Source organism: Bacteroidota bacterium (genome assembly GCA_016722375.1).
GTDB lineage: Bacteria > Bacteroidota > Bacteroidia > Chitinophagales > LD1 > Bog-950.
Genome location: JADKJG010000002.1, coordinates 230,687 through 288,357, shown reverse-complemented (window position 1 = coordinate 288,357; position 57,671 = coordinate 230,687). Strand labels below are relative to the sequence as shown.

The following is a 57,671-nucleotide window of genomic DNA, read 5'->3' as shown; positions in this document are numbered from 1 at the left end:
GTGAAAGGAATTGAACTGGCTTCGGAAAAACTGAAAGCCGCCGGAGTGAAAAGAGTGATTACACTGCCAGTTGGCGGAGCTTTCCATTCGCCCTTGATGGAACCTGCCCGACAGGAACTGGCCGAGGCCATCCATCAATCCAATTTCAACCAACCCTCCTGCCCTATCTACCAGAACGCAACGGCCAAAGCAGAAACCGATGCGACTCAAATCAAATTGAACTTGATTGCTCAACTCACCGCGCCTGTTCGTTGGACACAGTCAGTGCGCCAAATGCTGGCAGACGGTGCAACTGAATTTGTCGAGATTGGACCGGGCAATGTACTGACCGGTTTGATTAAGAAAATACAGGGATAGAATCAAGAGAAGTTTACCTTTCAAAAATCATCCTGTTTCCTTGGTTCTATTTTAGTTTCTTTTCTACATTTGCCGAAACCAAAAACAAACAATATGAAAAAGACAATTAGCATTTTCCTTGCGGTGATATTATCGTCCGCATTTGTGTTCGCACAAGACGTTCAGATTCCTGACTTCAAAATGAGCCCCATGCTGATTAAGAAGGATGGTTCCCTCAGCAAACTAGAAAAGCCTACGATGGAAATAAAATCCAAAACCAAAGGCTTTAGTTATGGTGCCAGTGTCGTTACTTTCCTCAACTTGTTAGGCGGACACTCTCCTGTCAAGATTGATCCGAGTGATGCACAGTTCATCATCAAACTAAATGATGCTGAAACAGATCCAGAAGGTATTCTTTATTTGACCAAAGTAATGGTAGCTAAGGATACCCGCGAAGTAGAATTAGCACAATCTGCTGCTGCTATGGCGGGCGCTTTTGGCGGTAAAGGCAAATCTGTTCAAAGAGACGATATTGCTGTGGAGTACACTAAGGTTTCTCCAGGTGTTTACAAATTTGTTCCAAGCACTCCACTTACCGAAGGAACTGAATGGGCTTTAGTCGTTCGCGGCTCAAATGTTTCGTTCTGTTTTGCTACGACTGGTGATGCTAAAAAAGGAAAGAAGAAATAAACCTTATTCCAATATTCAAAACAGAAAAGCCGCTTCTCTGAAGCGGCTTTTCTGTTTTATATCCATATCGAAGTATTTATACCTACTTCTTCTTCCGCAGACTATAATAAAACATGGAGATAGCCGGCAATCCACTGGTACTCAATCCTCCTACCACTTCCCAACCTTCGCTTTGAAGCTTGTTCACTCGTTTAATCAGTGGATTCAAATTAATACCCCAACGCGCATTCTGCAATTCCTCTCTTTCCACATCTGCCTGCTCAAACTTTTCGCCATTCATAGAAATGACTATTTGCGGCTTCGGCGTATCATAAAAATAACCTACGACCGCCAGATCATATTGTGCCTGTTGTGCGTGAAGCATAGAAAAACAGGCCAACGACATCAGGCCAGACAGTATTATGGTTTTTAGTTTCATTTTGATTTGTTTTGGTTATAAGTTATCGCCTTCGTGATGGCGGTTCGCAGAAATGCGATTTTGATTTATTGCGACGATCTTCGACCCATCTTTAGAATTTGCCGGCTGATTTCTTTACTATATATTTCTCAGGCGTATAGCAATTCTTTCTAAAGCCCTTTACAAACATCGCGCCTCTTGATTTTTGATTTTGAGCTGCGGTAGTAAAAGACCAACAATCAGCCAGTTTCAGGCGGCTTCCGTCCACGGCGGTCACATCAACCATCTCCACTCTCAATTCACCCCTCTTTGAAATAGTAACCGTTCCGGTAACAGGTGCATTTTTTGCAATAGCCACTTCGTCGTTCACTTTCACATCTTCAGCCACAACAAACTTGGCGGGGTACCCACTTTATTCTTTCCTTCTTTCAATTCTTCAGAAAGGATAATGCTTACCATCGTATTATACGGCACGGTGATGTCGCCAGACTGTGCTTTGGTAAGGGCATAAATGCATAGAAACAGGACGGTAAGTAAATTTTTCATGTTCTTTAAACTTGTTTTTGGTTAAATATTGATGCACACAAAAATAGTAAGCCTTTCTGTTCCTCAAAACCTGAAGCTGTGAATAATGTGTATTTGAGTGAAAGATATGAATACCTCGATTGAAAACGGAATTAATCAAAGCAATGATATTGTCATTGAACATTCAACATTCCAAACTCATCGCTGCTGAATAGACTACAAAAGTTTCTAAAACTTTTGTAGTTTATCATTCCCATTAAAGATTATAGACTCAACCCTTTACCTACTAATCACCACTCGTTTCAACACCGTCCTTTCGTTTTGATGGAACAAGAGAAAATAAATCCCGTCTTCCACCAAAGATAAATCCAGTTCCTGAACAGACTGCGTAATCTGAAAGATATTCATCTTTCTTCCCAACAAATCATACAGTTCCGCCCGAACAGGCAGCGGAATATCTTGAAGGTGAATGCTGACTCGTCCTGCGTTGGGATTGGGAGAAATCTGAATGAGTCTATCTGCTGGGTCTTCTTCGATACCCACAGTGCATCCATTAGGATAAGTACAATATGGGCTGGTTTCGGGTAACACCGTAATGACTTTAGTTATAGAAAACCTACAGCCTGCGCTATCCATCGTAAGTCTGACAGAATAGCCTCCAGGATTTATGGCGGTAAAGGGATTTGCTGGACAATACCAAGGTTCCACCGCGCAACCGGGTAGCTCCCATTCTGTTTTCCACACCCCTCCTTGTTTTTCTGAAGTGTTAGTGAAAGTAACAGTACAATTCTGGCAGACCGGATAAGGGATGTCAAAATCAACGTGGTTACTTACTCCATCTCGATATTTGATTTCCACTGTGTCTGATGCGAGACAACCAGAACTATTCTCCACTTTCACATAATATATTCCTGCTTGGCTGATAGTGATAAAAGAAGCGCTATCGCTATCGCCATATCCGTACCAGTGATAAAATTTACCCTGCTGTCCCCAGGTGGAGCCAGAAGTATAGGCAATAAGCAGAGCGTTACTATTGCAATCAAGGGAATCCGCTTGAGAAATGAGATTCACTTTCAACCACGCACTCTTCAACATAATCTCATTCGTCGTGCTATCATTTCCATCCACCACTTTCACCTGAATAGTTACATCTCCCGAATCGGGCATAGTAAAGATGGTAGAATCATTATCGCTGTTTGACAAAGAACCATTGCCCGTATAACTCCATTCATAAACCAAAAGTGAATCTGGTTGCGAAGCTCGGTTACGGTTGCCGAAAGATTTACCGAACCACCGGGACAAGCCACCGTTTTATCCGCAGTGATAGTCACCGAAAGGCTTTGAGCAGATGTAAAAGCTAAAAGGGAGAAGAGCAGCAGGTAAATGTGTTTCATAGGATTTGGTTTTATATGAAATGAATTTTAAGGTTTGAAAGTATAACTTCTTTCAGCGATTCCATCCCTTTGAGGGATGGAATCGCGCCTACCCCCCAAAAAAATGACACTATTATGACAATTCCCCATTTTTGGGTAATGCTTCGGGGCTTAGGTTTGCTTATGTTTTTGAAAAGTGGTAAAAAGCCCAAAAAAGCCTCAAAATGAACCCAAATCAGCCTTCTTTATCCATTCCGGCCTCAAAAGCAAATTTGCACAGAGGCCATGCAAATTTGCAAAAGGCTCATGCAAGTTTGCATGGAGGGCAAGCAAGTTTGCAAAGAAGGCAAGCAAGTTTGCAAAAGACTCATGCAAGTTTGCAAAGAGGGCAAGCAAATATGAAAAAGGGTGATGCAAATTTGCAAAGCAGCCATGCACGTTTGCAAAAGGGTGATGCAAGTTTGCAAAGAGGTCATGCACATTTGCACAGCGCCTGTGCAAATACGCTTTGCGTCCGGGCCAGTGTTATCACTAACCATCCAAAGGTGCTTGGTAAAACGAACACCCACCGCAGTAGCGGCGGAAATTGTAGCCTTCAAAACCGATACCCATCGCAAGACGACGCTTTCAGGCTTCACGTCTCAATTCAAATACACTGTCAGTGTGTATGCCGTGAATGATTTCGGCGCCAGTCTTGTTTGCGACCCTATCACGGTAACGACGTCGTAAATTTTACCAAACTCCATCAGAAGCTTCCTTATAGCAAGGGGTCAGTGGACCCCTTGTTGTAACTTTGTGTCATGACCCCTTGTTAATACAAAGCCTTTCGTAGAAATGCAGGAAGGAGATTCAACATTCAGCACTCATAATTCAACATTCATCAAGCCATTGCTTCTATCAAATCAAACTCGGTAATGATGTGCAAGGCACCGGAGTTGGCAAGCACCAACACGGCGGTATTATCTTTTGATATGAGTTTAGAGATTTCTGGAGCTGTTAAACTGAGGTCAACCAGTGGAAAGGGCTTGCCCATCACTTTGCCTACTTCGTCTTCTTTATGGGCAGCGTCTTCTATCAAGAGGCGCAGAATCTGGTGTTCGGTGATGCTGCCTAAGTTTTTGTTGCCTTCCATCACCGGTAGTTGGGTGATGTGCATTTCTTTCATCTTCTGGAAAACAGCCGCTACGGTTTCTTTTGGTTCGGCACAAATAATGTCGCGAATTTGTTTGCGCTCTATGATGGTCTTGGCGGTCAGCACTTCGTTGGTGAGGAAGCCGCGCTCTTTCATCCAACTGTCGTTATATATCTTGGCCACATAGCGGCTGCCGTGGTCGTGAAGGATAACAACGACTACATCATCTTTCTTGAATTTATCTTTCATCTGCATCAGCCCCTGCATCACAGTTCCGGCGCTGTAGCCACAGAAGAGACCTTCTTCCTTGGCTAATTTCCGCGCCATGATGGCTCCGTCTTTGTCCGTCACCTGTTCGATGTGGTCAATAAATTTCATGTCGTAGTTAGCCGGGATGAAGTCTTCGCCAATGCCCTCGGCAAAGTAGGGATATACTTCATTCATATCCAGTTCGCCGGTGTCGTGAAATTTCTTGAGCAAAGAACCATAGGCATCAATGCCCCAAACTTTAATATTAGGGTTCTTCTCTTTTAAATACATGGCCACACCCATAACGGTTCCTCCGGTGCCGATGGTCGTGATGTAGTGAGTTACCTTTCCTTCGGTTTGTTCCCATATTTCAGGACCGGTGCTTTCATAATGCGCGGCGCGGTTGCTGAGGTTGTCGTATTGATTCATGTGATATGAATTGGGAATTTCTTTGGCCAATCTTTTGGCGATAGAATAGTAAGAGCGCGGATCGTCGGGTTCTACATTCGTAGGACAAACGATGACTTCGGCACCCAAGGCGCGAAGTATGTCGAGTTTCTGTTTGGATTGTTTTTCGGTGGTGGTGAAGATGCACTTATATCCTTTCACTACGGAGGTGAGCGCCAGCCCCATACCGGTGTTGCCGGAGGTACATTCAATGATGGTTCCGCCGGGCTTTAGTTTTCCGTCGCGCTCGGCATCGAGTATCATTTTCAAACCGATACGGTCTTTAATGGAGTTTCCGGGGTTGAAATATTCCACCTTGGCCAGAAACAGACCGGGAATATCTTTAGTGAGCTTATTCAATTTAACCAAAGGAGTGTTTCCGATGGTTTCGATAATGTTGTTATAGTATTTCATCTGCTGTGTTTATTGTTTGGAGGTTTATAAATCTGCTTCGATTTGTTCTTTCAGTTTTTCAACCAGCACGAGGGTAGCGGGACAGTAAACCATATTTTGGGTATAGGTTTTTTCGGCAGCCTGATAGCGGAAATCTCTGCGGTTGAAGTGTGGAAAATCTGCACAATCTAAAGGGCGGATATCGTATATGGTGCACAGGTTGTCCTTGCCCAGAAATTGGCAGGGAATGCTTTGGTTGATAATATCTTTGTTTTTGTCAATGATCAGCCATTTATCAAAAAACTGCTTATAAGTCATTTTGAAGTGTTTGGCAATGCGCAATATATCCTTGCGGTTATAGGTGGGAGTCATCTTCTTGCAACAGTTGGCACACTCCATGCAGTTGATTTCTTTCCAGGTTTCTTTTTCGGCAATGTTTACCTGCTTTAAGAGGCCTTTAAAAGGCTTTTTCCCTAAACGGACTAAAAAGCGACCCAATTCCTTCTTTTTGCGCGACGCGCGACGCGTGTATTTTTGAATGTTTATTTCAGCCATAATTTATTTAAAAGAGCGCCGAAAATAATCATTCAGCTATAGTCCGCAAGAGTTCGGTTGGGTGTAAAAGTTTATATGGTTAGCAATTTGTTGCCCAAATTCTTTGTTTAATGGCGAAGGATTCTAATATTCGCAACCGATTTTAAGGACTGGTTTACAAACACGTATTCAACGCAAAAAATAATTATGAAAATGCTTTCTAAAGCCCTTTTGTTTTCTCTATTGATCATAGGATTTGGCACCACCACCCAGGCAGCCATTAACCGTATATCCATTAATCCACCTGTGGTAGGTTGTGCTGATACGTTCACCACTACTACCCTAATCGGGTCCTTGTATGCATGGGATTTTGGACCGAACTCTTATCCAAGCACCATGAGCAGCGCATTGCCCGCCGGGGGAACGGTATTTTTAACTCCCGGTTCGCGTACCGTAAAGGTGACGATCACCACTGGCGGTGGCCCGGTAGTAGAAACTTTAATAGTCAATGTCCTTGCAGGAACTGGCAGCGTCACGCTGACCGCTTTCCCAAGTCCGGTTTGTCAAGGGGTAACGACTACCTTTAGCGCAGGCGGGACTCAATATGCAGGCTACGCCTTCTTTATAAATGATACGTTGAAGCAGCTTTCGGCCAGCGATGCGTTTCAGGCGGTCCTAGGTTCTAATGACAGTGTTCGGGTATTTGGTTCTAATGGAGGTTGCTTTAGCAATGGCAGCGCCGCTATCCGCGCCAACCCATTGCCCGGGGCAGCTACATTGACCAGTTCAATTGCTAATGATACAATTTGTAGTGGCGAGTTGGTTGTTTTTACCGCTAACCCTGCAGGAGGAAATAAATATTTGTTTTATAACGGCGGTGCTCAGCAACAAGCGAACGCAACGAACACTTGGTCAACCACCCAATTAGGACAGGGAAATCAGGTCATTGTAATTGTTCAAGATGCCAATGGTTGCCAAAGTGCTTGGAGCAATATCGTTCGTACATTTGTAAAGCCTACCCCGATTATGGGACTTTCATACAGGGCAGGTATTTGTTATGGTGAAATAAATGGACAGGCTTCTGTCAATCCAACACAAGGCATTCCTCCTTATACATATCAGTGGAGCAATGGAAGCAGCAATGATACGGTGTATAACTTTTCAGCAGGGGCTTTTTCTGTGACGGTATCGGGCGCGAATAGTTGTTCGGTTACGGCATCAGGAGCGTTCATCCCTTCTACACAGATTTGGTACACTTCTATCTTGGACTTGCATCTTTGTGCCGAGCCGGCTTATGGAAATCTTTCGATTGTTGATACCGGAGGAACCGGTGGAGCAGGTTCACGTACTTATTCTTTAGAAGGCTTTGCCACTAATATGACCGGTCAGTTTAGCAATATCCCTCCGGGTAATTATAATTTCACCATCACAGATTCTGTTGGTTGTATGGGTAATGGAATTATCTCTATTCCACAGGGAGTTTCAAACGCTGAGTTCAACGTAAGGGTAGAGCCGGCATCGTGCAATGGAAATGACGGAGGCATCATCATCACCCCGGCAGATCCGCAGAGTGGAGTATTCCAGTTTGCACTAAACGGAGGTGGTTTTCAGTTTGATACAGCTTTTAGAAATCTTTCGGGCGGAGACTATACCATTAACATAAAGAATTTGGTTTTTGGTTGTACTTATACTGAAAGCGCTACAGTTCCTCAGCCAGACCAAATATCGGTGAATGCCAGCCCTGACTCCATCATTGGTGGACCGGGCGAAACACATCAGGTGACATTAACGGTAAGCGGAACAGAGGCTCCTTCCTATAATTGGTCGCCTGTAGAAGGACTCAGTTGCACAGATTGCGCTAATCCTATTATTACCACTTCGGTCAATACTGTTTACTATGTTACGGTGAGCGAAGGGGAAAGCGGAAATTGTGACGGTTACGACAGTATAGTGGTTATCATTGCGGGTGAGTTTGATATGCCTAATGCTTTTGCTCCGGGTGGAAATATGGCCCAAAACAAAACCTTCGGCCCTGTGTCTAATGGAACTGTAAATATCAACACCTTCCGTATCTATAACCGTTGGGGACAGTTGGTTCACAATGCCAACACCTTCTGGGATGGTAAATTTGGTAGCAAAGATCAACCAGTGGGTACCTATGTTTATTATATAGAGTTAGAGGTGCCAGATGCTAATTCACCGGGAGGCTCTAAAATCGAAAAGCGAAACGGCAACGTTACTCTAGTGCGATAACCTCGAACTACCCAATTCGGTCAAAGAAATATCTTCTGTGCCTTCCAACTTGTTGCGCACTTTTTGCATCTTATCTTTTAAAATGCGGATAAAGCACGTCTTCCTATACCTCTAAAGCTATGACCAAAACATTTCGAGTACTTCTGATTGCCCTGTTTGTTTTGGGATTCTGCACCTTCGGATTTAGCAACATCACTCATTCCGGCAACCCTACGATTGTCGGTTGTACGGATACGTTTACGACCTCTATCGTGGGAAGTTTCTATCAGTGGAGTTTTGGTCCAAATAGTAACCCAAGAAATTTTAGCAGCCCCACCCCCAAGGCAATCGCATTTTTTCTAACCCCGGGAAGTCATACTGTTCGGGTGATGGTCACGACCGCTGGCGGCCCCGTTGGAGACTCACTGACTTTTAACGTCAACGCCTCGGCTACCAACATGACTCTTACCTCTTTCCCTACCCCTGTTTGTGCTGGAACGCCAACTACATTTTCGGCTGGCAGTGGGTTCGCTGCTTATGCTTTTTTCCTGAATGATTCGCTTATTCAGTTGTCCTCTTCTAGTGCCTATCAGGGCAATCTGGCAGCAGGCGATAGTGTACGAGTGTTTGGCAGTAACGGAGGCTGTTTCAGTAATGCGAGCAATACAATCAAAGCTAACCCGCTTCCAGCTGCGGCCACTATAAGTAGTTCAATTGCGAATGATACGATATGTAGTGGAGATTTGGTCGTGTTTTCTGCGACGCCACCAGGTCAAGGCACGTATCTTTTTTATAATGGAGGTTCGCAACAACAATCTTCGGTTTCTAATACTTGGACTACGACCCAATTAGGACAAGGTAATCAGGTAATTGTGTTGGTAAAAGATGCCAATGGATGCACCAGCGGATGGAGCAATGTTATTAAAACAACAGTCAAACCTACTCCTCAAATTAATAGTTCAGCTTCTACGACCGGCATTTGCCAAGGAGAATCTATTACGATTTCTGTAAGCACCGCTCAGCCTCCCAGCCCTACTTCCTATGATTTCAAAGTCAATTCAGTCTCTGTGCAAAATACGGCCAGTGTCACTTACACCTCCACTGGCTTTAATAATAATGATACGGTAGTAATTACTGGTTCCTTGGACGGATGCAATAGCGCGCCTACACCACCTATCATTATTAGTGTCAGTCCCATTCCTGCTATCACGATTACCAGTAGCGCAGATTCCATCTGTCAGGGAAGCCCCGTTACCTTTACGGCCTTGCCTGCCGGTTATACCACTTATATTTTCTCTAATGGGGGCACGGTTCTTCAAAGTAGTGCATCCAATACCTATACATCTTCCAGTTTGAATGATGGTGCGGCCATTACCTGCGTGGCGGATAATCAGGGTTGTTCGGGATTGCCAAGTAATGAAATAGTTATAGCGGTTTCTCCTGCTCCTATTGTAAATGCCGGAAATGATGATGGTATTTGCATTAATAATCCGGCAGATTCTTTAACTGGTTTTTCTCCTGCGGGCGGGGCTTGGAGTGGTACCGGCATCAGTGATCCAAGTGGCATTTTTGATCCAGCCGTTGCCGGTGTAGGTGCGCATATCCTTAGCTATTCCTTCACGGACCCAAATAATGGCTGTCCAGCCAGCGACAGCAAAACGTTCACCGTAAATGGGCTACCGCAAATAACCGCTCCCTCCCCAGTGAATATTTGTGGTGAACCTGCACAGTTAAATGCCAGTGGAGGTACAACTTATTCCTGGAGCCCAACGGGTAGTTTGAATAATCCAAATATCTCGAATCCGGAAGCAACACCAACACAAACGACGGATTACGTGGTTACCGTTACGGATAATAATGGCTGTAAAGATTCAGCAACCGTTACAGTCAATGTTAATCCAACACCTGTTGCGTCTTTCACGTATACACCCGTTTGTACCGGAATGCCCTCTTCATTTATAAATACTTCCACACCGGCAACCGGTAATAGTTATGTATGGGACTTTGGAGATGGAACTACGTCAAACGTAGATAATCCAACACATACCTATAACTCTGGAGGAAGTTATACAGTCATCTTGACGGCTCATTTAGGAACTTGTAGCCATATTGCGACTCAGACCGTAACGGTTTACTCAGGAGCAAAGGCCAGTTTTGATGCTACTCCTCTGACGAGCTATAGTGATGAATCTTCTCCAATCAACTTTAATAATCAATCTACCAACTCTGATAGCTGGGTATGGGATTTTGGAGATGGCAACTCATCTACCCAACGATCACCATCACATACCTATACGTCTCCCGGAGTTTATACCATAGTGCTCGTAGCTGCCAATCAATATGGTTGTGACGACACCTTCACCAGAATCAACTATATCACCATTTATCAGAATGCACGAGTATTTGTGCCAAATGTATTCTCTCCAAATGGGGACGGCGCTAATGATTTATTCCTAGTTTATGCCTTGGGTACGCGGTATGCCGAGGTTAGCGTTTTTGATAGAGTTGGCGAAAAGGTATATGAGTCTAATGATGTTAATGAAGGGTGGGACGGAACCTATAAAGGCAAGCCGGCACCTTTGGGCGTTTATGCCTATTCCGTTAAGGTAGTATTCGATGATAATACCACCCGTTATTTGAAAGGAAGCGTGACGCTGATTAAGTAATCTAATAATCAATCAAACTTCGGAGCTCGAAGATTTCGTCTGTCCTTATGACTTCTATTTCAAAGTCTTCATTCCTAATTGAGTGAGTAAGTTACATACTTATGGTCTAATTCCTTGAGCAGTTCATTGCTCAGTTCAATAGAGTTGTTAGATGAGTTCAGCCCGACAGACAACCCCTCTTCTAGGTCAATAAACTTCATGCGCATTTTGGTGTTTCCGGGATATTTAGAAATAATAGCTTGTAAATCTGCCATGAGTTTATCGTTGAGGTCGGAGGCAATCAATTCAATCGTAAAGCTTTTGGTGAACTTGTTTCTGATGTCAGAGAGCAGTTCAATGTGGATGATTTTAAACTCATACTCTTTGCCGTCCCATCGCGTTTGATACTTGCCGTTGATGTGCAACAAAGCACCGGGTGTTTCGATAAAGGTTTTGAAATTGAGATAGTCCTTCCCAAACAAAGCGAGGCTGTAAGTCCCATCAAAATCCTCGATAGTAAATCGGCAATACTGATTTCCGTTTTTAGAATATTTGGTTTCGGTAGAGGTAACGATACCAGCTATTTTTAATTCCTTGTCCTTCTTTTTATCAATATCATTCAGTTTACAATTGGTAAAGGTTTGAATCTCTAGGCGGTAATCATCCAGCGGATGGCCACTGATATAAACGCCGGTGACCTCTTTTTCTTTTTTTAGCTTTTCGAGTAAACTCCACTCCTCGCAGCCCACAGATATAGGTTCGGCAATATCAAAGCCGCCTCCGGCATCACCAAAAAGAGAATTTTGTTGTGCCCCTGTGTTGGTCTGAACACTACTCCCGTATTTCAAAGCCTTTTCAATCAGACTCATTTTGTCTTTAATATCAGGTTCGAAATATTGTGCCCGATGATATTCAGCAAAACAATCGAAGGCACCTGCATAAGCGAGTGCCTCAACCGATTTCTTATTCACCGATCGGAGGTTTACCCGCTTGGTGAACTCATAAATCGTTTTAAAAGCACCATTTTTCTCTCTTTCTGAAACAATAGCTTCTACCGCGGCATCGCCTACTCCTTTGATAGCGGATAGTGCATAGCGGATCTCTCCTTTTTTGTTAACCGAGAAACGAATGTCGCTTTCGTTGATATCCGGCCCCTTAACCGGAAGGCCCATCCGCTTGCACTCTTCCATAAAGAAGGTGATTTTATCTATGTTCCCTTGGTTGTTGGAAAGCACAGCGCTCATATACTCCGCCGGATAATTGGCTTTTAGATAAGCTGTTTGGAACGCCACGAAAGCATAGCAGGTGGAGTGTGATTTATTGAAGGCATATTGAGCGAAGGCTTCCCAGTCGGTCCAAATTTTTTCCAAAGATTTATCAGCCAGCCCGTTCGACAAAGACCCCTCCATGAATTTACTCTTCATTTTGTCGAGCGTCTTTCTATCCTTCTTCCCCATCGCTTTGCGCAACACATCGGCATCTCCCTTGCTGAATCCTGCCAACTTTTGTGACAGAAGCATCACCTGCTCTTGATATACGGTTATGCCATAGGTGTCTTTCAAATACTCCTCCATTTCTGGAAGGTCATAGCTGATCTGTTCTTTACCATGTTTCCGAAGTATAAAGTTTGGAATATAAGCGATAGGACCCGGACGATAGAGTGCATTCATCGCAATAAGGTCATCAAATTTATCAGGCTTTAATTCTTTGAGATACTTCTGCATTCCGGCACTTTCAAATTGGAATGTGCCGTTAGTTTCGCCGTGTTGGTATAATTCAAATGTTTTGGCATCATCCAAAGGAATAGTATCAATGTCTATCTCAACACCGTGGTTTTTCTTAATCAGTTTTAAAGCATCTCGAATAATAGTCAGAGTCTTTAAACCCAAAAAGTCCATCTTGATAACGCCTGCGTCTTCAATCACTTTTCCCTGATATTGGGTCAAATAAAGGTCGGTTTCTTTAGAAGTAGCAACCGGCAGTATATCGGTGATATCAGTCGGCGCAATGATGATTCCGGCAGCATGAACACCGGTACCGCGCACACCGCCTTCTAAAACTTCTGCCTCGTGCAATACTTTGCTTCCCAGATCATCTTTAGCATAAACTTCACGAAGCTTTTTGACATCCTCAATTTCTTCGGATGATAGGGATTCTTTCTTCTTCAACCCTCCATCTCCTTCAATGTCGGCATGGAGTAGCCGGTTTAATTCCATCCCGGGTTTGTCCGGAACTAATTTTGTCAGAGCAAGAGATTCATTCAAAGGAAGGTCAAGCACCCGTGCCACGTCCTTGATGCTGACCTTGGCCGCCATGGTGCTATAGGTAACAATCTGCGCCACCTGATTCCTGCCATATTTTTTCACCACATAGTCAATCACCTTATCGCGACCTTCATCATCAAAGTCAGTGTCTATATCGGGCATTGACTTTCGGTCTGGATTCAAGAAACGCTCGAAGAGTAAATTATAAGCAATGGGATCAATGTTGGTGATGCCTATACAATAAGCAACTACACTTCCTGCTGCTGAACCTCTGCCCGGCCCAATGACCACACCTAAATCCCTACCGGCTTGAATAAAGTCTGCAACTATCAGGAAGTACCCGGCAAAACCCATCGTCTTGATGGTGAATAACTCGAAGTTCAACCGGTCCTCCACTTCGGGACTAATTTCTTTATACCGCTTCTTGGCACCTTCAAAGGCCAGATGTTTCAAATATTCCCATTGATTAAGTACACTGTCCTGATGTATTTGATATTCTTTTGGGATAGGGAAATTAGGCAGCATGATGTCCTGCTTCAATTTGAGTGTTTCCACTTTACCTAAAATGTCATGCGTGTTATCAAGGGCTTCGGGCAAATCACTAAATAGTGCTGCCATTTCTGCCTGCGTTTTGAAATAGAATTGGTCATTGAAGAAGGCGAAGCGTTTGCCTTTTTGCTGGGTATCATCATCCGAGAACTCTTTGAAGGTTGGAGTGCTTTGCTTTTCGCCTGTGTTAATACAAAGAAGAATATCGTGGGCGTTGCTGTCTTTCTGGTCAACGTAGTGGGAATCGTTAGTCGCAATGACTTTCACCTTATATTCTTTTGCAAACTTCAACAGAACCTCATTCACCTTGTCCTGTTCGCCCATTCCATGACGCTGCAATTCGATATAATAGTCTTCACCAAACAAATCATACCACGATTCAAATACCTTTCTTCCTTCTGCTTCTCCCTTCTTTAAGATAGCTTGAGGAACTTCTGCCCCAATGCAACAAGTAGTGGCAATCAGGTTTTTGTGGTACTTTAAAATAAGTTCTTTATCCACGCGCGGGTATTTGCCATACATACCCTCCGTGTATCCCAGAGAACAAAGCTTCACCAGATTTTTATACCCGTCTGCATTCTTCGCAATCAATAACTGATGAAAACGTTTGTCCTTATCTTCTTTGGTGAAAGTCTTTTTCTGTCTATCAGCGACCAAATAGAATTCACATCCTACAATTGGCTTTATAGAACTTCCGTCCGCAAGTTTATGCTTGGTGGCTTCGGCGACAAAATCAAAGACGCCGAACATATTGCCGTGGTCGGTAATCGCTAAGCCTTTCATTCCATCTTTAGCTGCTTTGGCATACATACCTGAAATAGAAGCTGCGCCATCCAAAAGTGAATACTGGGTATGTGAGTGGAGATGTATAAATTCAGGCATGTCTAGAAATTAAAAGTTAGAAATTAGAAGCCGGAGAACCGACAACTAATCGCGAAACTAATGAAACAGGAGGAGGGAAAAGAGTGTTGTGGAAAAGTTGTGTAGTGCTTATTTTCTTTAGCAATCTTCTGTTGCAGATTTTCAAAGGTTTCCATCGGATTTTCAACACTTTGAGTATTCGTCATCCAATCGGGAAGGCTTCACCCGGATTGGATGAGTATTCGTTGATAACGGTAGCGCCTCCTTCTTTTTTAGGAATAAGTGACCAACGAGAAACAAGTTGCTCTATGCGAACCACGTCAGATTCCTCTCGAATATATTTGGGCTCGGATGTTTGAGTCAATGTAATGACTCCACTTGCAGGATTCTTTTCGATTTTTACCCGAATTACACAATCTCTATTTTTCACAGGCCACGGAGCATCAAAATATAGGTAAGCTATAAATTCGTTGTCATTCAAACGAGCTAGCAGGCGGGACTTTCCGCAACGAGGTACCCAAGATTTATAATTGTCAAAATCTGTAAGCGTAAGAAGCATTTGCTCCGGAGTCGCGGCTACCTGCATCACTGCCTTCGAATCCCGCAGTTTACCCCAAATGCTTTTCTTGGTAAACACCTTGATTCCTTGCTTTTCGCGCTGATAAATCCATGACTCATTTTGCTTCTGGAGGACAAAAGACCCAGTCAAAACGAAAACAAGAAACAGGACAAGAAAACGGTAAACCAGATTCATAATATAAACGTAATTAAAAAAACGCAATTCTTCATTCTTTATTGTACTCGACTACTTCTACCTATTAATGAATGCCGTGTGCGCTCAACCATCTTTCTGCTTCCAACGCGGCCATACAACCCGTCCCTGCGGCAGTCACCGCCTGACGAAATGTTTTGTCCTGTAAGTCGCCACATGCAAAGACGCCTTCTACATTGGTCTTGGTAGAATCTGGTGCCGTAAGAACATACCCTTCTTTATCCGTCTTAATGAAATCTTTGAATACCTCCGAGTTTGGCTGATGACCAATAGCGACAAAAAAACCCGAAATAGGAATAGTAATCTTCTCTCCTGTTTTGTTATTGTGGATTCTTACCGACTCTACTACATTTTCTCCCAGAATCTCATCGGTTTCGCTATTCCAATAGACCTGAATATTCTTTGTATTCTGCACCCGATCCTGCATAATTTTACTGGCCCTCATTTCATCGCGGCGAATAATCATGTGAACCTTGGTGCAAAGTTTGGCCAAGTATATTGCCTCTTCACAGGCGGTGTCTCCTGCTCCTACAATGGCCACTTCTGTTCCTTTATAAAAGAAGCCATCGCAAACCGCACAGGCACTCACTCCGGAACCATTCAATCGTTTTTCACCGGGCAGCCCTAACCATTTAGCTTCTGCACCGGTCGCTAATATCACTACATCTGCTTCAATTATCTTCTCATCGTCAATCCAAACCTTTTTAGGACTAACAGAAAAAGCAACCTTAGTTGCCATGCCAAAACGGATGTCTGTTCCGAAACGCTCAGCCTGCTTTTTAAAATCCTCCATCATCTCAGGCCCTAAAACGCCATCTGCATACCCCGGATAGTTTTCTACATCGGTTGTATTCATTAATTGCCCCCCCTGAAGTAATCCGGTGTACATCATAGGCTTGAGGTTAGCACGAGCAGCATAAATCGCAGCAGTGTAGCCGGCTGGCCCCGATCCGACAATTAAGCAATGTATTCTTTCAGGTTTATCCATATTATTTCACGTTAAAAAGAGGGGCGAAAATAATCAGACCGGGGATATTCCCTTTGTTATTAATCAACAAGTGTTGCTGAGTAGCCAAATATTTAATTATTTAACGTTAAGCCTTATTTTTTCCCTTACTTTTATCCTGTGCTTTTAATCAAAAATTATGTTTTGTTGCTCTTGCTCTTTATGGCAGGTTGTATGGAAGATTCTAAATTAAATAATCGGACAGATTTTAATGACGACAATTATTTGGAAGAAACTCCAATTATACTGGACGGAGCTATTACACCTTCTGCCGATGCCTCCGCTTTACCTGATTCGTTAGATGAGGATGGCAATATCATTACGAGGCACAAAGATTATTTCGATCCAGCTACCGGACTATTGAATAATAATTTTCAAGAGATTGATTTAGACGTTATTAAAGACAATCCTGCCGGAGATTTTAACCTTCCGGCGGTAGATGGATATCCTTCTAGTGAAGGTAGCGATAACCCGACCGATTGATTTTCCTCTATTTCCGGCATCTAACATTCGCTGAGTTTCAAAAATTTATTTTTGGATCGTTCTATCCTTCAACAGAATTATGAAAAAATACCTATTAGCTTTCACGGTACTTGGATTCTCTCTCTTCTATACTCTTTGGATGGCGCAATCATCCTTTTCGTTTAAAGAAAACAGACAGTCATTGAATGCCGCAGAAATGCCGGATGATCGCGAAGGTTTAGCCCAATATAATTATGAACGCTTGCGCGATCCTAAAACCGGAGAAATTCCAATAAACATTCGACGACAAGAACTTTTGTTTGTTACATCTTTGCCACAGCGTAATGCGGCATCAAGAAGTACGGAATGGCAAAATCGGGGACCCTATAATCTGGGGGGAAGAACTAGGGCGTTGTCCTTGGATATAACCGATGAAGACATCATTCTGGCCGGGCAGGTTTCTGGTGGTATGTGGCGAAGTACTGATGGAGGAGCCAGCTTTTCCAAAACTACGGCTCCCCTTCAATTGCACTCTACTACCTGCGTAGCACAAGACAAAAGAATTGGCAAAACAGATACCTGGTATTATGGTACCGGTGAAGAATATGCCATTGTCAGTGCTTCTAGTTTTTCTGCTCGGTTCTCAGGCGATGGAATTTTCAAATCAATCAACGGAGGGAAAAATTGGACCCAACTTCCTTCTACTATTTCAAATACCCCCACTACCTTAGAGAGTAAAAGAGATTTTGACTTTGTATGGGAAATAGCTACCAACCCTGCAAACAGCAATGAAGATGAAGTCCTTGCCGCAGTTATCAACGGCATTTGGCGAAGTACAGACGGTGGAATTAGTTGGACATCCGTCCTGGGACTTGATACCGCGGTCGCGGGAATATCTATGTACACAGACGTAGCAATAACCTCTACTGGGGTTATGTATGCTACGATATCAAAAGAAAACATCAGTGAATCATCCGGAGGAATCTACAGAAGTACCGATGGAGTAAATTGGACCAACATCACACCCATCGGATTTGCAGGCTCTTATAGTCGCATTGAAATTGGCATTGCACCCAGTGATGAATCGCAGGTATATTTTATTGCTCAAACACCCGGGGTGGGCGCAACTGGTCACAGTCTTTGGAAGTATCACTACCTTTCCGGAGATGGAAGTTCAACCGGTGGGCAATGGATTAATCGGACCAACAATATCCCAAATGACCATTGCTTTACTTGGGATAACTTTGATGTTCAGAAATTCAATTCGCAAAGTTCCTATAATCTGCTCGTGGTGGTTCATCCGCTCGACACAAACATTGTGATTATAGGCGGAACCAATCTTTACCGCTCTTATGATGGCTTCTCCTCTCCTATTTATGATTGGGTGGGCGGCTATCGTTGCGATACTGCTTTGAGCTTTTCTGGTTACAGTTATCCCAATCACCATTCGGATGAACACAAACTTCTATTTCTTCCATCCAACCCGTCGGTGGCCATTTCGGGAAGCGATGGCGGTGTGATTAAATCAGAAAATATTCTTGCACCCACCGTTGCCTGGAGTTCTCTCAACAACGGATATAACACCGGGCAGTTTTACACTTGTGCAATCGAACCGGGCAATACTACTAGCGAAGTCATTGTTGGAGGTTTGCAGGACAACGGAACTTATTTTACCAATACAGCGGATTACAAGCAACCTTGGGCAAAGGTGTTTTATGGTGATGGCTCATACTGTGCTATAGCGCATAACAAATATTATCCAAGTCCAAAAGGTACTGAAAAGAAAAGCGAATTGATTTACTACTTGAGCTGGCAGAATGGCAAACTTTACAAATTGACATTAGGAGATAATGGCGAACAACTCCGAAGAACCCGCATTGACCAGAAAGGCGGCGGCGGATACGGATTCATCAATCCCTTTATTCTCGACCCGCTGGATGATAACGTGATGTATGTATCAGGGAACGTCATCCGTCGAAACGATTCCTTGAACTACATTCCCATAACGGAGAACGAAAAACTGCCTATCACTCAAGGATGGAAAACACTTCAGGGCAGCAGCATGGGCAATAGCATTTTTGCTCCCAAAATTTCTTCCTTAGACATCAGCGAAGCCAATACCGATCTGCTCTACTTTGGGACTTCTGACGGGCAGGTATTTAAAATCTCTGGCTGTAAAACAAATGTGGCGGCAAGCAGACAAGGCATCACCGGTACCGACTTCCCAACTGGCGCCTACGTTAGCTGCGTGGAAGCGGACCGGTTAGATTCCAACAGAGTGCTGGTTACTTTTTCTAACTACGGAGTAAGAAGTGTCTTTTATACGATTGATGGCGGAGCCTCTTGGATGGACGTAAGCGGCAATCTGGAACAGAATCCGGATGGGACGGGTAACGGCCCCGCAGTATTCTGGGGGCATATTTATAACGACGGAACCACCCTCCGCTATTTTGTAGGAACCAGTACCGGATTATACTCCACCGACCTATTGAAAGGCACACAAACTATCTGGACGCAAGAGGGCGCCAACACTATCGGCAATGTAAACGTCAACATGATTACCTCCCGCACTTTCGACAACACCATCGTGGTGGCCACCCACGGAAACGGTATTTATTCCAACAAGATATTTACTCCATCTTCAATAAAGGAAGATCCAACAAATATTCTGTCTATCAATTATTATCCAAATCCTTTCCATCATGCTACTTCAATGAAAAGAAATGATGGAGATGGAGGGGAGGTTTATGCCGATGTATTTGATCTAAATGGAACGCTATTGAAAAGAATTCCAAAAACGAGCGGCAAGCAGTTGATTTGGGATGGCAAAAACTCATCAGGGAATGATGCCCCGATAGGCATATACCTTATCAAAACCTATGTGGGAAACAAAAGCGCCATCACACGGGTGATGAAACTATAACTATCTCGTGTGTTACGAGAAAATTAGTGCCATCCAAAACAATATCCAAACGAGTAGAGATATCCACTTCATAATTGCGTATTTATATATAGGATACGCAGAAGCAGTGGCAGAGTTGTCAATCTCAGCCTTGTAAATTATTTCCGATAGTCTGTGTAAAAACTTTGCAATTGAATCAGCAGTACGCCCGCAAATCCTTCTTTAATGATATGGCGGCTCATTTTTGAAACGCCCTCCACTCTTTCGGTAAAAATGATCGGAATTTCCTTCAACCGAAAGCCCAATTTCTTGGCAATGAACTTCATTTCAATCTGAAAAGCATAGCCCACGAACGTAATTTTATTGAGGTTTATAGTATCAATCACCTTCCTTGTATAACAAACAAAGCCCGCCGTAGTGTCGCGGATACCTATCCAAGTAATCAGGTTTACATACCAAGACGCAATGCGCGAAATCCAGATACGGTCTGCCGGCCAATTTACAAAGCCTCCTCCCTTCACATATCGTGAACCAATAGCCACATCAAAGCCCTCCTTCGCGCAGGTTTCATACAGCCGCACCAAGTCAGCCGGTGGATGGCTAAAGTCACAATCCATTTCAAAAATATATTGGTAGTCCCGCTCTAAAGCCCATTTGAAACCGGCAATGTATGCTGTGCCTAAGCCCAATTTCCCGGCTCGTTCCAGCAGAAACAATTGTTCGCCAAACTCCTGTTGCAGTTCTTTCACCTTTGCAGCTGTCCCATCGGGCGAGCCATCATCAATAATCAACAAATGAAAAGCTTTGGGCAAGGAAAACACCGTCCGAATCATTCGTTCGATGTTGCCTATTTCATTATAGGTAGGGATGATGACTAGGCTATCGCTCAAGGGGATGAATTGAAATGGTGGATTTTGAATGACAAAAGTAATTTTTGAAGCCGCTTTTCAGAACCCTTTAGGATGTTTTAATGTTTCAAAGAAACCCGCTTCCACATAGCCCACGGTTTAAACCTTTTAATAAACTACAAAAGTCTCAAAGACTTTTGTAGTTTGAACTCCTTGGCATAGTTTGCGCTTAAGCCGAAATAAGCGTCCTACCCTTTGGTTTTTTGAATGCAGCTATAAGCTCCAATCCTTGTAGGCCGTAGGCAAATAACCTACGACCAGTTAGGGATGATTGCGCGCTTCCACATAGCCCACGGTTTAAACCGTGGGCTATGTGGAAGGTTTTTGTTTGATTTTTAATGAAAAAATGGTGGTTTTTGATAAAAAATGGGGATTTGGCACTGTGAACCTGATTTTCGGAGGTCCTGGAAACGATATTGGTTGCTCGGGAAACGACTTTCCATGTTCGGGAAACGACATTCCATGTACGGGAAACGACATTGCTTGCCCGGGAAACGACTTCCCACGTGCGGGAAACGACATTGCTTGCCCGGGAAACGACTTTCCACGTGCGGGGAACGACATTGCTTGCCCGGGAAACGACTTCCCTTGTGCGGGGAACGACATTCCCAGTGCGGGAAGCCTCATCGCTTCAATATAACCCACGGTTTAAACCGTGGGCTATGTGGAAGGTTTCTGTTTGATTTTTAATGAAAAAATGGGGTTTTGATTGAAAGCGCACCTGTTTTGGCCTTATTCACAGCCATCTTTGCCTCATTGACAGTCGTCTTGGCGATATTGACGGTCAACTTTCCCTTATTGACGTACATCTTTGCCTCTTTGACGAACAACTTCCCCTTATTGACGTTCATCTTTGCCTCATTGACGGACAACTTTTCGACATCAACAATCATCCGCGCGTCTTTAACGACGCACTTTGCAGAATTAAATATTATAAAAAAAGCAGGGAGGGGTTACATCTTCTCCGGCACATCAATCCCCAACAATTTCATGGCTTGTTTAATCACCCGTCCGGTTTGCGCGGAAAGAGCGACGCGCAATTGCTTCTCTTCGGGAGTAGCGGCGGTTAGCACCGGCTGGTCGTGATAGAACTTGTTATAGGTTTTGGCAAGCGCATAGGCGTAATTGGCAATTTCAGATGGGTCGAATTTGTCGGAAGCGGCCTTTACGGTGTTCTCATATTCGCTGAGTTGGAGAATGAGTTCGCGCTCCACATCGGCAATCGGCACAGAATCAATGGATACGGCAGACCAATTTTCTTGCACAGCCGCTTTGCGCAAAATGGCGCATATCCGGGCGTGGGTATATTGAATGAAAGGCCCCGTGTGCCCATGAAAATCAATACTCTCTTCGGGATTGAAGATGATTTTTTTGTAAGGATTTACTCGGAGGATGAAATACTTCAAAGCGCCCAACCCAATGGTGCGATATAGTTCTTTCGCCTGTTCGTCGGTGAAGCCTTCAATCTTTCCCAGTTCTTTTGTTTTCTCTTCGGCAATGCGCAACACTTCTGCAATTAAATCATCGGCATCGGCGGTTTTGCCTTCGCGCGATTTAAAACGACCAGTCGGCGATTCGACCAAACCATACGACAAATGGTAGATGCCATCGGCCCATGTTTTGCCCAATTTCTGTAAGGCTAGTTTCAGGACTTTAAAATGATAGTCCTGCTCGTTGGCCACGACATAAATCATCTGCTCCATCTTGAATTCGTCGTAGCGCAATTGTGCCGTAGCCAAATCCTGAGTGATATAAAGCGAAGTGCCATCTGCCCGAAGCAGGATCTTCTCATCCAGTTTTTCTTCGGTTAAATCAACCGCGACGGAGCCATCCGGTTTTTTGAAGTAAACTTTCTTTTCAATTCCTTCTTCAACGATGTCTTTGCCCAGTTTATAGGTTTTGCTTTCGAAGTAATCCTTCTGAAAATCAACCCCCAAAATTTCAAAGGTTTTATGAAACCCTTCATACACCCAATCGTTCATCTGTTTCCAAAGAGAAATGGTGGCTTCGTCGCCAGCTTCCCATTTCAGCAACATTTCCTGTGCTTCTTTGAAAATGGGAGTCAGTTTCCGTGCTTCATCTTTGTCGGCAGGAAGGTTTGGAATAGCCTTCAATTCTTCCTGAACCACCTGATTGAACATGACATACCAATCGCCCACAAAGTGATCGCCTTTGATACCGGTGGATTGTGGCGTAGCGCCTTTGGCATATCTGTTATAAGCCACCATACTTTGACAAATGGCGATTCCTCGGTCGTTATAGATGTTTACTTTGGTTACGTCATTGCCCGATGCTTTCAAAATCTCACTCATGGAAAAACCCAAAAGCATATTGCGGACGTGGCCGATGTGTAGAGGCTTGTTGGTGTTGGGTCCACAATATTCTAAAACCACTTTCCTTTTATTCTCAGCAAAAGTTCCAAACGTTTTGTTTTGAGAAATTTCATTCAGGTGCCGAATCCAATAAGAAGCCGATAGGGAAAGATTTAGGAAGCCCTTGATGACATTGAACGAGGCGACGATACCGGTAGTTTCCTTCAATTGAGCACCTAATATCTCGGCGGTTTGTTCCGGATTTTTCTTCGAGAATTTAATCAATGGAAATACAACGATGGTATAATCCCCTTCGTGTTCTTTCTTGGTGATATTGATAGTAACCGCCTCCGCAGGAATCTCACAATCGAATTGTTGTTGGAAGATAGTACGAGTGCTGTTTTGCAATGTGGCTTCTAAGGTCATTTTCAGGTTGTATTATTTACGGCTCAATGTCGCGTCTAAATTATATTTTCGCCGCAATTTAACCGGTTCATGACTAAACGACAGAAATACCGCGATCTCATTACGCAAACCTTCGACTTCCCTCAAAGGGATTTCAAAGAAGAAAAAGGCACTCTTTTCTGGAATGATCTTCCGATGATGGATATTATCAAGCGATATGGCACCCCTCTGCGTGTGACATATTTACCGAAGATTTCGCAGCAGATTCAAAAGGCCCGGAGACTTTTTAATTCAGCTATTGCCAATAACAATTATGCCGGCGACTACCATTATTGCTATTGCACCAAAAGCTCCCACTTTTCTTTTGTGCTGGAGGAAGCCCTGAAAAACAAAGTCTTTATCGAAACATCCTCCGCCTTTGACTTTGAATTGATTAAAAAGCTGGAGGAGAAAAAGAAACTTAAGAAGGAGGGTTATATCATCTGCAACGGTTTCAAACCAGATGGCTATGTAGCGAAGATTGTAGAGGCCTTTAATAACGGTTATAAGAATATCATTCCCATAATGGATAACTTAGATGAAGCTGACAAGTATTCGGCTATCACCGGCCCCATGAATATCGGGATGCGTATTGCAGCAGAGGAGGAACCGAAATATGAATTTTATACTTCCCGACTTGGTATTCGGTATAATGACATTGTTCCCTACTATGAACAAAAAATAAAGAACCATCCTTTTCTCAAAATGAAGATGCTTCACTTCTTCATTGATACCGGAATCAAGGATGTAAACTATTACTGGACAGAATTTCACAAAGCCTTGGGGGTCTATTGCGACCTTAAAAAGGTTTGTCCTGAATTAACTGCGCTCAATCTCGGCGGTGGCATGCCCATTAAGCATTCACTGGCCGCTGATTTCGATTATGAGTATATGATTAACGAAATCATATCGCAGATAAAGACCACCTGCAACAATGAAGGAGTAGAAGAGCCGGATATTTTTACCGAATTTGGAAGCTATACTGTGGGAGAGAGTGGTTGCGTATTATTTAGCGTTCTGGGTGTGAAGAATCAAAATGACCGCGAAACATGGTACATGCTAGACGGATCATTGATGAACAGCCTGCCCGATATTTGGGGCCTATCTCAACGCTTTATCATGTTGCCCATCAATAAATGGGAAGATGAATACAAGCACGTGAATCTAGGAGGGATTACCTGCGATGTCGGTGATTATTATAATTCTGATGCCCATATCAATCAGGTTTATCTTCCTAAGATTAAACAGGGCGAAAAACTTCATATCGGCTTTTTCAATACCGGAGCGTACCAAGATACGTTGAGCGGCTATGGAGGGATTAAGCATTGTCTGCTTCCATCACCGCCACATATTCTGGTGGATGAAAAGAAAAAAGGAGACTTTACCTATAAAGTATTTGCCGAAGAGCAAAGCGCAGAAAGCATGATGAAGATTTTAGGCTATTAACCTCAATCGCTTATAAAGAAGTAGGATATTAAAGGCTAACGTGCGAGGAAACCGGTACACGGTGCAACCAACCAAATACGTCCTCTGCCTGACCTGATTTAATAGAAGTAAGCCGAGCTTTTAGCTTATTCGATATTTCACGTCCTTCCAACGGAGGCAATACATAATTTTCACCTTTATAATGAAACTCCCCTATCTGTGAAAGGACAGCAGCCGTTCCGCTTCCAAACATATCTTCAAGTTTGCCCTCATGATAAGCGTTGATAACTTCATCTACCGCAATCTCGCGCTCTTGTACTACATAGCCCTCGTCCTCTGCCAACTTTATAATACTATCGCGGGTGATGCCATCTAGAATAGTACCCTGCTCTAATGATGGGGTGATCAGCACTCCATCAATAATCACAAAAACATTCATGGTGCCAATTTCCTGTAGGTAGCGGTGGTGAATGCCGTCTAACCAAAGAATCTGGTCATAGCCCATCTTCTGAACTTCGCGCATCGGCATCATAGCTGCTCCATAATTTCCGGCACATTTAGCATATCCGGCCCCACCAGGAAAAGCTCTGATATATTTGTCATGTATAAATACCTTCACCGGGCGGTCATAATAAACCCCCACTGGGGAAGTAAAAATCATAAATCGAAAATGCTCCCCTGCCTTGATACCAATAAACTTTTCTGAGGCAAACATAAATGGCCGTATATATAAAGATGAACCGGTCGAAGTAGGAATCCAATCGCGGTCCACAGTCAGTAGTTTGTCTAAAGCACTCATAAAGAGTTCTTCTGGCACTTCCGGCATGGCCATACGATCAGCCGAAATATTAAATCGGTTTACGCTTTTCAAAGGCCGAAATATCACCGGAATCCCATCAGGGTCTTTTTCCGCCTTAATTCCTTCAAAAATAGACTGCCCATAGTGTAGCGAAGAGAGCGCTGGATGAATAGATATCTCTCCAAACGGAACTATTTTACAGTTTCCCCATTCTCCGTTTTCATAATCGGCCACAAACATGTGGTCAGAAAAGTGTTTGCCAAAAGGAAGGTTGTTGAAATCCACCTGATCAATCCCTGATTTCTTTATCCTTTCTACGCTTATTTTGTAACTCATAATCAATAACTTTAAGCCAATTGCTCGTTCCGAACAAAAATAGAATAAATTCCGGTTTTTTCCCTATAGTTCTGTTATTTTTAAACCTTCATTTCACAACTCAAAATGATTCAACTAATCGAAACAAGGGGGCTATTTTCTAAAGATAAAGTTTATCGCCTTACCTACGCAAATGATTGTAGCGTCTCTAAAACATCCAAACGATTGGTGTTGCTTTGCGAATCGCCAGAACAGGATTTGACTACCACCGCTAAAACTATGCTGGACAAATTAGTAAGAGCCTGTAAGTTTCAAGAGGATGAAGTGGTTTTTCTTTATTCTGGCAACGGACAAAAAAATTCTTCGGGTGAGATACAAAGAGTATATTCTCCAGAATTAATTTTGATATTAGGCAACATACCTATCGGTCGAAACGCATTGCCCCTTGATAAACATAAAGTTTATGATTTTTTTGGAATGAAGGTATTGGTTACGTCCCATCCTTCAAAATTGGAAAATAATGAAGCCGAGAAAGCGGTTTTGTGGGGATTACTAAAAAGCACTTTTTGACCTACTACTTAACCTAAGTTGATAGCTACTCAATGAACTGTATCTAAAAACAAGTTTGAAACCAACATTTTATCGAAAAGGCGGTTAATTTTTACCATAGCAAAAGACATCCTCAAGAATCTACTTTATAGTAATAGCAACTAATTTCTAGTTTTTATCCGAATGAACCGCTTCAGTCTTTTAATTTATGATATGGCTATTTATGTATATGGCGTAACCATACAACTTGCTTCTCCTTTTAGTGATAAGGCTAAACAATGGGTTGCAGGAAGAAAAATAGAGCTGCATAGCCTCCCCGAAAAAAAGGGTAAAAGGATCTGGTTTCATTGCGCCTCTTTAGGTGAGTTTGAACAGGCACGACCGGTTATAGAAAATTGGGGCGGTAATCACCCTGATGATCTACTAATTCTCTCTTTCTTTTCCCCATCCGGTTATGAGGTAAGAAAGAATTATAATTGTGTAGATGCCGTTGTTTATCTACCACTGGATACTAAAACGGGGGCAAAGATGTTTTTAGATTGGGCTAAGCCTGATGTTTCGCTATTTGTCAAATATGAGTTTTGGTTTCATTACTTGAATGAACTAAAGCGTCGAAATATTCCAACAATTCTTTTCTCTTCTATTTTTCGAAGAGAGCAGGTATTCTTTAAATGGTACGGAGCTATATTTCGGCAAATGTTGAATATGTTTTCGAAAATATTGGTTCAAAGTGAAGATTCAGTTGATCTTTTAAAGACAATTTCTGTTCCCTCAGAGGTTTGTCTTGACACCCGTTTTGACCGTGTGAAACAAATTGTAGATGAAAGGAGGTCTTACTCTCTGGTTGAAAGATTTAAGGGTGATAAAAAGGTAGTTATTGCAGGAAGTACCTGGAAAAGGGATGAGCAACTTATTTTGTCTGTTATAAATGGTAAACAATTAAAGGGATGCAAATTCATCATTGCTCCTCATGAAATTGATTCTGCTAGTATCTCCGAGTTGCAAAAGAAAATTCTGGCTTATTCTGTTTTGTTTTCCGACCTCAACGAACTAACCGCTGATTCAAGTGAAGTGTTGATCGTGGATAGTATCGGTGATTTGGCATCGCTTTATCAATATGGTGATTTCGTCTATGTCGGCGGAGGCTTTAATGTTGGGGTTCACAATGTATTGGAAGTTGCAGTTCAAGGTGTACCCATCTTTTGGGGCCCTCGCTATCAAAAATCGTTAGAAGCAATAGAACTAATCAATAGAGGCGGGGCCTTTTCGGTTTCATCTGATTCAGAACTGTTGAAAATAATTTCCAGATTAATAGGCGATCCCAAGGAAACTTTTCAATTCAGATCAAATAGAGACTATGTGTTAGAGAGAACCGGCGGCACCCAAAAGGTGCTGATGGAAATATCTATCGCTCTCAACAAGTGAGGCGATCTCACAACGAAAAGATTAAGGGGAAATGATACTAGAATCATTTAGAACCGGAGGAGGAATGTTCACGTTATCAACCGGCACCGCTTTAGTTTTAAGCAACTTTCTTCTCTTAAACAAATCAGCCGGGTTATCAAATTCTCTTCTATACGCAATCCCAATCCCTGTACGATTGCTATTTCGAGAATTGAAGTAATCATAATTAGTTCGATTGTATGCTTTAGCCTTCCATCTTCCATCAGGGGTAAGCGAATATTCAATCTGAAAATCGCCTGTAGGAATGACATTTCTTTCCACACCGCTTGGGTTATTGCCAAAATCAAGATTGCCTCCCGCATTAATACTTAAACGATTGTTCAATAATCTTTGAGATAAGGCCAACTGAAGTTCTCTACGTGTATCAATGCCACCAGTAGTTGAAGTACTACTTGTAGGATCATATTGACGATAATTTAAGTTGATGCTTAAGTTTGATAAATCTGAATTACCGGTATAACTCAATAAGTCTCCAAGGTAATTGGAGAGTTGAGAGGATAGAAATTCGCTTACAGTGTTTGCCGCCGTTCCACCCAAACCGCTTGGAGTGCCGATAAAACTTGAGGCCGATGAGGATCCCGGAAGAAACTTGTTCATTACCAAAAGTCCAAATACTTGCTTGTTCAATTCAGCAGGATTGTTTTTAAGTAACATTAGCTTCTGTTCAACATATCCACGGATTGCAAGGTCGGCATCCATCACTCTTATATCAAATCCAATATTCGGCTGTTCTAGAGGTCCAGTCAGGTTTAGCAATAGTTTCACCGGAATCCTTCCGCGGGCTACATTGGTTAATTGAACATCATTATTAATTAAGTCATCAATCAGGTCGGAAACAGAACTTCGAACATCATATACAGCATTTAAGTTCAACCCCGCCTTATAAACTTCTCCGTTGAATTTAATCGTACCACCGCTATTTAATTCGAACCTTTTATTGACTACACTTTGCAAGGTGAAGAGATAATTTCCTCTCGAAACTTCATAGTCACCATAAATAGCTGTGTTACCATTCCTTGGGATATGAATCTTAATTGTTCCGGTGCCATAAGTGGTCAGCATATCTCCCGCCACCGGATCTAGTATTATATCCAACCGCGCATCCGGAGTTGCAGTAAGGTTCAAAGTAAAATCCAAACCATTCAATTTTGGCTTTTTATCGGCAAGTGCAGGTTGGTTACTGTGCTTTGTATCCTCGAAACGGTAGAAGGTATAACGATTGGTTTCAAAGCTCGAATTAATCGGCAACCCGCAATAGGTGCCCAATCCAGTCTCTGCATTTGCGACAATTTCAGGATTATTAATTAGACCTGAGAATCGGATATTTCCGGTGCCGTAAGCTATGCCGTAAAAATTGGGGCTTTGTTTGGCTGTAGTGTTTAAAAATTGTGCTCTTTCTCTAACATCAACGTACAAGTCAAGAGCAAAGTCACGGAAACTTTCGTGGTTAATTCTCCCCTCAGCTACAATCGGCGCATTTTTCATATCATAAACCGTAATTCCATTGAGGTTAAAACCGTGCTCATCTAAAATGACCCTTTGATTTTTAACTCTGTAAGCCGTATTAAGGTAAGCAACTGTTACCGTATCGTCCACCAATAATACACTACCTGTTAATATAGGCTTGCTCACGGTCCCTTTTACCTGCAACTTAGCAGTAACATAGCCCCGGCAGCCTTTTACATATTTATCAAAGAATGGATAGTTAAGGAAGTTAAGCCCAATACGTGACGCATCCATCTTTAATTGAATATCGGGACGTTCTGGGTCAATTGAAACATATCCATCTATATCAATATTGTTGTTCACACTTTTTACAGATGAATTAACCCATATTTTCTTGGAGGAAGAATCAAGTTTCATCTCAATATTCACATCTCCTACAAGCTCATCTCCTAGAGTAAACTCATCTACTACTAAGTCTGCATATACCGTTGGCTTATAGAAAACATCTTCTATAGCCAGTTTACCATTCATAGCCCCCTTCAAATCTTTCATTTTCGAGGTAAATATTCCGGTAAAGTCGCCCAAATCAGTATTGTCCAAAATAATTTTTATTGAAGTAGAGGTATCATTTTTTAGATAGCTGTTTATAAAGACCTTTTGTTCCTCTGTTCTGAATACCAGGTTGTTCGTTGTAATCTTCTTACCTTGAATTTTAATCAGGTTTTCGCTATTAAAATACCAATGATAGTTCCCCAATTTTATGTCCGAAGGATCCAGCCTTAAGGTAACTCCATCCGAATAAGGAGTAATAAAGGCAAGCATATCAGCATAGTTGTAATTATTCTTATCACGTACTAATAAACCACATCGGATATTTTTTTCTTCTGTTTTAGCAAAAACATTTAGCGTATCAATTATCAGGCTGTCCTTATTATAAATTTTATCAACCGAGACATTGAAATCAAACACCCCGTTATCAGATTGGGTGTTCAAATTCATTCCCTTGATTCGATAGCCATTCCACTCTGCCTCCGTCAGGCGCCCGTTTGATTTAAAATGATTAGTAGAACTGTTGAAATCTAAGTTAACTTGTGTTTGTATAATTTTTTTAAAGCTTGGAGAAAATATTTGAGGCAATTCTTGAGGGTCATAAATCCGTATGTCAGCTTTGAAGTCCTGAACGGAAGTATTGTCTGGGATATTATCAAACACATTTGGGAATACACTATTGACAAAGCCCTTAAACACCCCTGGCAATTCTGAGAAATTGAAATGTCCCTCAATTTCTGCTTCTGCAAAGTCAGCGTCCAGAGTTAACTTCTTTTGTCTTCCGTTGCCGGACGTAGCCTCAATCAAGATTTTCTTGACCTCAGCCTGAAGGTCATCCCTGGTAAGTTTTACATCGCTAAGATTTATTTTGCCATTCAAATTGTCAAAGTTGTTTCCTTCAATATTTGCATCCATTTGACCCGCCACGCTGATATTTGCTTTGGATAGATTCAAAGGTTGAAGCATGGCTTTTCGTACCGTAGCTTTAAAATCATAGTTTGGCATTGAATCGGTCAGAACAGCTTTCCCATTAAAATCCATGTCAAGGTATTCATCTCTAATTTTCAGGGTGCCACTAAACGACTTTTGAACCACCAAACCTGAAATCAAAATATCCCGATAATCATGCCCTCTGAATTGAATACTTGAGATTTGACCATCAATACTATCTCTCAGGCTTTCTAAAGTGAGCCCAACTCCTGTCATTTTACCTTTAAGGGAAACCTTTCCCAAATTTACTTCATCACGAAAGTATTTCCCCAAATCAAATTCATTTAAAGCTAGATCGCCACGATAACTCGCCCGATTCTTTTTCGGGTTGTACTTAAAATTGACATCCGTGGTAGCATTACCGATAGAGGTAACCAGTTTTCCGGTAGAAACAAAGTCCGTGACAAACCCATCTAATGACCCTGAGTAATAAATCAAGCCAAGAGTTTGCAAATTATCCGGCGTCTTTAATTTAGGGAAAATACGTTTGAGGTCATCCGCGGTGGTTGCTAAGCGATCAACCCGAAGGTTCAATGAGGTTTCATAAATATCCGGTAATCCTCGTGTATAAAAATTTCCCTGAAAAAATGTGCTGTTGCCCATCCGTATCTCAATACCTCTGCCTTTCAGGTTGTTCACCCTGCCGTCAATCTCACCACTTATATACAGCCGATTGTGTTCCACCGCATCCAGAGTTCGGAGAAAATAATTCAAATCTTTCAAAGAGAACTTAGTTCCTTTAAGCTGAGTCTTGATGCGAACCTTGTTTAAAAAATCCCCAAAGTCATTGAACTCCTGAAAGCGGAAACTGAGATAGTTTTTGATTTCACTATTCGGGGTCTTAATATTCAACTTGTCAAACGTTAAGCCGTTTACAGATATTCGCGCTTCGGTACTCAGACTTTCCAGCGTGAAACCACTGCGTTCCTTGGCTGAAAGGCGACGAATACTTGTGGTGATTGTATCCGCATCTACCAATCCATCTTTTGCTAACAAGTAAATATCAGTCACATGAAGATGTTTGAAATCAATTCCTTTAGGTAAAATAGAATCATTGCGCAGGTCATCTATGCGGAAAGATGAATTGGTAATGAGCAATTCATCGTACTTAATTTTCAGACCATCTTTCAGAAAGTGAATTGCATTTACAGAATCCACTTTCTCCTTCTTGTACTTCATCTGTCCCATCGCCACTTGCACGCTATCGAAATGAAGAGAATGAATGTCAATCCATTTCTTTTTAAGATCAATCTGGTTAACCGCTATTTCTGCTTTTCCGATATGAACCACTACATCAGAACCCGCTTGGTCATCAAGGTATCTAAAGCTGACTCGGCTCAAATTCGCCTCATCTAAATCAACATCCCATTTAACTCCACCTGATGTCGTATCCTTTTTATTCTGTTTTGATTGAAACGAGCTAAACAACTCCTCTATGTTCAGTTTTCCGCTTAAGGAATCTTTATGCAAAAACAATTGCCCCCCATCAAGCAACAGGCTTTTAACCTTGATTTTCTTATTAAACAATTCAAAGGCCGAAAAACTCACTTCCAATCGCTTGGTATAAATCATCGCATCCATTTGATGATCTTCCATATAAAAGTTGACCAACTCAGCGCGGGTGAAGAACTTAATCTTCACCCGTTCTATCGAAACCTTCGTGTCTAAGGAATTAGAAAGCATATCGGTAGCGCGCTGTGCCAGAAAAGTTTGTACACTCTGTTGCTGAATGGCAAAGTAAAAGCCCGCCACCAGTACCACCAGCACTAAACCAACAATCAGTAAAATTCTAAGCACGCGACTTTTCAATTTCCCTCTTCTTCAAATACTTAAACGAACAACGCACATTTTCTTTAAAATTATAACCCAAACTCTTTTCATTCTATCTTCTCATCCACTCCAATATCCTCATTCCGGCTATTTTCGCCGCGTGAGTATTACTATTCTGGCTATTGAATCTTCTTGCGATGACACCTCTGCCGCCGTCGGCAAAGATGCCAAAATTCTTGCCAACCTTGTGGCCGGTCAGCAGGTGCATGAAGTATGGGGCGGTGTAGTGCCCGAACTGGCATCTCGTGCCCATCTCCAAAACATACTTCCAGTGGTGGATGCCACTCTGAAACAAGCTGGTGTGACCAAAAGCGAACTCAGCGCCATTGCCTTTACCCGTGGGCCGGGCTTGATTGGTTCTTTGCTAGTCGGTGTAAACTTTGCCAAATCTATGGCGCTGGCCCTTGACATTCCTTTGATTGAAATCAACCACATGCAGGCGCATGTATTGGCGGCGTTTATCGAGCATCAACCCTCCTTCCCCTTTCTCTGTTTGACGGTTTCGGGTGGCCATACTCAATTCGTGCTCGTTAAGAATTATTTGCAAATGGAAGTGCTGGGCGAAACGCTCGACGATGCCGCCGGTGAAGCATTCGATAAAACGGCTAAGCTTCTGGGTTTGCCTTATCCCGGTGGCCCGCTGATGGACAAAATGGCGCAGAACGGAAACCCAGATAAATTTTCTTTCGCAGAGCCACAAATATCCGGCCTCGATTTTTCTTTCAGCGGCTTAAAAACTTCCGTGCTTTATTTCATCCAAAAGGAAGTAAAGAAGAACCCGACGTTTATTGAAGAAAACCGAGCAGACCTCTGTGCCTCTATTCAAAAAACCATCGTAGATATTCTTCTGAAAAAATTAGAAAAGGCCATGAAACAAACCGGTGTGAAAGAAATGGCGCTGGCCGGTGGCGTATCGGCAAACAGCGAGTTGCGCCGCCGCTTTGAACAAATAGGAATTCGCAACGGCTGGAAAACATTTATCCCCAGTCTGGAATACTGCACCGACAACGCCGCCATGATTGCCACCGCAGCTCATTACAAATTCCTGGCTGGAGAATTTACCCCGCAGGACACCGAGCCTTTACCTAGGTATCATCTCTAAAATTTAATCAACGGTGATTTAGCTAATATTGTTCCGAAAAAAATCAGCAGATGTATCATAAAATAGTAACCGTCGTATTGGTGGTGCTCGTCGGCACTACCGGCTATTTGTGGATGCAAAACCGCCAGTTGCACCACACCATTGATGGATTGAAAACCGAAATGGGCGAAGTTCATAAAGCCGCCGAAGAAGCTGCAAAAGCAAAGGCCGCCGAACCCAGCCCCTTCGACCAGCCCAACAACGACCCCCTCTCCCACCTCTACGGTCCCGATGCAAAGGTCACGACCTCTATCAAATTCGACCGCTTGACGCATGACTTTGGAAGAATTGCAGATGGAAGCAAGGTGAAGACCAAATTCAAGTTCACCAATACGGGCAAAGTAGCGCTCATCATCAGCGGCGCGCAAGGCTCCTGCGGATGCACCGTTCCTCAATGGCCGCGCGACCCTATCAAACCGGGCGAAACCGGTGAGATTGATGTGGAGTTTGACAGTTCAGGCAAAAGCGGTGAAACCTCCAAGACCGTTACCGTAGGTGCCAATACCGACCCGGCCTCCACCGTGCTGACCATCAAGGCCACCGTCATTCCCAATGTGAAATAATGGGCAGAATCTTGGCCTTTGATTTTGGAACCAAGCGCGTTGGCATAGCCGTTACCGATCCATTGAAGTTGATTGCCAACAGTTTGGAAACCACGCCGACCAAAGATATTCATGCTTTTATCAAGAGCTACTGCGCCCGCGAAGAGGTAGAAGCCTTTGTGGTGGGCTATCCTTTTTCGCATGGCCACAGCGCCAACCCCGTAACCGAACATATTGACCGCTTTATCAAAACACTAGAAACTGCTTACCCCGATAAAAAAGTTCACCGCATGGACGAGAGTTTTACCTCCCGCATGGCCTCGCAGACTTTGCTGCTAAGCGGCAAGGGCAAAATGGACCGCAGAAACAAAGGCCATATTGATGCCATCTCGGCCAATATTATTCTGCAATCCTTTTTGGAGATGAGGAAATAAAAAAGGAAATACTTTTAACTTTACCATCTTTAATACAAACCAGATGAAAACAGAAAGGTTTACTGCAATTCTTGAAAAAGACGGCGATATGTATGTGGCATTATGCCCTGAACTGGACATTGCCAGTCAGGGCAAGGCCATAGAAGATGCAATGGCTAATTTGAAAGAAGCCGTAGAGTTGTTTTTGGAAAGCGCTGACCCCAGCGAAATTCAGCAGCGCCTGCATACAGATTTATTCGTCACACAATTTGAAATAGTGCGCGCTGCATGAGTAAATTGCGCATACTGTCCGGCATGGCTGTATGCCGTATTCTCGAAGAACATGGATTTATTCAGGTCAGGCAAAAAGGCAGCCATATCATTATGCAGCAAAAGAAGGAAGGCAGCACTGTCACAGTTCCTGTGCCGAACCATAACGAAATAAAGACCGGCACTTTATTGTCTATTATTCGGCAAAGCCGATTGCCCAGAGAATTATTTGAAGTGTAGATTTTGTTTGGGTTTAAACTGTGCAAATCACTATAACGAAAAAAGCCCCGCATTCTCTCGCGGCTCATGGCTCTAAGCTCATAGCTAATAGCTAATAGCTCGTAGCTTCCTTTCATCACGCCAACACCATCGTCACCGGAATATCAATATGCTGTCCACGCTTTACGGTGAAGCGCACCACCTTTCTTGCATAGCCTGGCTTGGTAAACTCCGCATCATACGTCCCGTGCTTAAACTTCTCTATCACCGCCTCTCCGTTTATGTTAGTTTCCGATTCCCTCTTTGGCTCATACTCCAAAATTTTCACCTTCACATGATTCAGCGGCACTCCTGCCGGGTCGTCCGGTGGGATAGGGCCTGTTACAATCACCTTAATGCCTGTATGATGCACCCCCGTTTCAATAATCTGCATCGCGAGTTGGAACTGCTGCACCAGAAAAGGGTTCGATTCACTGTATTCGCCAAACAGAAGGTCAAACATATCATCAATAGCTTCAAAGGCGATGTCGTATTGTCCGGGCAACTGATTGGTGGACTCCGTTTTTTTCGCTTCCCGCGCCACGATGGGCAGCACTTGAGCGGCGTCAAAAGTAGTTACGGAATTATCAATCAGGGTGATGTCGCCCGCGCTGACGTTCGTGAGGGTGGCGAGGTTGTCATTCATTGCTTTGCGCATCGCCAGCGTCCGGTCAATGGCCGTTTGCTTGTCCGCTTTATAAATGTAGCTATACGAATGGCTGAGCGATTCGGCCAACGCCAAGTCTCCATTAAGTTTTGCTTTGACACGTGCTTTTTTAGCCAACCGATTCACCGTTTTAGCCATCGCTTTTTTGGCAGTAATACTCAAAATTTCCAATCCCGAATCGTCCTGACTTTGGCGCTGCCCCAACAGGTTTATTTGAGCCCGCGCGCCATCAAAAATTCCCTGCGGCGTGCCATAATCGGCAATGGCCGCAATTTCAACTGAATGGTCGGTGTTAAACTGTGCTACCCGATCAATAGTATCCTGATGATCTTTTTGTTTATCGTCCATGTTTTCTGTGTTTTGAGTTAAAAAATTGGTTTTTTATGTGAAAAATGTGGAATTAGCATAGTGAACCTGATTTTTGGAAGGCCGGGGAGCCTCTTTGGAAGCTCGGGAAACGACATTGGAAGCCCGGAAAACGACATTGGAGGTGCGGGAAACGACATTGGAAGCCCAGAAAACGACATTGGAAGCGCGGGGAACGACATTGGAAGCTCGGAAAACGACATTGAAAGCCCGGGGAACGACATCGGAGACGCGGGAAACGACATTGAATGTGCGGGGGATGACATTGGATTCACGGAAACCCACATCGCTTTTTGTGCAAAAAACATCAGCGATTCAAGAAATTCAGTAAAATATTTTGTGGAAAAAATTTCTGGTCTGGTTATAAAAAATCCCAATCCTTCACCCTTCATCCGAACCGGTGTTTCAGAGAGAAAAAAACTGTTATTGTCCTTTACAAAAACCATCTGAGAAATAAGTTTAAGCGATGTATCTTACTACAAAATTAATGGCACAAACGAATTATCCAAATTCTTATTGATTTTTTTAAGGCTTTGGTTAAACAAAAAAGCCCCTAACGCGAAACCGGTCAGGGGCTTTGTATTACTGCTAACAGCGAACTGTCAACCGTGAACCCTTAGGGAAACTTCGGGAACTTAGACCAGTCGGGTTTGCGCTTTTCCAGGAAGGCGTTCTTTCCTTCTTTGGCTTCGTCGCTCAGATAATATAGAAGGGTAGCGTTGCCCGCCAGTTCCTGGATGCCGGCTTGACCGTCCAGTTCGGCATTGAAGGAGGATTTGAGCATGCGGATAGAAAGAGGCGATTTCTCTTGGACTTTGCGGCACCATTCTACGGTCACGTCTTCGAGGTCTTTAAGAGGAACGACTTTGTTGACCAATCCCATATTCAAGGCATCGTCGGCATTGTATTGGTCGCAGAGGAACCAGATTTCGCGGGCCTTCTTCTGGCCTACCACACGGGCGAGATAGCTGGCGCCGAATCCACCATCAAAGCTGCCTACCTTGGGACCGGTTTGGCCGAAGATCGCGTTATCGCTGGCAATAGAGAGGTCGCAAACCACGTGTAGCACGTGTCCGCCACCAATCGCAAAACCATTGACCATAGCAATCACACATTTAGGAATGGAGCGAATTTGTTTTTGCAGGTCGAGCACGTTGAGGCGGGGAACGGTGTCTGTTCCAACATATCCGCCATGCCCACGCACGTTTTGATCGCCGCCACTACAAAATGCCTGATCGCCTTCGCCCGTCAGGATGATGATTTGAATGTCTTCGCTGTCGCGGCAAATGTTCATGGCTTCTATCATTTCCTTGACGGTCAATGGCGTGAAGGCGTTTCGGTATCGCGGACGGTTGATGGTTATTTTGGCGATGCCTTCGAAGAATTCAAAACGGATTTCTTCGTATTCGCGGATGGCTTTCCAGTTTCTTTTTTTCATGAGGATTGTTTCAGGTATTTGAAATAGTTTTTGTACACCTCGGCGCTTACTTTGCCATTGGTTTTGATTTCGAGAATGGCCGGCTTTCCGTTGTGCGGTTCATAAAATGTTTGGAGAATTATCTCCAGATCATGTTGGTTGTCGCAATAGTAGTAGGGAATCTGATGATGCGCTGCCAGGTGTTTGGCGGTTAATTGATGCCTCGTTTCAAAGAACTCTTCAAAGCCTTTCAACTTGGTGGGCCCTTCGATGAGGCGAAATATGTTCCCTCCGGAATTGTTGATGACGATCACGCGAAAATCAGGCGTAAGGAAGTTGTTCCAAAGGGCGTTGCTGTCGTAGAAGAAGCTGATGTCGCCCACAATGCTCAAGGTCATTCTTTTGTTCGCGTATGCCGCACCGGCAGCAGTGCTGACGCATCCGTCAATACCACTGGTGCCTCGGTTGGAATGAACGGTCAAGCCGGGGGTTTGGTGGCGGAACAGGTTGGAATAGCGAACCGGAGTGGAGTTTCCGTATTGAATGTTGGCATCGTTGGGGAAGGAAGGGATGAGCAGTTCAAATACTTTCATATCACTGAAAGGAATTTGTTCGAGATATTTCTCGGTTTTCTGTTTGGCATAAGAAGAAAGACTCATCCATTGCTCGCGGAAATCTGATGTAACAGATTCGGGAGTTTCTAAAAGCGCATCGAGAAACTCAATCTCGTTTCCCTGCGAGATTTCATCATAGATATCTTCTCCCAGAAAACTCCAGTTTCGTTGAGCCGACCACTCTTCTTCTATATCCCAATGAAGTTGCGGTTGATGTTTCAGAAATTCTTTCACCTTCTTAGAAACAATCTGTCTGCCCATCGTAATCACCACTTCCGGTATCAGAAACTCGTTAGAAAACTCATTCATGACGGTGATGCAGGCATCCACGTTCATCACGCTATTCTTGATGGGAAGGTTGGAGGTGGTTTCTCTAACAATCAGAATATCCTTCCGGTGGCTGAGCTGCGAAATGCGGCGAACGAATTCTTTGTTTGGTTCGTGCAAGCCTACTATAATCATTTTCTTATGGAAGGTCGAGAACTTGGCTATAATTTTTTCTTTGTCGCTCTTCAGAAGTTTGCTTGATATATCCAGTCGCACCTCCTCTGCATCGAAATGGCGCAGGGGTTCTTCGGTCAGGTCATAAAGAGGCTCATCGAGATAAATATTTATGTGCGCCGGAGTAGGGGTATCGAAATTACTGGTTTTCAATGTCCAGTTTATATTGTTTAACTGCTCATTTAGTTCAGTAAGCTCCGTTTCTTCTGCATTAAAACTGATAGCCTCGGTGTCCTCGGTACTCAAAGCGTAAGACTGATCAATAGCCTGATTATCTCCTTTCATAAAGGCCTGTTCAGGCCGGTCTGCTGATATATATATCACGGCTTGCTGTTGGTAATAAGCCTCATAGTAGGAAGGTGCGAGGTTGACAACGGCCGTTCCAGAAGTACAAACTACTCCAATCAATTCTCTTGATTGCTGTGCCATGCCTAAAGCAAAGTATCCGGCTACGCGTTCATCAGGGATGATGATACATTCTATTTCGGGAATCTGCGAAAAAGCAATATAAATAGGTGCAGAGCGAGAACCCGGACTAAAAACCACTTTGCGCATACCATGTTGCTTACAAAGTTCAGCGATCATTCTTACCGCCATTTTTGTGGTGTTCATCACAGCAAATATGAAAGGTTTTTTAAAATAATTCAGCTTGGGGAAACATTTGCTGAATGACGCGCAACAGTGTTTTAGCTTTCATGTTTGTTTCCCTCCATTCATATTTCGGCTGAGAGTGCAATGTAATCCCGGCTCCGACAAAAAGCTGCAGTCTATGCGGAAGCACTTTCATGCATCGGAGGTTGACAAACAAGTGGACTTCCTCATCGAAATTGATTGGCCCCAGAAACCCGGCATAAAATTCGCGCTCGCTGTTTTCGTTTTTGAGAATAAAGGAAATAGCCTCTTCTTTCGGCAAACCAGCCACCGCAGGGGTAGGATGCAATTCATCTACCAGTTTCTGCCAGTCGCGCAGCGGAGCATCGCTTAACTCAAACTCTGTTTGCAAGTGAATTACATTCCCCGCCTGAACCGTACCATGCTTTGCCACCACCGGCTGCCTTTTGATCACTTTTTGAAAGGCTTCGCCGATATAGATACTCACTAGTTCTTGTTCTTCCACTTCCTTATCGCCCCAACCACTTTCCGGCGATTTAGGAGAATTAGATTGGGTCCCAGCCATAGAATAGGTGGTGAATTTCTCTTCTTTCACTCTCAGTAATAATTCGGGTGTAGCGCCTATCCACAAACCATACTCCGGGATAGAGACTAAACTGACAAACGCCGTCGGATATTCTTTACATAACTTTTCAAACATCGCAACCGGATGGAAGTCTGCTGGCTTTTTTACTTCGATACTTCTCGCCGCTACCACTTTGCTGAATTTCTTTTCTGCGATAAGAACCTTAATACGACTGATGTAATCTGAATATTCTTTTTCAGTAGTAGGTTCTCTTTCTAACCCCGCATGTTCTTCATGTTCGACGACGGGAATAGTTCCATTATAAAAATCCAGCGAAGGAAGTGCATTCAACAAAGTATGCACGTCGGGTTGAATCAGTACCTTGCTGAATTCACGATATTCATGAAAGGGAGCAAACATAAAACCACGAGCCTGAGAATAGCCTGCTTCGGATGACAACTTATGCACGACAGAGCTATTTTGAGCTACCACCATAGGCTCCAATTTAGCAGCCATATTCCCAGCAGAGCTCGGAAGCTGGTAAAAGGCGAAAGGCAGTTGGTGTACTACACAATAATCAAAAAATGCTTGGGCGGTAGTAGCAGATGAATCGGTCAAGACAAAGCAGTTTCGCGCAAAACTATATTTTTACCGCAAACGATAATTCGATTGATAGTACGTGAACTCTATATAGTCCGGCACGGACAAACCGACCACAATGCAAAGGGAATCATTCAGGGGAAAGGAGTGGATCTCCCATTGAATGAAACGGGCCAGAAACAAGCTAATGCCTTTTTTCAAGCATATCGTTCCGTGCCCTTTGATGCGCTCTATTCCTCCACCTTGCTTAGGGCGCAACAAACTATTGCCCCTTTCAAACAAAGCGATATACCGCATTTCATTAAGTCCGACTTAGATGAAATCAGTTGGGGAGACTTAGAGGGGAAAATCACTACCCTTGAATCGGACGAGAGATTCAAACAACTTATTGCGCGCTGGCGTGCCGGCGATTTGAACGCCAAACCTTCATCCACCGGAGAAAGCCCGTATGAATTGCAACAACGTCAACAAAGATTTCTTGAATATTTATTAACCACCTCACACAAAAAAATATTGATTGCCACCCATGGCCGTTTCATCCGCGCCTTCATGTGTACGCTTACTGGTCGTCCACTTTCAGAAATGGAGCAGTTTAATCACGCAAACCTATGTCTCTATAAGGTAAATCAACTTCAAAACGGTCGTTTTGAAATCGTAACACACTTTGAGACTGGGCATTTGGCCTCTTTATAATCTTGGAGATAGTTTAAAGGTCTAAATATTCTGCATCAATGGTAACCGGATATCGCATCAGGAAGTGAAGTGCCCGTTCCAATTCGAGACCTTCAAAAAGGATTTTGTTGAGGATTTGAAGCAATGGTGCGGATGCGCCTAAATGATCTACAATGAGTTTGCCGATTTTTAAAGTACGTACTCCTTCTGCCACCTCACCTAAATCGCGAAGAATATCTTCCAACTTCTCTCCCTTCGCTATTCGATAGCCTACTGAAAAGTTCCGGGATTTAGGAGAGGTGCAAGTTGCTATCAAATCGCCGATTCCTGCAATACCGAGAAATGCCTTTTTGTCAGCCCCTAAAGCCTTGCCGATATAAATCATTTCTGCCATGCCACGCGTAATCAACAAAGCGCGGGCATTTTCACCATAACCTAATCCGTGCAAAGCACCGGAAGCAATGGCCACATAATTCTTTAAAACTCCAGAAAGTTCTATTCCGAGTATGTCTCGATTTCCATAAACCTGAAACCGGTTACTCTTCAAGGCCAAAGTCCCTTCATAAATGACTTCGTTAAAACGACTGGCAATCACCGTCGCAGCCGGCTGCCCTTCCATGATTTCTCCAGCCAGATTAGGCCCAGCCATACATCCCACTCGCACAATCCCTGTCTCCTGTAAAATGAGGTCGCTCATGGATTGTATGTCTTTCAAGCGAATAGATTTTGCATTTGCTTTTTCAATATCAAACTCACAGTGTAACCCTTTCGTTGCATGTATCATGATATGGTCTGCGCGCAAATACGGAGAGAAATCAATAATCATATCTTTAAAGAATGCCGATGGTACAACCGGAAATAACAGAAAACAATTCTCTGCCACTTGCTGGAGCGAATCAGCGATGGCTACATTCTTATGCAGAGGAGTACCCTTGATTTTCCTTTCTGATTTAATCCGCTGGGCAGATTCAGGGTTGCGTTCATACAACAATACTCTTTGATTCTCTCCCAAAAGATTCGCAATGGCCGAACCAAAGCTACCAGCACCTACAACCCCAACTATTCTATCTAAATACATAACATCTCAAACCTGTCTAAATCAAACAAACTTCTCCAGCCCATAACCATCTAACCGATTGTGATAATAATAAAGTAGCTTCAGATCTTCTGAACTTATATTTCCGTCGGTTCTTTTTGTGATAGGTGAAACCGCATGGTAGAGATTGATATTTTTCATTCCATGCTCAATAATTTTATCTACGTTCCATCGCAACTCTGGTGAAATAAGTATTTTCCCCCGGTCATACATTTCTTTGAGGCGATCTTTCAACTGATTGATACAATTTGCCAACTGTTCATAAGGTAGCGAAATATCTTCTTCCGGAGTTCGTAATAGGCTAAACAAATCAGCATCTTTGAATTGCTTCTTTAATAACTCAAAAGTGGCAAAGCATACTAGATGCGAAGTCAGCACCACGTTGTAACGATAATAATTATCTACGATTCTTTCCCCCAGAATTTTAGTGTATTCCTCTTCGCGCTGCTGATCATCTTTCATCTCCCCGTTGGTCATGAAATAATTTCGAACGTTTATTTTATTACCTAGATGATTATAGCTGTTTCCTTCATCATCCACTTTATTTCCCACTACATCCATCACTTCACCAAAGGAAACCGACAGAGAAGAAGATGCATTTAGAAACTTAAAGATAAATCGAATCAACTTAAATGAAGTGGAATATTCATCATTCTCTCGATAGAAACGTTCCTTCCCAGTTTCTTTCAAATAATCACTAATCAAAGCCTGTGCTTCCAGCACGAAATGATAATTAATTATTACCGGCACCACAAAAATCTTCGGTGCCGTTTCATCGGGAAAATCCCGATAATGATTTTTTTGCGCTTCCACCGCTGTTCCGAGAAGTCCCAACTTTAACTTCTTTTCCAACGATCCAGAACGCGAGCGAGTTCCACCGGGGAAAAAAATACTGTGCGCTCCACGCCGGATAGCCACACTGGAATAATTTTTTAGGGTTTCCAGATAAACAGAATTTTTCTTCCTGCGATCCAATTTATAAGCGCCTAAGCGGTTCATAAAAAAGGAAAGTAGGCCGATACTAAACAAATTCAACCCGGCACCGTAAGTGAATGCAGGCAAACCCAATTCACTTAAAATCCAGCCCACCATAATAGAATCCATGTTACTAAAGTGCGTCGGAACAACGACCAACGTTCCTTTAGTAGCCAAATGACGAATTTTTTCTACATCGCCAGTAATCGGAATTTTCTCATGAATCGTTTTAGCATTCCTAGAAAAGGCCTTTAACCAAGGTCCTGGTGCAGCAGAAAAAATTCGACCCCAAAACTGAGGAAGAAACACCCGGGCAAAACCAAAAGCACGAGAGTCAAAATTTCCTACAATTTCATTCAAATACCGGTCTATAATTTCATTTAAAATAGTTTCCTCGGTAATTATTGATTCACTATTCAACTGATCTAATCGCACCAACTTGCTCTTGATGCTGTTCCAAAACATGCGTTCGTCAGGTGGGTCGGCTTTCCATGGTTTTTCAGTCAGACGGATACGTTCCTGATAAAGCACTCGTGCCAATTCTTCATGAAGTGCTCGGCTAGAAGGGAATTTTGCTTTTACCCTTTGTAAGACTATGGCCTTTACATCGGCCAAAAATGCTTCCCTATCATGAGTCAGCCGGTAGATTGGCCATTGCTTAATATCACTGACGACGTAAGGCAATGGATAATCCTGTGGCTTATATAATCGTCCGCTCATCTAAAATTTTTAATCGCATTAAAAGTAGAAATTCCGAGTACAGTCCGAGGCAAAGAAAAGATTTATGGAGATTGAAAACAGTATCCTTAACAAATTCATAACGTCAACAGATATTAATTCTCTAAAATCCATTGGTGTTAAGAAAACAATTTGCAAGTATCATTTGGTAAGACGTAATTCGTCCTTTAATTCATTATCTAATACCCACTAATTGACTTCCGAACCAGTATGATAAAAAGTATGACAGGCGAAACAGAAACTCCGTTAATGAAGCAATACAATAGCTTCAAGGCGAAGTATCCTGATGCCATATTGTTATTCCGGGTGGGAGACTTCTACGAAACCTTTGGAGAAGATGCCAAACGAGCGGCGAGTGTACTTGGAATTACGCTTACAAAACGAAGCAACGGGAAGGCCAGTGAGGTGGAGTTAGCAGGCTTCCCTCATCATGCTTTAGATACTTATCTCCCTAAATTGGTACGTGCCGGATTACGCGTGGCAGTCTGTGACCAAATAGAAGACCCGAAACTTGCAAAAGGTATTGTAAAACGCGGTGTGACAGAAATGGTTACTCCCGGAGTAGCGCTGACCGACAATATTCTACAGACACATTCTAATAATTTTCTGGCATCTGTATTTTTTGAAAGTGGACAGTCAGGTCGTGACCAATTTGGCGTTGCGTTTATAGATATATCTACAGGTGAATTTTTACTCGCCGAAGGAAATTTAGCTTATGTAGATAAGATGATTCAAAGCCTTTCTCCTTCAGAAATAGTCTATCCAAAATCAAGACAAAAAGAGTTCTTGCAGCACTTTGGCACCAAGTATTACGCCTATCGCCTTGATGATTGGATATATAGCTATGATAATTCACTCGACATTTTATTAAAACTGTTTGATACCAATTCTTTAAAAGGTTTTGGAATAGAAGATGAACGATTCTCGGTCGTTGCAGCAGGGGCTGCTATTCAGTACCTGAAGGATACTGAACATCACAATTTGTCCCACATCACCAAACTAACGAAGCTAACCGACAAGCACTCTGTTTGGTTGGATCGCTTCACGATTAGAAATCTTGAATTGATCTATTCGCCTCATCCCGGAGGCAAAACGCTATTGGATGTTTTGGACCAAACCTCCTCTCCTATGGGTGCCCGAATGATGAAACGTTGGCTGGTCATGCCCTTGTTGGATAAGCAACAGATAAATGAACGCCTAGATTCAGTGGAATGGCTCATTCGGAATAATTCTCAGGCGGAAGAACTTAGGAAATTGATCCGCAGCATTGGCGATTTAGAAAGATTGATATCTAAAGTGTCCTTAGAGAAGGTGAACCCTAGAGAGATGGTTCAAATGAGAAGAGCTCTTCAAGCCATTGTACCTATTCGGAAACTACTGACTGGTTCCGGTAACCAAAATCTGAATAGGATAGGTGAACAATTAAATCCGGTGGCTGATTTAGCATCCAAAATTGAAAAAGTGCTTACTGAGGAAGCCGGACCAGTTATTGCCAAAGGAAATTACATTAACTGTAGAGTGGATGAAGAATTGGACCGGTTACGCACAATTAAAAACTCAGGGAAGGATTATATCGCCGGAATACAGCAAAAGGAAGTGGTTCGGACCGGAATTAGTTCCTTGAAGATTGGGTTCAACAATGTATTCGGTTATTATCTGGAGGTGACAAATACACACAAAAATAAAGTACCGACAGATTGGATTCGAAAGCAGACTCTTTCGAATGCCGAAAGGTATATCACTGAGGAATTGAAAGAATATGAGGAGAAGGTTTTAGGTGCTGAAGATAAGATTCTAGTGATAGAAGAAAAACTCTTCCAGGAACTCATTCGCTTTGCCAAAGACTATGTTGTGGCCATTCAATTGAACGCAAATTTTTTAGCCAACGTTGATTGTTTGCTCTCCTTTGCTGAAACCGCTGCACGAAATAATTACACCCGGCCGGAAATCAATGATTCATTTGCGATAGAAATAAAAGAAGGAAGGCATCCGGTAGTTGAACAGGAACTAGCCACTGGCGATTTATACGTCCCAAATGACTTATTGCTGGATAGTGAATTACAGCAAATTTTGGTCATCACTGGCCCGAATATGAGCGGCAAATCTGCCTTGCTTCGTCAAACAGCACTCATTGTTCTAATGGCGCAGATGGGAAGTTATGTGTCTGCCGCATCTGCAAAAATAGGATGGGTTGATAAAATATTTACTCGTGTAGGTGCCAGCGATAATTTAAGCGCCGGGGAATCAACATTTATGGTGGAAATGAATGAGACTGCCAGCATTATGAACAATTTATCGCCCAGAAGCCTTATTCTACTTGACGAAATCGGGCGAGGAACTTCAACTTATGATGGAATTTCAATCGCTTGGAGTCTGGCAGAGTATTTACATCATCATTCCGGAGTAAACCCTCGCACACTTTTTGCCACACATTACCATGAGTTGAATGAATTAGCCGAAAGATACCCACGCATTAAAAACTTTCATGTATCCGTTAAAGAAACTACTAACACGGTTATCTTCTTACGCAAGCTGGTAGAGGGAGGCACAGAGCATAGCTTTGGCATTCATGTAGCGAAGATGGCCGGTATGCCAAAGGCAATACTCGACCGTGCCAATGAAATGCTTCACGAATTGGAAGGTCAGCGGCAAAAACAGGGTGATTTAAAACAGGCTGTGAAAAAAATCTCTCCACTGAATTATCAACTTAGTTTCTTTGATGTCAATGATTCAAAAATGAAACAACTAGCAGAAGAATTAGAACATATAGAAGTGACCACTTTGACACCAGTAGAAGCACTGATGAAACTTCATGAATTAAAGAAGTTGCTATATAACGGATAATCCTTGTGGAATTTCAGGAGCTTTATATATTTGCGCTCCGCTCATCGGAAACGTTCTTAAGAAAGTTAGAATATGCGGGAGTAGCTCAGTTGGTAGAGCGCCACCTTGCCAAGGTGGAGGTAGCGAGTTCGAGCCTCGTCTCCCGCTCTTCAAATTTAAGGGCGATTTATCGCCCTTATTTGTTTGTGATACCGTGGTGGTGGAACTGGTAGACACGCAGGACTTAAAATCCTGTTCGCCTAAAAGCGAGTGCGGGTTCGATTCCCGCCCGCGGTACATACTGGTAAAGTGGTTCAGGGATTTAGTCGAAGTCTTTTTTAATCAGGCAATTCTGTACAATTCCCTGACATAGTAATTATATATTTTTTGCAACTATTAAGTATTTAAGCAATTAGTCGGAAATTTCTACTTTTTGGCTATCCAATCTTTAGGGAGTAGGTCACTACACCTCAGAACGTACTGATATCAATCTCGTATCAGTTTATTTTAAGGCGTTTTGCTCCCATTTTTCAACAATTAAGTTGCGATGAGAGTGCTCTTTATCCAACTATGCGATCAATTTCTCAAAAAAATAATGATAAAGGGAAAAACGAACGCTCAATTCACCAAAGCTCACATTACTAACATTCTCCTAGTGACCCTTTGTTCGCCCTGACGAAGAGTATATAGGTATATGCCTTTTTGAAGATGACGGGTATCAAGCTCTACCTGATGGGTTCCAGAAGGATAGTTTCCATTGGTTACAGTTTGTATCTCGCGGCCAGTTTCGTCAAAGAGGGTAATCAATATATTTCCTCCATTGGTATGAAACTCTATGATGGTAGATGAATTGGCAGGATTGGGGTAGTTGCGCAAGGAAGAACTTTCCTCTGCCGGAGAACGAATGCCGGTTTCCGAACAGCTAACGGTTAGGAGATCGAGTGTATTAAATGTCTGAAGCATAGTATTATTCAATGCATCATCAGGCACACAGAACCAGTTTTTAAGTATTGATGTATAGACGGAACGAAAATCATGTTGCATTTCAAGATTATCATTCACGCCTGCATTATTAGGAATATCTGGATTGGAACCAAGCAACCCACCTTTTACCTTACTTCCAAACAGAAACATTGGTGCGGACGAACCGTGGTCAGTACCCGCGGCTCCATTTGATTTGATTCTTCTTCCAAATTCAGAGAAGGTCATGCCGATAACACGGTCTTGCTGCCCCATCAAAGTAATATCATCCTGAAATGCGGTAATCGCCTCCGACACTTTTGCTAACAGGTTGGCATGTGAACCAGTTTGATTACCGCCCGTTACATCCACCTGTGCACTATGGGTGTCGAAGCTGCCCAGATTAACCATATAGACTTTTGTCTGTAACCCACCACCGATAAGTTGTGCTACAATCTTCAGTTGGTCTGCAAGCGAATTACTTCGTGCGGCAGGATATAAAGTAGAGAGATTATTTTGATTGCCAGCCGCCGCCTTTATGGAAGTAGCGTATAGATTGGTTTGAACCGACGTTTCGCGAATGAAGGTTAATTCATGGCCTGCAGGGGTGTTGGGTGCGGGGTCATGAGTACCATTTACCAACTGATAGAAATTATTTGGGTCGGCGATGGCAATTCCCATATTCACCGAAGGCCCCTGGAAAGCTGTAGAAACCACCGAACCAATTTGCAAAGCTAAGGGGTCTGGATACTGCGTATTAGGATAACCAGTTGGGTAGCCGGGGTATTCTTCTCCTAAAAAGCGACCTGTCCACCCGGTCATTAAGTCCTGGGCCGAGTCAGAAGCGGTGAGCCAAATATCGGTAGCACGAAAGTGAGAGAAATTGGGATTGGGATAACTTACCCCCTGCACCACCGCCAGTTGTTGATTGTTGAACAAATTCCTCATACCGGTCATAGAAGGATGTAAACCAGTGACTGAACTTCCGTTTAATCCTAACACTAAATTGGAGGGAATCATAATATTGCTTCGTGCGGTAGAAAGTTCGGAATATTTATCTAAAGGAATTACAGTATTCAGTCCGTCGTTTCCTCCGGTGAGTTGAATAATAACGAGTACCCTGTCGTTGGCAGTGGCAGCACCTAACAATTGTTCAAAAATACTACCCTTTCCAAAAGCCTTAATTGAAAAGCCGTTGACGAGAAAAGGTACTGTGGCAATGGGCAGCGATCGTTTGAGGAAGGTTCTCCGTTTCATATCTTTCTTTTTTCGTTCAATGAATTAAATAAGTTGATACTCTGCCAGGTTCATCAAGTAGGTGTACATGGAGCGCAGGCGAGTTTCCACAATCGTCTTGTTCGTCTGATTACTCGTATCGGCTTTATAAAGATTCCAAGCATCCGTCCAATAATGATCGGCGGTTTGATTAGATAATAGAATACTCTTTAGAAAGTCGGATTGAGTAGTTCCTAAGTCGCTTGGGCTTAGCAATCCTGCACTATCTGCGATTAATGTATTCGGGTTACTGGGGTCAGACGTTTGATCTGCAAAGGCGATGAAATCAATTTTCAATATCACCTGACCCGATTTGAAACCAGTTAATGATCCTAACAAATCGCTCACCTGGTTTCTATACGGCAATGTGTTGCTATTAATCCACAATTCATGAAAAGCCGGCTCTTGATAATACGCAGGCCAGCCGGCAACATTGGGAGGATCGCCCAAATCCATTGTCAATATATTAAGAGAAGTGGCCAAAATACCCCACCCCTTGTATTGATTACCCAGATTACTCGAATCAGGAAAGGCAATATTATATTGACGTGCTATTCCGGCCAAGTGATCTACCGGATTCTTGATATGGCAACCAATATTAAGAGGATCGAAAAAATGCTCGCTTTCGAGCAAAGCCCTCAAAGCCGGAAGAATATCATAATTATTGGTGCGAATAATATCTGCCATCGGAGTAATGATGTCGCTTTCGACCTGCTGGTCAATAACATAATAAACAAAGAAACGGTACAACTTACGGCTGATGAACTTGGCCGTCTCTGTACTCAGAAACAACATATCAATCAATTGATCTGATTCATTGGCACCGTTGGTCCCTGCCTGGCCAACAATTACAGTATTATTATAAAACGAAGAAAATTGCTTGTCTGTGGTATCGTGTTTAGTAGAATCAAAATAAGATGTCACAGTGTTTCGGTCAATCTTCCAACCGGTTAGCGCTTTAGCTGCTGCCTTTACATCATCTTCGGTATAGTGCGAATCGGGACCTTTCCCTATGGTAAACAACTCTTGTAACTCCCGTCCATAATTCTCGTTTGGACTGTTTTTTGTATTGGTATCACCATTGAGATACGCTAACATACCAGGGTCCGTAGTGACAAGTTTTGTGAGGGTTTTAAAGTTGCCGAGGGCATTGGCCCTAAGAAGCGCATGATGTTTATAGGCAAACCGCGAATCACTAATTACCACTGTTTCTGTAGCAAAATGATTATGCCAAAAAAGATTCATCTTCTCTGTGATGTTGCGATCCTGATTCAAAATCAAACCCGCCCACCATTGTTTTAAGCTGTTTCTTCTTCTTCCGTTCGCATTGACAGAGTTGGCGTTGTTAGAAGCATTTACCCATGTTTGTCCGAAGGGAATATCAGCATCTGTAAAATTAGCATCGTTGTACGCATTCAAAGGCGGTTGTGGTGTGGCAGAAGCAGTCAGTATTGCCGTCAGCACTTGCGAAAGAGCCATCCCATTGAAATGATCCATGTCTGCTTTTGCTACTCCAAATAAAGTTCGCCGAAGCAGATGGGATAATTCTGCTTTACCAAATGTTCCGGAATAAGGATTCAATCCGGATGTAGCGCGGCTGCCAAAGTGCGGAGTGTCCTTATTATAAAACTCATTGGGAACAATGTTTTTACTCTTTACATCTTCGTCAAGTGTAGCCCCTGACACCCTACTGAGGAATTCGGAGCGGATAATCTGTTTCATATAAACCCGGTTTTAGAAAAGCATTAATAAATAGGAAGACTGAAAAAAAACTGAAAGGTTTAATTCAAGTTTCATGCTTCTAAAATAAAGAAAGCGCCCTTAGGCGCTTTCTTTTATAACAAAATAGTTTCTCACTTATTACCTATTCAATCACTAACTTTTGAATTACTCTCTCGGAAGATGTCTGAACCTGTAGGAAATAAATTCCCTTCGAGCAATTTGAAACATCAATAGGAACCGCAACCCCATTCTGGAAAAGAGCCGTCCTATGATATACTTGTTCCCCGATGACATTAAACAATGATATATCTACCGATTTACTGCCTTCACCCGAATACCGGATATTAAACTTACCCGATAATGGATTGGGAAATACTTCTATCCTTTGCAATGTCAAGAATTCGCGGATGCCCGTTATCACCAAACCAGAAGAAGTAGCCTTACATCCATTCACATCTGTAATCTGTACGGAATAGGTTCCCGGTCCTTGGGCGATATAGACGGCTGAAGTGGCTCCGCTTATTGCTCCTCCATCTTTAAACCATTGATAACTCACCGCTCCAAATGTTGAAAGCGTATCTCCTTGTTTTACAATGGAAACAGTTGGAACCGGCAATACTGAAATACTCAAAGTGTTTGACCGAACAGAACATCCATTTGTAGCCGTAACATCTACCCACAAACCTCCTGCAAACTTTGCCGCTCCACATTCAGTGGTTTCTCCGTTTTGATTCCAGAGATAGGACGCAAAGCCGCTTGGTGCACAAACCTCCACCGAATCGCTGGCACAAATGGTGGTGCTAGATGCTGTAAGTACGGGAGCAATTGGAGTTTCATCCACCACTACATGAACGATCTCTGTAGCACTGCAATTACCCACACTAACTGTCAATTGATAATCACCGCTATCAGGAACCGTTATATTGGGTCGGGTGGTGCTTTGAAGATTAACGCTGAATCCGTTAGGTCCAATCCAGGCATAACTAGCACCGGTTGAGCTGTCTGCATTCAATTCTAAGGTTGCACCAGTACAAAGAGGACTATTGGAAGAAACATTATTCAAAGAAGGCCCTTGTTCAATACTAATAGAAACCATCGCTGGAGAACTTTCGCAAGAACCAATAGATGCGATGACTGTATATGTTCCCGAGTCGCTGGTAGTGACATTGTCTTTGGTTGGATTTTGTTGATTACTGAAGTTATTGGGTCCTGTCCACTCATAACTTGTGCCATTGGTTGAATTGGCAAATAAATTCAAAGTATCACCCGTACAGAGCGGGCCATTTGATGAAACGACAGGGGTCACAACAACCGCAGGGTCGGCAATAACTATGTTAGTTCCATTGGCAGTGCAATTTCCATCGCTCACAGCAATGGTATAAGTACCCGGATTTAGTCCTGTAAAGACTCCCGTTGAATTGTTAATCGGTGTACCAGAATTGATAGTATAAGAAAGAGAAGCCCCTCCGGTAGCAGTTATAGTAATTGTTCCATCGTTGGTACCATGACAACTTGGTTGGGTAGATGATTGATTGCTAATCGTTACCGGACATGCCGCCCCACAACTTTCTGTATATATTCTTCCATCAGCGCCGTTGCCGCCTTTTCCACCACGAGATCCATTTCCGGCAGGTCCTGTTCCTCCGGCAATGTTTGAGTTTGTGCCGAGTACAAAACCTGTTAGTGTCAAATACTGTATGCTAATAGTTCCACCGCTTCCACCTCCACCACTTCCGCCGTAACCGCCACTGAGATTATACCCCTGTGCTCCATTCCCACCTTGAACTGATAGAAGACCTCCTGCTCCAAAAACAACGGTATTGCCCGTAACTTGAATAGCGCCGCCGCCGCCACCGGCTCCACCGCCACCTTGTTTTGTAATACTTCCCCTTCCACCTCCACCGCCACCACCAGAGCCCCCAAGAAGATTAGTGGTGATGCTGCTCTGAGTCATAGTCGTGGTTAGGAGTGCATCTCCATACAAAGAACCACCGGCTCCCCCGGCTCCACCATCACTTGCTGTGCCATTTGATCCGACAGTTTGATATCCTCCTCCACCGCCTCCGCCGCCTGCAAAGGGGTTCGAATTAGGTGCTCCTATTCCTCCAGCCCCTCCTCCGTTGGATGTGCCAAAACTTGTTCCAGAATTACCATTGGGAGTTCCGCTAGCCTTTCCCCCTGCGCCTCCGTCTCCACCCCAGCCATTAGCGCCTGCTCCGCCTATTCCTCCAGTTGCACCACCTGGAGCTGCACTTCCATTTCCTCCTTCAAAACGAATGATCCCGTTGATGGTGGCGGTGCCTGTGCAGCGAATAATCAGCGGTCCGGTTCCACCGCTTATTGTAATTGTTACGCCCGCATTGATGGTAAAGTTCACGAAATTATATATGCCTGCCGGAATGGTTCCATTGGCAGAAATAGTTCCATCATTGCCACTGTAACTAATTAAAGGAGCCGTAGGATTTGCCCCTACACTTCCGGTTCCATAATCACATGCGCCCTTAGCATTAATGGAAAAAAGCAAGAAGAGGGAACCGATAAAGAATGAACAGACTTTGGAAGATAGAAAGTAACGATATGCCATAGTTAATAATTTGGTTTTTATAAAAACAGGTATAAGGTCGTGAAGGTAAAAAAAATAACAGGCAAAAAAAGAGCGCCTTGATGGGCGCTCTTTACTTTAAATCCTTTCGGCCTGATTTATTTATTCAATCACTAACTTCTGAATCGCTTTCTCGGAAGATGTCTGAACCTGTAGGAAGTAAATTCCCTTCGAGCAATTTGAAACATCGATAGGCACCGCAACCCCATTCTGGAAAAGAGCCGCCCTATGATATACTTGTTCCCCGATGACATTAAACAAGGAAACCTCCACCGATTTACTGCCTTCACCTGAATACCGGATATTAAACTTGCGCGATGATGGATTGGGAAATACTTCTATCCCTTGCAATGTCGAGAATTCCAGAATGCCCGTTATCACCAAACCAGAAGAAGTAGCCTTACATCCATTTACATCTGTAATCTGTACAGAATAGGTTCCCGAACCGTTAGCGATATATACCGCCGAAGTGGCTCCGTTTATTGCTCCTCCATCTTTAAACCATTGGTAACTTACCGCTCCAAATGTCGAAAGCGTATCTCCTTGTTTTACAATAGAAACAGTTGGAACTGGCAATACCGAAATACTCAAAGTGTTTGACCGAACAGAACATCCATTTGTAGCCGTTACATCTACCCATAAACCTCCTGCAAATTTTGCAGCTCCACATTCAGTGGTTTCTCCGTTTTGATTCCAGAGATAGGATGCAAAGCCGCTTGGTGCACAAACCTCCACTGAATCACTGGCACAAATGGTGGTGCTAGATGCTGTAAGTACGGGAGCAATTGGAGTTTCATCCACCACTACATGAACGATCTCCGTCGAACTGCAATTACCCACACTGACCGTCAATTCATAATCACCGCTATCAGGAACCGTTATATTGGGTCGGGTGGTGCTTTGAAGATTAACGCTGAATCCATTCGGACCCGTCCAAGAATAACTGGCTCCAGATAGATTATCTGCATCCAAAGTTAGAGTTGCACCCGAACAAAGAGGGCTGTTAGATGAAGGACTTACCAATACCGGTGAAGGTTCAATCACCACAGTGATAGTGGCCGGAGTGCTGGAACAAGAACCAATAGTAGCAATAACCGTATATAAGCCATCATCAGCAGAGCTAACATTCGCCACATTTGGATTCTGCTCATTAGTAAATGTGTTTGGACCCGTCCAATCGAACGTTGCGCCCACTATATTTGCCGCCATCAGGTGTAAACTGTCCCCTTCGCATACCGGACTGTTGGAGGAAGCAATAGGTGTACTTGGTGGCGGGGCTATTATAACATCTGTTGTATCTGCCAAACTGCTGCAAGTACCAATCATAGCCACCACCGAATAGGTTCCTGCATCTGCAACGTCAGTACCTAATACACTTGGATTTTGCTGGTTATTAAAATTATTCGGGCCGGTCCAATTATAGATGGCACCCGAAACTGTACTCGCCGTAAGATTCAAAGTAGCTCCTTCGCACAGCGGACTGTTTGAAGATGCAATAGGTGATGCAGGTGTTGGATTGACAACAACCGTCGTCGTAGCTGGTGAACTTTTGCAGTTGTTGAACACCGCTACCACACTATAAATTCCCGAATCAGCAAGTGCAATATTTGTCTTACTCGGATTTTGCTGGTTGGTATAATTATTTGGCCCGGTCCAGTCATAAGTAGAACCGGAGATAGTGGTGGACGAAAGGTTCAACGTAGCCCCTTCGCAAAGCGGGCTGTTAGAAGAAGCCGTCGGTGTGGCCGGAATGGTCGTAACCGCTACATTTGTTGAGGCACTGTTGCTACTGCAAGTTCCTATAGTTGCAATTACCGAATAACTACCGGCATCAGCCGGGGCCACATTCAATTTAGTAGGGTCTTTTATGTTGAAATTATTTCCGTTTGGCCCTGTCCAAGCATAGGTAGCGCCTAAAACAACACTGGCCAGAAGTTTCATAGTATCTCCTTGACACAAAGGACTATTTGAAGATGCCGTAGGGGCGGTGATAGCCAGAGGATTGGTTAAAACAATATTTGTACCGGTGGTTGAACAAGTTCCATCAGAAACCGAAACCAAGTAAGTACCTGCCGGCAGCCCACTGAACAAGCCTGTTGAGTTAACAATCGGAGAACCCGAATTAATAGTATAGGTTAAGGTAGAGCCTCCAGAAGCAGTAATAGTAACCGTGCCATTGTTTGAATTATGACAAGTTGGTTGTGTAAATGACTGATTGTTAATAACTACCGGACATGAAACAGAGGGCACACTCAATTCAATATTGTCTATATCGAACGGTGGATCCGAACCAGCATTATCCCCGTTATTAATCCACCTGAAGGCTATCCGGAAATTAGAAATATTCTCATATTGAGCCGGGATAGTAATTGTAGCGTTCTGGCAAGAACTGGCACTTTGATACTTCGTAGCCAAGTCCGTCCAGTTAGCACCTCCATCATTGCTCAAACGCAGCAATCCGTAGTCATTATTTGCTTGCCCATTACATTTCCACGAAAACTTAAGCGTAATACTCGTCCGTCCCACTGTTGAAATATCGGGAGAAGAAGAATATTTATCTGTTGCTGCGGTCCCCGCATTATAAATGGAAGCACCCGGCCCACCCAAAATACCACAAAGACCACCACCACAAGAAATATGCAGGCGACTGCCACCTCCGCAGGTGCTGCCACCATTAATATACCATTGGTTTCCGCCAGAAGCATTGACATTAAGTGCCCAACCTGCGGCAGCATTGTTATTATTGACTCCACCCGCAGGCGCATCAAAATTATCGCTCCAGAAAACAGTTTGCGCATTCAACCCTATGGCAAAAAAGGTCGTTAGAAATATCCCTGTAAGTTTCAAAAATCGGAGGGAATTCATCTTTTTCAAGTACAACTTTGAAATCATAAGTTCATTTTTTTTATTAAAGACTTTGAGAGTGTGAAGATAAAAGAAAAAAGAAAACGTATCGCGCCTCTCCTTCGGTCGTTCAGATTACAAAGGTAACGAAAACATTTCCTAACATACAATTTCACTAAACTCCTCTTCCATCTGCGTCTTGATATAAACCATGAAACGCATAGTCCGCCTAACCGTGGCAGGACGTATAAAAACGATAAGCGATCAGATAGTGAGCAAAAACAAAAAAAGCGCCTTGCTGCTCATAACAGGGGCACCTTTATGCGTAAAACAAAAGATCAGATTAAGTTAGAGGCTGTTTGGATTTGAACAGCCGAATTTGTTATGAATCTGATATGTCGCACGGAGGCACGGAGAACACAGAGGTATTTTCTCCGTGATGCTCCGTGACTCCGTGCGATACACTTTTTTTATACAGAAATCCAAACAGCCTCTAAGAGGTCCTTGCGAATTTTATGCGTATGACCAATAGATATGAGCCGATAGCGGCTCTATTCTTATGAAGATATTTTTATTGCCGAATCTGCCAATTGCTTAAACCGCAATATCGAGATGGTCATAATAGGCGTGTTCGATAAAGTAGATGGATAACTTATTTCTGATTTCGATAGATTTTTTGACCGATACAAAGAAGTCAACCAGCTTTTTGAAATCTGCCGGTTTCTGCAAATAGCCATCTGCCCCCAGGCGGTAGCAGTCAATCATATCCTTTTTATAATCAGAATTGGTCACCACGATAACTGGCGTGGTCTCTAATTCTGAATCAGATTTTATCTTCTCAAGTACATCTTTTCCCGAAAGCTTTGGGAGATTGAGATCCAATAGGACTAAGTCAAAATGAAGATGATTATACTTCATTTCATCCAGCTTTTCCATCGCCTCTTCGCCATCATAAGCGTAATCAAATACAAGCATCTTTGCCAATTCAGCCTCTTTCACGGCCTCCTGAATCAAACGAACTTCAGCGGGATTATCTTCCACTAAAAACACTCTGTACGGCTCTGCACGATTTATACTCAACATTTCATTCTATTTTATAAAACAAAAATAGACCGAAACATACCTCCAGTAAACCCAGTTATAAAACACTCCTTGTGGATAAGGCTTTAAATGCTCAAAATTCAGACAGATGATTTGT

At 43.1% G+C, this 57,671-nt stretch carries 44 protein-coding genes, 2 tRNA genes and 1 pseudogene (1 of these 47 cut by a window edge); 21 read left to right on the top strand and 26 right to left on the bottom strand.

Going from position 1 to position 57,671, the window contains the following annotated elements:
- Together fabD and IPP77_03125 are read left to right on the top strand one after the other, a co-directional pair.
- Positions 1 to 357: pseudogene (fabD, locus tag IPP77_03130) on the top strand (ACP S-malonyltransferase) (it extends 499 nt beyond the left edge of the window).
- A 93-nt stretch (positions 358 to 450) separates the two neighbouring features.
- Positions 451 to 1,026 (top strand): hypothetical protein, encoded by a 576-nt coding sequence (locus tag IPP77_03125; protein MBL0308696.1) that lies wholly within the window; start codon positions 451 to 453, stop codon positions 1,024 to 1,026.
- An 82-nt stretch (positions 1,027 to 1,108) separates the two neighbouring features.
- Here IPP77_03125 and IPP77_03120 read toward each other — a convergent pair whose 3' ends face one another.
- The 5 genes from IPP77_03120 to IPP77_03100 all read right to left on the bottom strand — a co-directional run bounded on the left by IPP77_03120 (position 1,109) and on the right by IPP77_03100 (position 3,342).
- Positions 1,109 to 1,444, bottom strand: a complete 336-nt coding sequence (locus IPP77_03120; GenBank protein MBL0308695.1) for a hypothetical protein — start codon at positions 1,442 to 1,444, stop codon at positions 1,109 to 1,111.
- A gap of 91 nt (positions 1,445 to 1,535) precedes the next feature.
- Positions 1,536 to 1,793: a hypothetical protein gene (locus IPP77_03115; GenBank protein MBL0308694.1), complete on the bottom strand. Its 258-nt coding sequence runs from the start codon at positions 1,791 to 1,793 to the stop codon at positions 1,536 to 1,538.
- Positions 1,794 to 1,795: 2 nt separating this feature from the next.
- Positions 1,796 to 1,969, bottom strand: a complete 174-nt coding sequence (locus IPP77_03110) for a hypothetical protein (GenBank protein ID MBL0308693.1) — start codon at positions 1,967 to 1,969, stop codon at positions 1,796 to 1,798.
- Between the two features lie 258 nt (positions 1,970 to 2,227).
- Complete coding sequence (locus IPP77_03105; GenBank protein MBL0308692.1) at positions 2,228 to 3,115, bottom strand: T9SS type A sorting domain-containing protein; 888 nt, start codon at positions 3,113 to 3,115, stop codon at positions 2,228 to 2,230.
- Positions 3,094 to 3,342 carry a hypothetical protein gene (locus IPP77_03100; GenBank protein MBL0308691.1) on the bottom strand — a complete coding sequence of 83 codons (249 nt, stop codon included), beginning with the start codon at positions 3,340 to 3,342 and terminating at the stop codon, positions 3,094 to 3,096. Before IPP77_03100 ends, IPP77_03105 begins: the two co-directional genes overlap by 22 nt.
- A 387-nt stretch (positions 3,343 to 3,729) precedes the next feature.
- Between IPP77_03100 and IPP77_03095 the strand changes: the two genes are divergently transcribed.
- Positions 3,730 to 4,050, top strand: coding sequence for a fibronectin type III domain-containing protein (locus IPP77_03095; protein MBL0308690.1), 321 nt, complete (start codon positions 3,730 to 3,732; stop codon positions 4,048 to 4,050).
- A 151-nt stretch (positions 4,051 to 4,201) separates the two neighbouring features.
- On the opposite strand, the gene IPP77_03090 is transcribed toward IPP77_03095, so the two are convergent.
- A complete protein-coding gene (locus tag IPP77_03090; protein ID MBL0308689.1) occupies positions 4,202 to 5,563 on the bottom strand; it encodes a pyridoxal-phosphate dependent enzyme in 1,362 nt (453 codons plus the stop codon).
- 24 nt (positions 5,564 to 5,587) lie between these two features.
- Entirely contained in the window at positions 5,588 to 6,097 is a 510-nt protein-coding gene (locus IPP77_03085) for a YkgJ family cysteine cluster protein (protein MBL0308688.1), read from the bottom strand.
- A gap of 186 nt (positions 6,098 to 6,283) precedes the next feature.
- Here IPP77_03085 and IPP77_03080 point away from each other — a divergent pair, with 186 nt between their 5' ends.
- Both IPP77_03080 and IPP77_03075 read left to right on the top strand, forming a co-directional pair.
- Positions 6,284 to 8,329: a gliding motility-associated C-terminal domain-containing protein gene (locus IPP77_03080; GenBank protein ID MBL0308687.1), complete on the top strand. Its 2,046-nt coding sequence runs from the start codon at positions 6,284 to 6,286 to the stop codon at positions 8,327 to 8,329.
- A 119-nt stretch (positions 8,330 to 8,448) separates the two neighbouring features.
- Complete coding sequence (locus tag IPP77_03075) at positions 8,449 to 10,974, top strand: PKD domain-containing protein (protein ID MBL0308686.1); 2,526 nt, start codon at positions 8,449 to 8,451, stop codon at positions 10,972 to 10,974.
- A 74-nt stretch (positions 10,975 to 11,048) separates the two neighbouring features.
- On the opposite strand, the gene dnaE is transcribed toward IPP77_03075, so the two are convergent.
- The 3 genes from dnaE to trxB form a co-directional block, all read right to left on the bottom strand.
- Positions 11,049 to 14,648, bottom strand: a complete 3,600-nt coding sequence (gene dnaE / locus IPP77_03070) for a DNA polymerase III subunit alpha (protein ID MBL0308685.1) — start codon at positions 14,646 to 14,648, stop codon at positions 11,049 to 11,051.
- A gap of 181 nt (positions 14,649 to 14,829) precedes the next feature.
- Positions 14,830 to 15,381, bottom strand: a complete 552-nt coding sequence (locus tag IPP77_03065) for a hypothetical protein (GenBank protein MBL0308684.1) — start codon at positions 15,379 to 15,381, stop codon at positions 14,830 to 14,832.
- 64 nt (positions 15,382 to 15,445) lie between these two features.
- A complete protein-coding gene (gene trxB / locus IPP77_03060; GenBank protein MBL0308683.1) occupies positions 15,446 to 16,387 on the bottom strand; it encodes a thioredoxin-disulfide reductase in 942 nt (313 codons plus the stop codon).
- 138 nt (positions 16,388 to 16,525) lie between these two features.
- Between trxB and IPP77_03055 the strand changes: the two genes are divergently transcribed.
- Both IPP77_03055 and IPP77_03050 read left to right on the top strand, forming a co-directional pair.
- Positions 16,526 to 16,888, top strand: coding sequence for a hypothetical protein (locus tag IPP77_03055; protein MBL0308682.1), 363 nt, complete (start codon positions 16,526 to 16,528; stop codon positions 16,886 to 16,888).
- 79 nt (positions 16,889 to 16,967) lie between these two features.
- Positions 16,968 to 19,790, top strand: coding sequence for a T9SS type A sorting domain-containing protein (locus IPP77_03050; protein ID MBL0308681.1), 2,823 nt, complete (start codon positions 16,968 to 16,970; stop codon positions 19,788 to 19,790).
- A gap of 137 nt (positions 19,791 to 19,927) precedes the next feature.
- Here the strand turns inward: IPP77_03050 and IPP77_03045 are convergent, their stop codons facing one another.
- The gene (locus tag IPP77_03045; protein ID MBL0308680.1) at positions 19,928 to 20,659 is read right to left on the bottom strand and encodes a polyprenol monophosphomannose synthase; all 732 of its coding nucleotides are present in this window, start codon (positions 20,657 to 20,659) and stop codon (positions 19,928 to 19,930) included.
- 331 nt (positions 20,660 to 20,990) lie between these two features.
- On the opposite strand from IPP77_03045, the gene IPP77_03040 reads away from it, so the two are divergent.
- Positions 20,991 to 21,317 (top strand): hypothetical protein, encoded by a 327-nt coding sequence (locus IPP77_03040; protein MBL0308679.1) that lies wholly within the window; start codon positions 20,991 to 20,993, stop codon positions 21,315 to 21,317.
- A 46-nt stretch (positions 21,318 to 21,363) separates the two neighbouring features.
- Here the strand turns inward: IPP77_03040 and IPP77_03035 are convergent, their stop codons facing one another.
- Both IPP77_03035 and IPP77_03030 read right to left on the bottom strand, forming a co-directional pair.
- Positions 21,364 to 21,570 (bottom strand): hypothetical protein, encoded by a 207-nt coding sequence (locus IPP77_03035; protein MBL0308678.1) that lies wholly within the window; start codon positions 21,568 to 21,570, stop codon positions 21,364 to 21,366.
- 60 nt (positions 21,571 to 21,630) lie between these two features.
- Positions 21,631 to 23,415, bottom strand: a complete 1,785-nt coding sequence (locus tag IPP77_03030; protein MBL0308677.1) for an arginine--tRNA ligase — start codon at positions 23,413 to 23,415, stop codon at positions 21,631 to 21,633.
- A gap of 69 nt (positions 23,416 to 23,484) precedes the next feature.
- Here IPP77_03030 and IPP77_03025 point away from each other — a divergent pair, with 69 nt between their 5' ends.
- Entirely contained in the window at positions 23,485 to 24,879 is a 1,395-nt protein-coding gene (locus IPP77_03025; GenBank protein ID MBL0308676.1) for an arginine decarboxylase, read from the top strand.
- 28 nt (positions 24,880 to 24,907) lie between these two features.
- Here the strand turns inward: IPP77_03025 and IPP77_03020 are convergent, their stop codons facing one another.
- Positions 24,908 to 25,993, bottom strand: a complete 1,086-nt coding sequence (locus IPP77_03020; GenBank protein ID MBL0308675.1) for a branched-chain amino acid aminotransferase — start codon at positions 25,991 to 25,993, stop codon at positions 24,908 to 24,910.
- 105 nt (positions 25,994 to 26,098) lie between these two features.
- On the opposite strand from IPP77_03020, the gene IPP77_03015 reads away from it, so the two are divergent.
- A complete protein-coding gene (locus IPP77_03015) occupies positions 26,099 to 26,542 on the top strand; it encodes a hypothetical protein (GenBank protein ID MBL0308674.1) in 444 nt (147 codons plus the stop codon).
- Between the two features lie 192 nt (positions 26,543 to 26,734).
- Positions 26,735 to 27,946 carry a 3-deoxy-D-manno-octulosonic acid transferase gene (locus IPP77_03010; GenBank protein ID MBL0308673.1) on the top strand — a complete coding sequence of 404 codons (1,212 nt, stop codon included), beginning with the start codon at positions 26,735 to 26,737 and terminating at the stop codon, positions 27,944 to 27,946.
- 21 nt (positions 27,947 to 27,967) lie between these two features.
- Here the strand turns inward: IPP77_03010 and IPP77_03005 are convergent, their stop codons facing one another.
- Positions 27,968 to 32,767 (bottom strand): translocation/assembly module TamB domain-containing protein, encoded by a 4,800-nt coding sequence (locus IPP77_03005; protein MBL0308672.1) that lies wholly within the window; start codon positions 32,765 to 32,767, stop codon positions 27,968 to 27,970.
- A 133-nt stretch (positions 32,768 to 32,900) separates the two neighbouring features.
- On the opposite strand from IPP77_03005, the gene tsaD reads away from it, so the two are divergent.
- Genes tsaD through IPP77_02980 form a run of 5 tightly spaced genes read left to right on the top strand, consistent with a single transcriptional unit; the run spans position 32,901 to position 35,406 of the window.
- Positions 32,901 to 33,902 (top strand): tRNA (adenosine(37)-N6)-threonylcarbamoyltransferase complex transferase subunit TsaD, encoded by a 1,002-nt coding sequence (tsaD, locus tag IPP77_03000; GenBank protein MBL0308671.1) that lies wholly within the window; start codon positions 32,901 to 32,903, stop codon positions 33,900 to 33,902.
- A 50-nt stretch (positions 33,903 to 33,952) separates the two neighbouring features.
- Positions 33,953 to 34,504 carry a DUF1573 domain-containing protein gene (locus IPP77_02995; GenBank protein ID MBL0308670.1) on the top strand — a complete coding sequence of 184 codons (552 nt, stop codon included), beginning with the start codon at positions 33,953 to 33,955 and terminating at the stop codon, positions 34,502 to 34,504.
- Positions 34,504 to 34,917, top strand: coding sequence for a Holliday junction resolvase RuvX (ruvX, locus tag IPP77_02990; protein ID MBL0308669.1), 414 nt, complete (start codon positions 34,504 to 34,506; stop codon positions 34,915 to 34,917). The genes IPP77_02995 and ruvX overlap by 1 nt, the downstream gene beginning before the upstream one ends.
- A gap of 43 nt (positions 34,918 to 34,960) precedes the next feature.
- Entirely contained in the window at positions 34,961 to 35,188 is a 228-nt protein-coding gene (locus IPP77_02985; GenBank protein MBL0308668.1) for a type II toxin-antitoxin system HicB family antitoxin, read from the top strand.
- Positions 35,185 to 35,406 (top strand): type II toxin-antitoxin system HicA family toxin, encoded by a 222-nt coding sequence (locus IPP77_02980; GenBank protein MBL0308667.1) that lies wholly within the window; start codon positions 35,185 to 35,187, stop codon positions 35,404 to 35,406. The genes IPP77_02985 and IPP77_02980 overlap by 4 nt, the downstream gene beginning before the upstream one ends.
- 115 nt (positions 35,407 to 35,521) lie before the next feature.
- Here IPP77_02980 and IPP77_02975 read toward each other — a convergent pair whose 3' ends face one another.
- Entirely contained in the window at positions 35,522 to 36,439 is a 918-nt protein-coding gene (locus IPP77_02975) for a carboxypeptidase regulatory-like domain-containing protein (GenBank protein ID MBL0308666.1), read from the bottom strand.
- 60 nt (positions 36,440 to 36,499) lie between these two features.
- Between IPP77_02975 and IPP77_02970 the strand changes: the two genes are divergently transcribed.
- The gene (locus tag IPP77_02970; protein ID MBL0308665.1) at positions 36,500 to 36,907 is read left to right on the top strand and encodes a hypothetical protein; all 408 of its coding nucleotides are present in this window, start codon (positions 36,500 to 36,502) and stop codon (positions 36,905 to 36,907) included.
- 166 nt (positions 36,908 to 37,073) lie between these two features.
- Here IPP77_02970 and menB read toward each other — a convergent pair whose 3' ends face one another.
- The 3 genes from menB to IPP77_02955 are packed head-to-tail and all read right to left on the bottom strand — an operon-like array spanning position 37,074 to position 40,784.
- The gene (gene menB / locus IPP77_02965; GenBank protein MBL0308664.1) at positions 37,074 to 37,895 is read right to left on the bottom strand and encodes a 1,4-dihydroxy-2-naphthoyl-CoA synthase; all 822 of its coding nucleotides are present in this window, start codon (positions 37,893 to 37,895) and stop codon (positions 37,074 to 37,076) included.
- Positions 37,892 to 39,601: a 2-succinyl-5-enolpyruvyl-6-hydroxy-3-cyclohexene-1-carboxylic-acid synthase gene (gene menD / locus IPP77_02960; GenBank protein MBL0308663.1), complete on the bottom strand. Its 1,710-nt coding sequence runs from the start codon at positions 39,599 to 39,601 to the stop codon at positions 37,892 to 37,894. Before menD ends, menB begins: the two co-directional genes overlap by 4 nt.
- Before the next feature lie 22 nt (positions 39,602 to 39,623).
- Positions 39,624 to 40,784, bottom strand: a complete 1,161-nt coding sequence (locus tag IPP77_02955) for an isochorismate synthase (GenBank protein MBL0308662.1) — start codon at positions 40,782 to 40,784, stop codon at positions 39,624 to 39,626.
- A gap of 51 nt (positions 40,785 to 40,835) precedes the next feature.
- Between IPP77_02955 and IPP77_02950 the strand changes: the two genes are divergently transcribed.
- Positions 40,836 to 41,459, top strand: a complete 624-nt coding sequence (locus IPP77_02950; GenBank protein MBL0308661.1) for a histidine phosphatase family protein — start codon at positions 40,836 to 40,838, stop codon at positions 41,457 to 41,459.
- 13 nt (positions 41,460 to 41,472) lie between these two features.
- Here the strand turns inward: IPP77_02950 and IPP77_02945 are convergent, their stop codons facing one another.
- Positions 41,473 to 42,516, bottom strand: coding sequence for an NAD(P)H-dependent glycerol-3-phosphate dehydrogenase (locus IPP77_02945; GenBank protein MBL0308660.1), 1,044 nt, complete (start codon positions 42,514 to 42,516; stop codon positions 41,473 to 41,475).
- Between the two features lie 21 nt (positions 42,517 to 42,537).
- Positions 42,538 to 44,229, bottom strand: a complete 1,692-nt coding sequence (locus IPP77_02940) for a 1-acyl-sn-glycerol-3-phosphate acyltransferase (protein ID MBL0308659.1) — start codon at positions 44,227 to 44,229, stop codon at positions 42,538 to 42,540.
- Positions 44,230 to 44,457: 228 nt separating this feature from the next.
- On the opposite strand from IPP77_02940, the gene mutS reads away from it, so the two are divergent.
- The 3 genes from mutS to IPP77_02925 all read left to right on the top strand — a co-directional run bounded on the left by mutS (position 44,458) and on the right by IPP77_02925 (position 47,367).
- The gene (mutS, locus tag IPP77_02935) at positions 44,458 to 47,091 is read left to right on the top strand and encodes a DNA mismatch repair protein MutS (protein MBL0308658.1); all 2,634 of its coding nucleotides are present in this window, start codon (positions 44,458 to 44,460) and stop codon (positions 47,089 to 47,091) included.
- Between the two features lie 74 nt (positions 47,092 to 47,165).
- Positions 47,166 to 47,238 (top strand) — tRNA-Gly (locus IPP77_02930).
- Between the two features lie 43 nt (positions 47,239 to 47,281).
- Positions 47,282 to 47,367 (top strand) — tRNA-Leu (locus tag IPP77_02925).
- Positions 47,368 to 47,703: 336 nt separating this feature from the next.
- On the opposite strand, the gene IPP77_02920 is transcribed toward IPP77_02925, so the two are convergent.
- From IPP77_02920 to IPP77_02900, 5 genes are all read right to left on the bottom strand, one after another.
- The gene (locus IPP77_02920; protein ID MBL0308657.1) at positions 47,704 to 49,287 is read right to left on the bottom strand and encodes a DUF1501 domain-containing protein; all 1,584 of its coding nucleotides are present in this window, start codon (positions 49,285 to 49,287) and stop codon (positions 47,704 to 47,706) included.
- A gap of 24 nt (positions 49,288 to 49,311) precedes the next feature.
- Positions 49,312 to 51,027 (bottom strand): DUF1800 domain-containing protein, encoded by a 1,716-nt coding sequence (locus tag IPP77_02915; GenBank protein MBL0308656.1) that lies wholly within the window; start codon positions 51,025 to 51,027, stop codon positions 49,312 to 49,314.
- Between the two features lie 142 nt (positions 51,028 to 51,169).
- On the bottom strand, positions 51,170 to 53,611 hold the full coding sequence (locus IPP77_02910; protein MBL0308655.1) for a T9SS type A sorting domain-containing protein: 2,442 nt from the start codon (positions 53,609 to 53,611) through the stop codon (positions 51,170 to 51,172).
- A gap of 120 nt (positions 53,612 to 53,731) precedes the next feature.
- Positions 53,732 to 56,521, bottom strand: a complete 2,790-nt coding sequence (locus tag IPP77_02905) for a T9SS type A sorting domain-containing protein (GenBank protein ID MBL0308654.1) — start codon at positions 56,519 to 56,521, stop codon at positions 53,732 to 53,734.
- A 546-nt stretch (positions 56,522 to 57,067) separates the two neighbouring features.
- The gene (locus IPP77_02900; protein ID MBL0308653.1) at positions 57,068 to 57,556 is read right to left on the bottom strand and encodes a response regulator; all 489 of its coding nucleotides are present in this window, start codon (positions 57,554 to 57,556) and stop codon (positions 57,068 to 57,070) included.
- Between the last annotated feature and the right edge of the window lie 115 nt (positions 57,557 to 57,671).

Bases quoted from the DNA above. Each gene is read 5' to 3' on its own strand.
- IPP77_03125 (MBL0308696.1), top strand. From the start codon at position 451: ATGAAAAAGACAATTAGCATTTTCCTTGCGGTGATATTATCGTCCGCA.
- dnaE (MBL0308685.1), bottom strand. From the start codon at position 14,648: ATGCCTGAATTTATACATCTCCACTCACATACCCAGTATTCACTTTTG.
- IPP77_03110 (MBL0308693.1), bottom strand. From the start codon at position 1,969: ATGAAAAATTTACTTACCGTCCTGTTTCTATGCATTTATGCCCTTACC.
- IPP77_03065 (MBL0308684.1), bottom strand. From the start codon at position 15,381: ATGAATCTGGTTTACCGTTTTCTTGTCCTGTTTCTTGTTTTCGTTTTG.
- IPP77_03075 (MBL0308686.1), top strand. From the start codon at position 8,449: ATGACCAAAACATTTCGAGTACTTCTGATTGCCCTGTTTGTTTTGGGA.
- IPP77_03085 (MBL0308688.1), bottom strand. From the start codon at position 6,097: ATGGCTGAAATAAACATTCAAAAATACACGCGTCGCGCGTCGCGCAAA.
- IPP77_03050 (MBL0308681.1), top strand. From the start codon at position 16,968: ATGAAAAAATACCTATTAGCTTTCACGGTACTTGGATTCTCTCTCTTC.
- IPP77_03025 (MBL0308676.1), top strand. From the start codon at position 23,485: ATGACTAAACGACAGAAATACCGCGATCTCATTACGCAAACCTTCGAC.
- mutS (MBL0308658.1), top strand. From the start codon at position 44,458: ATGATAAAAAGTATGACAGGCGAAACAGAAACTCCGTTAATGAAGCAA.
- IPP77_03100 (MBL0308691.1), bottom strand. From the start codon at position 3,342: ATGAAACACATTTACCTGCTGCTCTTCTCCCTTTTAGCTTTTACATCT.
- IPP77_02945 (MBL0308660.1), bottom strand. From the start codon at position 42,516: ATGTATTTAGATAGAATAGTTGGGGTTGTAGGTGCTGGTAGCTTTGGT.
- IPP77_03020 (MBL0308675.1), bottom strand. From the start codon at position 25,993: ATGAGTTACAAAATAAGCGTAGAAAGGATAAAGAAATCAGGGATTGAT.
- IPP77_02985 (MBL0308668.1), top strand. From the start codon at position 34,961: ATGAAAACAGAAAGGTTTACTGCAATTCTTGAAAAAGACGGCGATATG.
- IPP77_02910 (MBL0308655.1), bottom strand. From the start codon at position 53,611: ATGGCATATCGTTACTTTCTATCTTCCAAAGTCTGTTCATTCTTTATC.
- IPP77_02940 (MBL0308659.1), bottom strand. From the start codon at position 44,229: ATGAGCGGACGATTATATAAGCCACAGGATTATCCATTGCCTTACGTC.
- IPP77_02905 (MBL0308654.1), bottom strand. From the start codon at position 56,521: ATGATTTCAAAGTTGTACTTGAAAAAGATGAATTCCCTCCGATTTTTG.
- IPP77_03105 (MBL0308692.1), bottom strand. From the start codon at position 3,115: ATGCCCGATTCGGGAGATGTAACTATTCAGGTGAAAGTGGTGGATGGA.
- trxB (MBL0308683.1), bottom strand. From the start codon at position 16,387: ATGGATAAACCTGAAAGAATACATTGCTTAATTGTCGGATCGGGGCCA.
- menD (MBL0308663.1), bottom strand. From the start codon at position 39,601: ATGAACACCACAAAAATGGCGGTAAGAATGATCGCTGAACTTTGTAAG.
- IPP77_02975 (MBL0308666.1), bottom strand. From the start codon at position 36,439: ATGGACGATAAACAAAAAGATCATCAGGATACTATTGATCGGGTAGCA.
- ruvX (MBL0308669.1), top strand. From the start codon at position 34,504: ATGGGCAGAATCTTGGCCTTTGATTTTGGAACCAAGCGCGTTGGCATA.
- IPP77_03120 (MBL0308695.1), bottom strand. From the start codon at position 1,444: ATGAAACTAAAAACCATAATACTGTCTGGCCTGATGTCGTTGGCCTGT.
- IPP77_02920 (MBL0308657.1), bottom strand. From the start codon at position 49,287: ATGAAACGGAGAACCTTCCTCAAACGATCGCTGCCCATTGCCACAGTA.
- IPP77_03090 (MBL0308689.1), bottom strand. From the start codon at position 5,563: ATGAAATACTATAACAACATTATCGAAACCATCGGAAACACTCCTTTG.
- IPP77_02915 (MBL0308656.1), bottom strand. From the start codon at position 51,027: ATGAAACAGATTATCCGCTCCGAATTCCTCAGTAGGGTGTCAGGGGCT.
- IPP77_03080 (MBL0308687.1), top strand. From the start codon at position 6,284: ATGAAAATGCTTTCTAAAGCCCTTTTGTTTTCTCTATTGATCATAGGA.
- IPP77_03010 (MBL0308673.1), top strand. From the start codon at position 26,735: ATGGCTATTTATGTATATGGCGTAACCATACAACTTGCTTCTCCTTTT.
- menB (MBL0308664.1), bottom strand. From the start codon at position 37,895: ATGAAAAAAAGAAACTGGAAAGCCATCCGCGAATACGAAGAAATCCGT.
- IPP77_03030 (MBL0308677.1), bottom strand. From the start codon at position 23,415: ATGACCTTAGAAGCCACATTGCAAAACAGCACTCGTACTATCTTCCAA.
- IPP77_02980 (MBL0308667.1), top strand. From the start codon at position 35,185: ATGAGTAAATTGCGCATACTGTCCGGCATGGCTGTATGCCGTATTCTC.
- IPP77_03015 (MBL0308674.1), top strand. From the start codon at position 26,099: ATGATTCAACTAATCGAAACAAGGGGGCTATTTTCTAAAGATAAAGTT.
- IPP77_02900 (MBL0308653.1), bottom strand. From the start codon at position 57,556: ATGTTGAGTATAAATCGTGCAGAGCCGTACAGAGTGTTTTTAGTGGAA.
- IPP77_02995 (MBL0308670.1), top strand. From the start codon at position 33,953: ATGTATCATAAAATAGTAACCGTCGTATTGGTGGTGCTCGTCGGCACT.
- IPP77_03035 (MBL0308678.1), bottom strand. From the start codon at position 21,570: ATGATTGTTGATGTCGAAAAGTTGTCCGTCAATGAGGCAAAGATGAAC.